Source organism: Streptomyces sp. NPDC033165 (genome assembly GCF_055577965.1).
On the sequence record NZ_JBVIPK010000020.1, the window covers coordinates 56,982 to 113,986 of the forward strand.

At 72.8% G+C, this 57,005-nt stretch carries 49 protein-coding genes (1 of these 49 only partly in view); 24 read left to right on the forward strand and 25 right to left on the reverse strand.

The window, feature by feature from the left end; all coding sequences use genetic code 11:
- Positions 1-387 precede the first annotated feature (387 nt).
- Complete coding sequence (locus tag ACZ5WC_RS31125) at positions 388-1,362, reverse strand: ArsR/SmtB family transcription factor (protein ID WP_468543950.1); 975 nt, start codon at positions 1,360-1,362, stop codon at positions 388-390.
- Positions 1,363-1,731: 369 nt separating this feature from the next.
- Here ACZ5WC_RS31125 and ACZ5WC_RS31130 point away from each other — a divergent pair, with 369 nt between their 5' ends.
- Positions 1,732-2,322 (forward strand): peptidase inhibitor family I36 protein, encoded by a 591-nt coding sequence (locus ACZ5WC_RS31130; RefSeq protein ID WP_468543951.1) that lies wholly within the window; start codon positions 1,732-1,734, stop codon positions 2,320-2,322.
- Between the two features lie 41 nt (positions 2,323-2,363).
- Here the strand turns inward: ACZ5WC_RS31130 and ACZ5WC_RS31135 are convergent, their stop codons facing one another.
- The gene (locus tag ACZ5WC_RS31135; RefSeq protein WP_468543952.1) at positions 2,364-4,541 is read right to left on the reverse strand and encodes a phage holin family protein; all 2,178 of its coding nucleotides are present in this window, start codon (positions 4,539-4,541) and stop codon (positions 2,364-2,366) included.
- Positions 4,542-4,750: 209 nt separating this feature from the next.
- Between ACZ5WC_RS31135 and ACZ5WC_RS31140 the strand changes: the two genes are divergently transcribed.
- Together ACZ5WC_RS31140 and ACZ5WC_RS31145 are read left to right on the forward strand one after the other, a co-directional pair.
- On the forward strand, positions 4,751-5,533 hold the full coding sequence (locus tag ACZ5WC_RS31140) for an MBL fold metallo-hydrolase (protein ID WP_468543953.1): 783 nt from the start codon (positions 4,751-4,753) through the stop codon (positions 5,531-5,533).
- Entirely contained in the window at positions 5,530-6,180 is a 651-nt protein-coding gene (locus ACZ5WC_RS31145) for a DedA family protein (RefSeq protein WP_468543954.1), read from the forward strand. The genes ACZ5WC_RS31140 and ACZ5WC_RS31145 overlap by 4 nt, the downstream gene beginning before the upstream one ends.
- Positions 6,181-6,197: 17 nt before the next feature.
- Here ACZ5WC_RS31145 and ACZ5WC_RS31150 read toward each other — a convergent pair whose 3' ends face one another.
- Positions 6,198-7,508, reverse strand: coding sequence for an aminotransferase class I/II-fold pyridoxal phosphate-dependent enzyme (locus tag ACZ5WC_RS31150; protein WP_468543955.1), 1,311 nt, complete (start codon positions 7,506-7,508; stop codon positions 6,198-6,200).
- A gap of 329 nt (positions 7,509-7,837) precedes the next feature.
- Between ACZ5WC_RS31150 and ACZ5WC_RS31155 the strand changes: the two genes are divergently transcribed.
- From ACZ5WC_RS31155 to ACZ5WC_RS31165, 3 genes are all read left to right on the forward strand, one after another.
- Positions 7,838-9,346 carry a phosphatase PAP2 family protein gene (locus tag ACZ5WC_RS31155; RefSeq protein ID WP_468543956.1) on the forward strand — a complete coding sequence of 503 codons (1,509 nt, stop codon included), beginning with the start codon at positions 7,838-7,840 and terminating at the stop codon, positions 9,344-9,346.
- Positions 9,347-9,466: 120 nt separating this feature from the next.
- On the forward strand, positions 9,467-10,276 hold the full coding sequence (locus ACZ5WC_RS31160) for a methyltransferase domain-containing protein (RefSeq protein ID WP_468543957.1): 810 nt from the start codon (positions 9,467-9,469) through the stop codon (positions 10,274-10,276).
- A 172-nt stretch (positions 10,277-10,448) separates the two neighbouring features.
- Positions 10,449-10,802 carry a VOC family protein gene (locus ACZ5WC_RS31165; RefSeq protein WP_468543958.1) on the forward strand — a complete coding sequence of 118 codons (354 nt, stop codon included), beginning with the start codon at positions 10,449-10,451 and terminating at the stop codon, positions 10,800-10,802.
- Positions 10,803-10,830: 28 nt separating this feature from the next.
- Here the strand turns inward: ACZ5WC_RS31165 and ACZ5WC_RS31170 are convergent, their stop codons facing one another.
- The 8 genes from ACZ5WC_RS31170 to ACZ5WC_RS31205 form a co-directional block, all read right to left on the reverse strand.
- Positions 10,831-11,070 carry a LapA family protein gene (locus ACZ5WC_RS31170; protein WP_468543959.1) on the reverse strand — a complete coding sequence of 80 codons (240 nt, stop codon included), beginning with the start codon at positions 11,068-11,070 and terminating at the stop codon, positions 10,831-10,833.
- A 143-nt stretch (positions 11,071-11,213) separates the two neighbouring features.
- The gene (locus ACZ5WC_RS31175; protein ID WP_468543992.1) at positions 11,214-12,974 is read right to left on the reverse strand and encodes a CocE/NonD family hydrolase; all 1,761 of its coding nucleotides are present in this window, start codon (positions 12,972-12,974) and stop codon (positions 11,214-11,216) included.
- Positions 12,975-13,193: 219 nt separating this feature from the next.
- Positions 13,194-14,156, reverse strand: coding sequence for a S66 peptidase family protein (locus tag ACZ5WC_RS31180; protein WP_468543960.1), 963 nt, complete (start codon positions 14,154-14,156; stop codon positions 13,194-13,196).
- A complete protein-coding gene (locus ACZ5WC_RS31185; RefSeq protein ID WP_468543961.1) occupies positions 14,153-16,174 on the reverse strand; it encodes a S9 family peptidase in 2,022 nt (673 codons plus the stop codon). Before ACZ5WC_RS31185 ends, ACZ5WC_RS31180 begins: the two co-directional genes overlap by 4 nt.
- A 25-nt stretch (positions 16,175-16,199) precedes the next feature.
- Positions 16,200-17,543, reverse strand: a complete 1,344-nt coding sequence (locus ACZ5WC_RS31190; RefSeq protein WP_468543962.1) for a M20/M25/M40 family metallo-hydrolase — start codon at positions 17,541-17,543, stop codon at positions 16,200-16,202.
- Positions 17,536-18,369, reverse strand: a complete 834-nt coding sequence (locus ACZ5WC_RS31195) for a M55 family metallopeptidase (protein ID WP_468543963.1) — start codon at positions 18,367-18,369, stop codon at positions 17,536-17,538. The genes ACZ5WC_RS31190 and ACZ5WC_RS31195 overlap by 8 nt, the downstream gene beginning before the upstream one ends.
- Positions 18,370-18,645: 276 nt before the next feature.
- Positions 18,646-21,105 carry an MFS transporter gene (locus ACZ5WC_RS31200; RefSeq protein WP_468543993.1) on the reverse strand — a complete coding sequence of 820 codons (2,460 nt, stop codon included), beginning with the start codon at positions 21,103-21,105 and terminating at the stop codon, positions 18,646-18,648.
- A gap of 215 nt (positions 21,106-21,320) precedes the next feature.
- Positions 21,321-21,764: an SRPBCC family protein gene (locus ACZ5WC_RS31205; RefSeq protein WP_103507621.1), complete on the reverse strand. Its 444-nt coding sequence runs from the start codon at positions 21,762-21,764 to the stop codon at positions 21,321-21,323.
- Positions 21,765-21,913: 149 nt separating this feature from the next.
- Here ACZ5WC_RS31205 and ACZ5WC_RS31210 point away from each other — a divergent pair, with 149 nt between their 5' ends.
- The gene (locus tag ACZ5WC_RS31210; RefSeq protein WP_468543964.1) at positions 21,914-22,951 is read left to right on the forward strand and encodes an Rv2578c family radical SAM protein; all 1,038 of its coding nucleotides are present in this window, start codon (positions 21,914-21,916) and stop codon (positions 22,949-22,951) included.
- Positions 22,952-23,106: 155 nt separating this feature from the next.
- Positions 23,107-24,693: an alpha/beta hydrolase gene (locus tag ACZ5WC_RS31215; RefSeq protein WP_468543965.1), complete on the forward strand. Its 1,587-nt coding sequence runs from the start codon at positions 23,107-23,109 to the stop codon at positions 24,691-24,693.
- A gap of 201 nt (positions 24,694-24,894) precedes the next feature.
- Here the strand turns inward: ACZ5WC_RS31215 and ACZ5WC_RS31220 are convergent, their stop codons facing one another.
- On the reverse strand, positions 24,895-25,467 hold the full coding sequence (locus ACZ5WC_RS31220) for an adenylosuccinate lyase (protein WP_468543966.1): 573 nt from the start codon (positions 25,465-25,467) through the stop codon (positions 24,895-24,897).
- A gap of 362 nt (positions 25,468-25,829) precedes the next feature.
- Here ACZ5WC_RS31220 and ACZ5WC_RS31225 point away from each other — a divergent pair, with 362 nt between their 5' ends.
- The 12 genes from ACZ5WC_RS31225 to ACZ5WC_RS31280 all read left to right on the forward strand — a co-directional run bounded on the left by ACZ5WC_RS31225 (position 25,830) and on the right by ACZ5WC_RS31280 (position 40,843).
- Positions 25,830-27,611: a 3-hydroxyacyl-CoA dehydrogenase family protein gene (locus ACZ5WC_RS31225; RefSeq protein ID WP_468543994.1), complete on the forward strand. Its 1,782-nt coding sequence runs from the start codon at positions 25,830-25,832 to the stop codon at positions 27,609-27,611.
- 91 nt (positions 27,612-27,702) lie between these two features.
- The gene (locus tag ACZ5WC_RS31230) at positions 27,703-28,521 is read left to right on the forward strand and encodes a TetR family transcriptional regulator (protein ID WP_468543967.1); all 819 of its coding nucleotides are present in this window, start codon (positions 27,703-27,705) and stop codon (positions 28,519-28,521) included.
- 63 nt (positions 28,522-28,584) lie between these two features.
- Entirely contained in the window at positions 28,585-29,376 is a 792-nt protein-coding gene (locus tag ACZ5WC_RS31235; RefSeq protein WP_468543968.1) for a GNAT family N-acetyltransferase, read from the forward strand.
- A gap of 357 nt (positions 29,377-29,733) precedes the next feature.
- A complete protein-coding gene (gene ccrA / locus ACZ5WC_RS31240; protein WP_468543969.1) occupies positions 29,734-31,071 on the forward strand; it encodes a crotonyl-CoA carboxylase/reductase in 1,338 nt (445 codons plus the stop codon).
- A gap of 9 nt (positions 31,072-31,080) precedes the next feature.
- Positions 31,081-33,093, forward strand: coding sequence for a protein meaA (locus ACZ5WC_RS31245; RefSeq protein WP_096628320.1), 2,013 nt, complete (start codon positions 31,081-31,083; stop codon positions 33,091-33,093).
- Positions 33,090-34,064: an HpcH/HpaI aldolase/citrate lyase family protein gene (locus ACZ5WC_RS31250; protein WP_468543970.1), complete on the forward strand. Its 975-nt coding sequence runs from the start codon at positions 33,090-33,092 to the stop codon at positions 34,062-34,064. Before ACZ5WC_RS31245 ends, ACZ5WC_RS31250 begins: the two co-directional genes overlap by 4 nt.
- Before the next feature lie 2 nt (positions 34,065-34,066).
- Complete coding sequence (locus ACZ5WC_RS31255; RefSeq protein ID WP_468543971.1) at positions 34,067-34,570, forward strand: MaoC family dehydratase; 504 nt, start codon at positions 34,067-34,069, stop codon at positions 34,568-34,570.
- Positions 34,571-34,649: 79 nt separating this feature from the next.
- Positions 34,650-35,855 (forward strand): acyl-CoA dehydrogenase family protein, encoded by a 1,206-nt coding sequence (locus tag ACZ5WC_RS31260; RefSeq protein ID WP_318196608.1) that lies wholly within the window; start codon positions 34,650-34,652, stop codon positions 35,853-35,855.
- Positions 35,856-36,035: 180 nt separating this feature from the next.
- Positions 36,036-36,683: a phosphatidylserine decarboxylase gene (locus ACZ5WC_RS31265; protein ID WP_468543972.1), complete on the forward strand. Its 648-nt coding sequence runs from the start codon at positions 36,036-36,038 to the stop codon at positions 36,681-36,683.
- Positions 36,670-37,533, forward strand: coding sequence for a CDP-diacylglycerol--serine O-phosphatidyltransferase (gene pssA / locus ACZ5WC_RS31270; protein ID WP_468543973.1), 864 nt, complete (start codon positions 36,670-36,672; stop codon positions 37,531-37,533). Before ACZ5WC_RS31265 ends, pssA begins: the two co-directional genes overlap by 14 nt.
- Positions 37,534-37,777: 244 nt before the next feature.
- On the forward strand, positions 37,778-38,605 hold the full coding sequence (locus tag ACZ5WC_RS31275) for a hypothetical protein (protein WP_468543995.1): 828 nt from the start codon (positions 37,778-37,780) through the stop codon (positions 38,603-38,605).
- Between the two features lie 72 nt (positions 38,606-38,677).
- On the forward strand, positions 38,678-40,843 hold the full coding sequence (locus tag ACZ5WC_RS31280; RefSeq protein WP_468543974.1) for a bifunctional serine/threonine-protein kinase/ABC transporter substrate-binding protein: 2,166 nt from the start codon (positions 38,678-38,680) through the stop codon (positions 40,841-40,843).
- Between the two features lie 61 nt (positions 40,844-40,904).
- Here ACZ5WC_RS31280 and ACZ5WC_RS31285 read toward each other — a convergent pair whose 3' ends face one another.
- Genes ACZ5WC_RS31285 through ACZ5WC_RS31305 form a run of 5 tightly spaced genes read right to left on the reverse strand, consistent with a single transcriptional unit; the run spans position 40,905 to position 45,843 of the window.
- Positions 40,905-42,158, reverse strand: coding sequence for an ABC transporter substrate-binding protein (locus ACZ5WC_RS31285; protein WP_468543975.1), 1,254 nt, complete (start codon positions 42,156-42,158; stop codon positions 40,905-40,907).
- Entirely contained in the window at positions 42,155-43,369 is a 1,215-nt protein-coding gene (locus ACZ5WC_RS31290; protein WP_468543976.1) for a branched-chain amino acid ABC transporter permease, read from the reverse strand. The genes ACZ5WC_RS31285 and ACZ5WC_RS31290 overlap by 4 nt, the downstream gene beginning before the upstream one ends.
- Positions 43,362-44,252, reverse strand: coding sequence for a branched-chain amino acid ABC transporter permease (locus ACZ5WC_RS31295; protein WP_468543977.1), 891 nt, complete (start codon positions 44,250-44,252; stop codon positions 43,362-43,364). The genes ACZ5WC_RS31290 and ACZ5WC_RS31295 overlap by 8 nt, the downstream gene beginning before the upstream one ends.
- Positions 44,249-45,058 carry an ABC transporter ATP-binding protein gene (locus tag ACZ5WC_RS31300; RefSeq protein ID WP_373558770.1) on the reverse strand — a complete coding sequence of 270 codons (810 nt, stop codon included), beginning with the start codon at positions 45,056-45,058 and terminating at the stop codon, positions 44,249-44,251. Before ACZ5WC_RS31300 ends, ACZ5WC_RS31295 begins: the two co-directional genes overlap by 4 nt.
- Positions 45,046-45,843, reverse strand: a complete 798-nt coding sequence (locus ACZ5WC_RS31305) for an ABC transporter ATP-binding protein (protein ID WP_468543978.1) — start codon at positions 45,841-45,843, stop codon at positions 45,046-45,048. Before ACZ5WC_RS31305 ends, ACZ5WC_RS31300 begins: the two co-directional genes overlap by 13 nt.
- Before the next feature lie 253 nt (positions 45,844-46,096).
- On the opposite strand from ACZ5WC_RS31305, the gene ACZ5WC_RS31310 reads away from it, so the two are divergent.
- Positions 46,097-46,828 (forward strand): PucR family transcriptional regulator, encoded by a 732-nt coding sequence (locus ACZ5WC_RS31310; RefSeq protein WP_468543979.1) that lies wholly within the window; start codon positions 46,097-46,099, stop codon positions 46,826-46,828.
- 135 nt (positions 46,829-46,963) lie between these two features.
- Here the strand turns inward: ACZ5WC_RS31310 and ACZ5WC_RS31315 are convergent, their stop codons facing one another.
- Positions 46,964-48,082 carry a glycerate kinase gene (locus tag ACZ5WC_RS31315; protein WP_468543996.1) on the reverse strand — a complete coding sequence of 373 codons (1,119 nt, stop codon included), beginning with the start codon at positions 48,080-48,082 and terminating at the stop codon, positions 46,964-46,966.
- Between the two features lie 150 nt (positions 48,083-48,232).
- Here ACZ5WC_RS31315 and ACZ5WC_RS31320 point away from each other — a divergent pair, with 150 nt between their 5' ends.
- Positions 48,233-48,730 (forward strand): NUDIX domain-containing protein, encoded by a 498-nt coding sequence (locus tag ACZ5WC_RS31320; RefSeq protein ID WP_468543980.1) that lies wholly within the window; start codon positions 48,233-48,235, stop codon positions 48,728-48,730.
- A gap of 140 nt (positions 48,731-48,870) precedes the next feature.
- Complete coding sequence (locus tag ACZ5WC_RS31325; RefSeq protein WP_468543981.1) at positions 48,871-49,602, forward strand: Sir2 family NAD-dependent protein deacetylase; 732 nt, start codon at positions 48,871-48,873, stop codon at positions 49,600-49,602.
- Positions 49,603-49,614: 12 nt separating this feature from the next.
- Here the strand turns inward: ACZ5WC_RS31325 and ACZ5WC_RS31330 are convergent, their stop codons facing one another.
- The gene (locus tag ACZ5WC_RS31330) at positions 49,615-50,031 is read right to left on the reverse strand and encodes a (2Fe-2S) ferredoxin domain-containing protein (RefSeq protein ID WP_468543982.1); all 417 of its coding nucleotides are present in this window, start codon (positions 50,029-50,031) and stop codon (positions 49,615-49,617) included.
- A 391-nt stretch (positions 50,032-50,422) separates the two neighbouring features.
- On the opposite strand from ACZ5WC_RS31330, the gene ACZ5WC_RS31335 reads away from it, so the two are divergent.
- Positions 50,423-51,007 carry a TMEM165/GDT1 family protein gene (locus ACZ5WC_RS31335; protein WP_468543983.1) on the forward strand — a complete coding sequence of 195 codons (585 nt, stop codon included), beginning with the start codon at positions 50,423-50,425 and terminating at the stop codon, positions 51,005-51,007.
- 161 nt (positions 51,008-51,168) lie between these two features.
- Here the strand turns inward: ACZ5WC_RS31335 and ACZ5WC_RS31340 are convergent, their stop codons facing one another.
- The 6 genes from ACZ5WC_RS31340 to ACZ5WC_RS31365 form a co-directional block, all read right to left on the reverse strand.
- Positions 51,169-51,702: a methylated-DNA--[protein]-cysteine S-methyltransferase gene (locus ACZ5WC_RS31340; RefSeq protein ID WP_468543984.1), complete on the reverse strand. Its 534-nt coding sequence runs from the start codon at positions 51,700-51,702 to the stop codon at positions 51,169-51,171.
- 12 nt (positions 51,703-51,714) lie between these two features.
- Entirely contained in the window at positions 51,715-53,187 is a 1,473-nt protein-coding gene (locus ACZ5WC_RS31345) for an AlkA N-terminal domain-containing protein (RefSeq protein ID WP_468543985.1), read from the reverse strand.
- A gap of 98 nt (positions 53,188-53,285) precedes the next feature.
- Positions 53,286-53,822: an O-acetyl-ADP-ribose deacetylase gene (locus ACZ5WC_RS31350; protein ID WP_468543986.1), complete on the reverse strand. Its 537-nt coding sequence runs from the start codon at positions 53,820-53,822 to the stop codon at positions 53,286-53,288.
- 45 nt (positions 53,823-53,867) lie between these two features.
- On the reverse strand, positions 53,868-55,286 hold the full coding sequence (locus ACZ5WC_RS31355) for a phytoene desaturase family protein (protein ID WP_468543987.1): 1,419 nt from the start codon (positions 55,284-55,286) through the stop codon (positions 53,868-53,870).
- Between the two features lie 148 nt (positions 55,287-55,434).
- On the reverse strand, positions 55,435-56,280 hold the full coding sequence (locus ACZ5WC_RS31360; RefSeq protein ID WP_468543988.1) for an inositol monophosphatase family protein: 846 nt from the start codon (positions 56,278-56,280) through the stop codon (positions 55,435-55,437).
- A 58-nt stretch (positions 56,281-56,338) separates the two neighbouring features.
- Positions 56,339-57,005, reverse strand: partial view of a gamma-glutamyltransferase family protein gene (locus ACZ5WC_RS31365; RefSeq protein ID WP_468543989.1) — the end only. The gene runs 1,199 nt beyond the window's last position; 667 of the gene's 1,866 nt are visible here — the last part of the coding sequence; its start codon lies off the right edge, out of view; the stop codon is at positions 56,339-56,341.

Genomic DNA, 57,005 nt, shown 5'->3' on the forward strand with positions numbered 1-57,005 from the left:
CCCGTCACAGAGCGGCCCGGGACCCTCTCCCCGTGCGCCGGCGCCCGGACGGTACGACGACCCGTGCCCCTCGCGCGGGGACTCGGATGCGGTCGCGGCCGGTCCGGCTCCGCGGACGGCGCGAGGCCCGCGGCCCTCGCCGCCGCCCCCTGCCGACGGGGGGACGGAGCGACCCGGTCGCTGCCCGTCGTACACCGAACGCATCGTCCCTCACCCCTGGTCGGCCACCTCAGCCTCCCACGCCTCCATCGGCCCGCTGACAGCGAGGCACGACCGAGCCCTCACTATGCAATACCGGGTACTGGAACGCCACTTCCTCACCGTTTCGCCGGCACGCCTGAGCAGGCATCCTCAGTCGGCGACCAGCTCCGGGGGGGAGGGCCGACGTCAGGCGCCCTCCCGGACCAGGGCGTGGCCGCCGCCGTCCACCAGCTCGGCTCCCAAGGTCGTACGGCTGTGCCGTACGGAGGCCCCTCGTCGTTCCGTGGCGACGAGACCCGCCGCGCGCAGGGCGGCGGCGTGGCGGCTGGCGGCCGTAGTGGAGATACGCAGGCGCTCCGCGAGGGTGGTGGTGCTGTGTCCGGTGGCGAGGGAGCGCAGCACCGCGGCTCGCGTGGCGCCGAGCAGTTCGTCGAGGGCGGGTCCCCCCGGGATGCGGGTGGGTGACTCCGGGATCCACAGCGGCCCGCGCGCCACGGGGTAGACCAGCACCGGCGGCAGCTCGTGGAGGGCGAGAGTGATGGGGTGGTCGTGGCAGAAGAAACTGGGAATGATCGTCAAGCCGCGTCCCTCCAGATGGAGTTCACGCTCGATGGAGTAGTCGACTTCGAGGACGGGCGGTCTCCAGCGGGACGTGGGGCCGAGATTGGCCAGAAGTCTCTCGCTGCCGTGATCGAGTACGTCGCGTGCCCGGTGCCGGCGGTCTCGGCCGACACAGGCCGCTGAGGCGGCTGTGTGCGGAGCCACCGCGAGGTCGTAGTAGCGGTGCAGCCCCGTGCCGAGGCGGCGCAGGGCATGCGTTCTGCCCGCGGCGATCTCGTCGAGCCAGGTGGACGGCCGGGACCGGCCGGCGGCGAGTCGGGCGATGTCGGCGCGCAGCCGGTCACGGCCGGTGGAGAGCACCCGGTCGATGCCCGCTCCCGCCCCGGTTTCGGCTTCCGGTCCGGCCGTGGGTGTGAGGAAGTCCGGGAAGTAGGAGGTGCGCGGTGCCAGGGCGGTGAGCATCCGGGCCTCGGACACCAGGCCCGCGGCGGTCAGCGCGCTGCGGGTGCGTCGGCACCATGGGGCGAAGAAGGGTTTCGGGCGGCTCAGTTGGTGCAGGCTCAGAACGGTTTCCCACAGGGCGTCCGGCTGGTGCGCCAAGCGGATCCGTCCGAGGTCCTGGGCAGTGAAGTGGATGCGAAGCACATCTCCCCCGATGCGATGCCGCTGCTGTTGGCACGGTGTTCGGCGGCCGATCGGCACTCAACGCGGCTCGCCGGGTCCAGATGCTAGGTGTCGGAGTTCGCCCCGAGTAGCACAGGAATCAGCCTGCTGCCCGGGGATTGCGGCATTCCGGGACAGCTTCCGCTCGCCGCCGCGCGGCGGGCAACGTAATCCACGCCCATCGCCCGGCGCTGCGCCCGGGGCGCACGACCAGAACTTCCGAGTTCCACGACAGCAGTACGACAGCAGCGCGGCAGCGAAGACAGTTCCCCGACACGTTCCATGTCCAGAAGGGACACGATTCCTGTGCGTACGAGAACCAAGCTGGCGGTCGCTCTTTCCGCGAGCGCCCTGGCCGTCTTCGGACTGGCCGGTCCGACCTCCGCCTCGACCGCGCTCGACAGCACGATCGCCACCCAGGCGGAACAGGCCGGTCTCAGCCGGGGCGAGGTCGCCGATCTGCAGAAGCAGATCGACAAACAGATGGCCATCACCCCGGGCGGCGAGCAGATCGGCGTCAACCAGGTGTCCTGGCGTGACGGCAAGGCGATCATGACGTTCCCGCTGCCGGGCGAGAAGCAGGCCCGGGCCGTAGGCGAGTCCGTGGGGACGCTCGGTACGGCGAACTGCAGCTACCTCTGGACGTGTCTCTACGAACACGGCAACTTCGACGGCCGTCGGCTGACCTGGTCGGACTGCGCGTTCCACGACCTCTCCACCTGGGGTTTCAACGACAAGACGTCTTCCTGGCACAACAACCAGTCCGGGGGCGCCGTGACCAGGGTGTACAACTGGACCGGCTCGTGGACCCAGCTCTGGGCCTCCTCCGCCCCGTCGCAGAGCTCCTACGTCGGTAGCTACAACAACGACAAGGCCGACGGCATCCAGGTCTGCTGACTTCCACCCCGGGCCTCCTGCGAGACCGGCCCGGTCGCCCCCTACACCGTGCCCGGCGCGTCCGGCACCGCGGCCTCCCCAGGGAACAGCGCGTCCGCCCGGTCGGCCCCCGCGAGACCCTCGGCGTGGACCGGCACCTGGGGGCCCGAGACCTCGTGCAGCCAGCGCGCCAGCACCCGGTGCACCGCTTCCGCTCCCACCAGCCCGCCGCCCGGCGGGGCGGGGTGCCCCTCGGCGGTCTCGGCGGCGACGATGTCGAGGGGGTCGGTCATGCCGCGCGGCCAGAGCAGGAACGGCCGGGACTGCTCGCCGCCGAGGCCGCCGTGCGAACCGATCTGTTCCTCGAAGGCGTGCACGGTGCCCGTGGCGGGGTCGTACATGGAGTTGACCATGACGTCCGCGACATGCGGGAAGGTGTCCGTGCGGCGTACGGCGGCGGCCGCGCCGGTTTCGAAGTCCGCCAACGGTCCCTCACCGTCCCGCAGTTCGGCGACCGGGACCTCGGCACAGCCCGGTCCGAGCACCACGGAGCCGTGCTCCTCGCTGCGGACGAGGAGGAAGCCGATCCCCGGGTGGTTGGCGAGCGTGGAGAGCAGCGCCGGGTGGCGGCGGTCGATCTGTTCGCGGGAGGCGCGGCCCTCGATGTCGGGGAAGGAGAGCAGACCGAGGTTGCCGGAGGCCAGCACGATCGGGTCGGAGTGTCTGGCCGGGTGCTCCGCCTCCGGTTCCAGCTCCTCGGGCGGGCGGTGCAGGGCGATCCGTACCGCGTCGCGCGCCTCGGAGGCGCTGTGCGTACCGCGGGCGCGGCGCGGCACGGGCAGTCCGCAGCCCGCCCGGACGAGGTCCTTGAGCGTGAGTCCGTACTTCCCGGCGAAGGTCTCGCCGGGGCTCTGGCCGTGGTCGGAGAGGAGCACGATCCGGTAGGTGCGCGGGGTGTGGTCGGCGATCTTGGCGATCAGCGCGAGGGACCGGTCGAGGCGTTCGAGGACCTTCTCCGCGTCGCGGCTGTGCGGTCCGGAGTGGTGGGCGACCTCGTCGTACGCGACGAGGTCGGCGTAGACGGCCGTGCGTCCGGCGAACATGTCGCCGACCACGGCGGCGACGACCACATCGCGCTCCACGACGGTGGCGAAGGCGCGGATGAAGGGATAGAGGCCGCCGCGCTTGACCCGTGGGGTGACCTTCCGGGCGCGGGCCCGGGTCGACTGGCCGATCTCACGGACGACCTCGGCGACGAAGGAGAGGGCGGTACGGGTGGCGTTGGCCGGGTCGGAGAAGTAGGCAAAGTATCCGGCGCGGGAGCGGCGGCCCTTGCCGCGGCGGGCGGCCATCGAGAGCACCAGGGCGAGCTGTCCGGCGCCGCCGCTGAAGAGGTTGCCCCGGCTCGCGCCGTCGACGGTCAGCAGGCCGCCGTCGCGGGTGTGCACGATGGCGCGGCGCTGCATTTCGAGGGCGCTCGCGGGGCGGCTGGAGACCATGACCGTTCGGGTCTCCTTCTCGTACCAGCGGAAGGCGGGCACGTCGTGGTTGCTGCCGTGCAGGATGGCGAGCTGGCTGGCGCCGGTCTGGCTGGACCAGTCGGTGCGCCAGGGGGTGAGTCGGTGTCCGGCGGAGTCGGCGAGCCAGTGGGCGACCGTCGGCATGAGCCCGTCGGCGGCGGCCTTGACCAGGACGTCGTGGCCGACGCCGTCGAGCTGGAGGAAGACGGTGCCGGGCGGGCCGTCGCGGCCGGGGCCGGCCGGGGAGGGGCGGCCGCGTCGGCGGCGGCGGTCGGCGAGGCGGGAGAGCCGGCGGCGGTAGGCCTCGTCGTCGCGGACGGCGAGGGCGGTGGAGGTGGCGGAGGCGACGGCGGACATGACGGCGGCGACGACGACCGCGGTCTCCGGGGCGGCGTCCCCGCGCCCGTCCGGGATCAGGCGCAGCGCGACCAGCAGCAGCGAACCGTTGAGGAAGAAGACCAGCGCGCCGAGGACGAGCGCGGGCACGATGAGCAGGGACCGTACGAGAACGGGCCAGACCAGGGCGGAGAGCAGGCCGAACGCGCCCGCGCCCCAGGCGGCGGTGAACGCGGTCCTGGTGATGGTGTCGCCGTCGTCGGACTGGAGCCGGAAGTCGGGCAGGATTCCGGCGAGCGCGAGCATGGTGAGGGTGGACACCGCCCAGACCACGGTGACCCGCATCAGGGCTCTGCCCGCCGTACGCCACTTCCCGTCACCCACGCCGGTCCACCTCGTGCCCTCTCAGCCGCGGGCCCGGCCGTCAAGGGCCCGTTCTCCAGCTTTTCACAGCGCCGCCCCCGGTCGGCGGCTTCCGGTCGGCGGCGCAACCGCACGGGGGGCGCATAGGCTCGTACGGGCAGCGCCCCCCGCACGGGCGGCGCGGGCCGGACCGGGACACGGGGTCACGGGGATCGAGCAAGGAGGCGGACGTGCCGGTGGAGGTCACCTGGTGGGGTCATGCCACCTGCACGATCGAGGACTCGGGGGTGCGGGTGCTGACCGACCCCCTGTTCGTACGGCGCTTCGCGCATCTGCGCCGCCGCCGGGGCGAGGTGCCGCCGCCGCAGGCCGCGGTCGCCGAGGTGGTGCTGGTCTCGCATCTGCACTCCGACCACCTCCATCTGCCCTCGCTGGCCCGGGTGGCTCCCGGCACCCGGCTGATCGTGCCGGGCGGCGCGGTGGCGGCCGTGCCGGGTCTGCGGGTGCTGCGGCGGGCGCGGCGGCTCCATGTGACCGAAGTGCGGGCCGGCGAGGAGGTGCGGGTCGGCGAGGTGCGGGTGCGGGCGGTTCCGGCGGCGCACGACGGGCGGCGGCTGCCGGTCGGCCCGCGCCGGGTGCCCGCGCTGGGCTACGTCGTCGAGGGCGAGGCGCGGACGTACTTCGCGGGGGACACCGGGCTGTTCGACGGGATGGCGGAGGCGGTGGGCGCGGTGGACGTGGCGCTGCTGCCGGTGGGCGGCTGGGGCCCCTACCTCGGGCAGGGCCATCTCGACCCGGCCAAGGCCGCCGAGGCGCTGACCCGGCTGGGGCCGCGGTCGGCGGTGCCGGTGCACTACGGCACGTACTGGCCGATCGGCCTGGACGGGGTGCGGCCGCACGAGTTCCACGCCCCGGGCGAGGAGTTCGTCCGGCACGCGGCGAAGCGGGCGCCGGAGGTGACGGTGCACCTGCTGGGGCACGGTGAACGGGTGCGGCCGGAGGCCGGCCGGTGATCGACGAGATCCAGACAGTGGCGCGGGAGCTGCCGCCGGAGTCGACACAGCAGGCGGTCGGCTACCCGACGCTGTTCCTCCTGGTGGCACTGGGGTCCTTGGTGCCGGTGGTGCCGACGGGGGCGCTGGTGAGTTCGGCGGCTGTGGTGGCGCTCCACCAGACGTCCCCGTTCGCGCTGCTCTTCGTGTTCGTGGTGGCCTCGGCGGCGGCGTTCCTGGGGGACATCTGCCTGTACTGGCTGGGGCAGCGCGGGGTGCGGTCGAAGAACGGTTCGCGGTGGCTGGAGGCGATCACGCGGCGGGCCGCGCCGGAGCGGCTGGCCCAGGCCCAGGCGAAGCTGGACGAGCGGGGCGGGACGGTGCTGGTCCTGTCCCGGCTGATGCCGGCCGGCCGGATTCCGGTGATGCTGGCGTGCCTGCTGGGCCGGATGCCGCTGCGGCGGTTCGCCCGGGGCGATGTTCCGGCGTGTCTGGCCTGGGCGGCGACGTACCAGCTGATCGGCATCCTGGGCGGTTCGCTGTTTCCCGAGCCGTGGCAGGGGGTGGTGGCGGCGGTGGCCCTGACGCTGCTGATCAGCGGTGCTCCGGCGGTATGGCGCAGGCTGCGGGCGCGGCGCGGCGACGGGGCGGGGGGCGCGGCGGCCTGAGCGGGGAGGGTGCTCGGTCAGCGCAGTGCGCCGAGGGCCGTCGCGAAGGCGCTCAGTGCCCGCGCCACATGCGGAAGTTCCAGGGGCGCCGCTGAGGTGAGGGACTCCACCTGCTGCCGGGGGGTGGCTCCCAGCAGGGGGCCGGTGCCCAGCCGTACGCGCAGGGCGCCCAGTTCGTCGCCGAAGCGGTGGCCGCCCGGGGTCGGCGCGCCGAGGCGTTCGGTCAGGTACTCCTCCAGCTCCATGGAGTCGGTGACGCCGAGGTCGGCCAGCCGGGAGCGCAGGGGGCCCAGGTCGGCGTAGAGGTGGCGGCCCGCCTGCGGGGGGCGGGCGAGCGCGCCGGAGGCGAGGACCGCGCGGTGGGCGGCTGCGGCGACCTCGGCCTGGAGGGCGGCGGCCCGCGCGATCCGTTCCCGTACGCACTCCGGCTCGCCGAGGGCGTGGGCGGCCGCGTGTGCGAGCGGTCCGGCGACGAGGGCGCCGACCGCGGTGAGGATGTCGAGGGTACGGGCGTGGCGCACGGCGGCCTTCGCGGTGTCCGGGAAACGGGCGACGGCGACCGGCCAGGCGGCGGGCGTGAGGGCCCCGGACAGGTCGGTGAGCACGGTGACGTCGTCGGGGCACATCTCGGCGGGGCTGAGCAGGACGGTGTCGCGGGGCCGGTGCACGGTGTCGCGCCAGGTCTCGTCGCTGATGATGTGCAGCCCCTCACCGACGGCGGCCTCGCAGGCCTCGCGGACCAGCTCGGGCGGGGCGACGGTGGCAGTGGGGTCGTCGACGACGGACAGGAGCAGCAGCTTGGGCCTGCCGCCCTCGGCGCGTACCCGGCGGACGGTCTCCAGCAGGGCGTACGGATCAGGGACGCCGCCGCACTCGGCGGGGGTCGGCACGTGGTAGGCGGGCTGCCCGAGCAGCCGGGCCTGGGGCGTCCAGGTGGCCGGGCAGGGGCGGGGCATGAGGACGTCACCGCCGTGTGCGCCGATCAGGGCCAGGAGCAGCGGCTGGGCTCCGGGGGCGGCGGCGATGCCGCCGACCGTCCCGTGCAGCCCTCGCCGGTCCCAGTAGCCCCGGGCCGCCTCCCGCAGCGCCGTCCCGCCGCCGGGAGGCTCGGCGCGGGTCCACGTGGAGGCGGCGGCGAGGTGGGCGGCCAGTTCGGGAAGCACGGGCAGCCCGGGCTCGGGCGCGGGCGGCCCGTACCGGACGGGGCCGTGGTCCTCGTGCGGGGGCCGGGACCGCCCCCGGGCATCGCCGGGCGCGCCGGGCGTGCGTTCCCCGTGCGGGGGGCGGGGGGTGTCCCCGGGGCCGCCGGTGTCCTCGGTGCCGTTCATCCGTATCCGCCCCTCCTCCGCCGCTCGCCCGTCACTCGCCGCTCGCCCGTCACCCGCCTGCCACTCGCCGCGCGCGTCCGCTGCCCGTCGCGCGTCCCGCCGCCCGTCTCTGCCGCGCGCGCGGCAGACAGCGGGACCCGTGGCCTCTGTGCCCTTTGTGCCTCTGGGCCCTTTATACGGAGGTTCCGGGCCGGCCGCCCGCTCAAATCGGGCAGCCGTACGAGGGGGCGGCCGGTCCGTGGGCCGTTGCGCCGGTCGGCGGGGGCGCGCGCCGCGGGTCTCAGCGCGCCTGCTGGTTCAGGGCAGCCGGGCCGGGTATTCGCTGAGCCATGCCGACACCGAGAACCTCACCCACCGCCGCCCCTGCCACCGCCCGGTTGCGGCACTGGCTCCAGGGGCAGGACCTGGCCGTGTTCCGGAGCGTCGCGGACCGGCACTGGCCGGGCGCCGATCCGCTGCTGCCCCGGCTGAGCCGGAGCGCCAACCACGGGCTGCTGTGGTTCGGGGCGGCGGCCGGGATCGCCGCTCTCGGCAGCAGCGCACGGTCCCGGCGGGCCGCGCTGCGCGGGGTCGCGTCCCTCGCCGTGGCCTCGGCGGCGATCAACACCGTCGCCAAGGGCGCGGTGCGCCGCGAGCGGCCGACAGTCGATCTGGTGCCGCTCGTGCGGCAGCTCAAGCGGCAGCCTGCCACCACGTCCTTCCCCTCCGGCCATGCCGCGTCGGCCGCCGCGTTCGCCACCGGTGTGGCCCTGGAGTCCCGGGGCTGGGGTGCGGTCGTGGCCCCGGTCGCGGTGGCTGTGGCGGCCTCCCGCGTCTACACGGGGGTCCACTACCCGAGCGATGTCCTGGCGGGGGCGGCACTCGGCATAGGAGCCGCGTTCGCCCTGCGCGGGGTGGTCCCCACGCGGGGCCAGCTGCCCGCCCCCGGCCGCCCGCCCGGCGAGGCCCCGGCACTGCCCGGCGGGAAGGGCCTCGTGGTCGTCGTGAACCGGGAGTCGGGCACCGCCACCGCGACCGCGTCGCTCGTCCGCGAGGCGCTGCCCGCCGCGGAGGTCGTGGAGGTCGCTCCCGACGAGCTGTCGACGGCCCTGGACGAGGCGGCGGGCCGGGGCCGGGCGCTCGGGATCTGCGGGGGCGACGGCACGGTGAACCTGGCGGCCTCCGTAGCGGCGACGCACGGCATGCCGCTCGCCGTCTTCCCCGGCGGGACGCTCAACCACTTCGCCTACGACCTCGGCATCGAGACCGTGCAGGAGACTGCGGCCGCCCTCACGGCGGGCGATGCGATCCGGGTGGACCTGGGCCGCTTCCGGCCGGGGCCGAAGGGGGAGGACGGCGCGGACGGCTACTTCCTCAACGCCTTCTCCCTGGGCGTCTATCCGGACCTGGTGCGCACCAGGGAACGCTGGTCGCCCCGGATCGGCGGCTGGCCGGCGGGCGTGCTCGCGGCGCTGCACGTACTGCGCGGGCAGCGGCCACTGGAGGCAGAACTCCAGGGCCGCCGGAGGCCGTTGTGGCTGCTGTTCGTCGGCAACGGGCTGTTCCAGCGGGTGGGCCCCGCTCCGGGCCGCCGCCACAACCTGGCGGACGGGCTGCTGGACGTACGGGTGGTGCACGGCGGCCGGGGCCCCGCGCTGCGGCTGCTCTCCGCGGCGGTGGCGGGGCCACTGACCCGCTCCCCCGCCCATGCGGCGGTACGCCGGCGGCGGGTGCGGATCGCCGGCCTGGCGCCGGGTACGCCGTATGCGTACGACGGTGAAGTAGCCCACTCAGGAACAGAGTTGCTGGTCGACAAGCTACCGGAGGCGCTGACGGTCTACTGCCCGATGCCGGTCTGAACTCCCGGACGACCAAGTCCACATGGCAAGACGCGTATCTCACCATTCGGCATCACCGCGTACGGTGGTGGCTGTCGCCGCACCCGTCGGCGCAAGGTTTTCGGGAGAGGACTCACCGTCATGCCGAAGGAGACCGCCGTGTACACGCACGGCCACCACGAGTCGGTCCTGCGCTCGCACCGCTGGCGGACCGCCGCCAACTCGGCGGCGTATCTGCTCGGTGAACTCCGCCCGGGCCAGGCCGTGCTGGACGTCGGCTGCGGCCCCGGGACCATCACCGCCGATCTGGCCGCCCTGGTCGCGCCGGGCCGCGTGACGGCGGTCGACACCGGTACGGCCATCCTCGACCAGGCCGCCGGAGTCGCGGCCGAACAGGGCCTGGACAACGTCGAGTTCGCGGTGGCCGACATCCACGCCCTGGACTTCCCCGACGACTCCTTCGACGTGGTCCACGCCCATCAGGTGCTCCAGCATGTGGGCGACCCGGTACAGGCGCTGCGCGAGATGCGGCGCGTCTGCCGGCCCGGCGGCGTGGTCGCGGCACGCGACAGCGACTACGCGGCGATGACCTGGTTCCCGGAGATGCCCGGCCTGACCGAATGGCTGGACGTATACGGACGGGTGGCCCGCGCCAACGGCGGCGAGCCCGACGCCGGGCGCCGGCTGCTCTCCTGGGCGCGGCAGGCCGGGTTCACCGACATCACCCCGACCGCGGCCGCCTGGTGCTTCGCCACCCCTGAGAGCCGCGCCTGGTGGAGCAGGCTGTGGGCGGACCGTACGACGGACTCGGTCTACGCCGAACTGGCGGTGCGGGGCGGCCATGCGAGCGCCGAGCAGCTCACGGCCGTCGCGGCGGCGTGGCGCGCCTGGGGCGAGGAGGGCGACGGCTGGTTCATGGTCCCGCACGGCGAGGTGCTGTGCCGGGTGTGACGGTCCGGCGCGGAGCCGGGTGACGGCCCGGCGCTGTGCCGGGTACGACGGCCCGGGGCGGCCTGGAGCCCGCGCTCCGCGAGAGCGCGGGCCTGGCCGTTCCCCCGGCAGCCGGAGTCCGGAGGGGCAGAATCGATCACGCTCCCACCGGCCGCCAACTACCCTCGTGGTCATGGAGATCCTCGGAACCACGCTGCGTATCTGCGTCGACGACCTGGAGGCCGCGGTGGCCTTCTACGAGGGGCTGACGGGCACCCCGGCCCTGCGCTTCGAGCGCGGCGGGGTGTCGGTCGCCGCGATCGGCTGCTTCCTCCTGATGAGCGGGCCCGAACCGGAGCTGGAGGTACTGCGCAAGGTGAGCGCGACCATCGCCGTGAAGGACGTCGACGAGGCGAACGCGGCGCTGACCCGGGCGGGCGCGCGGATCGTCGCGGGCCCGGTGCCGACCCCGGCGGGCCGCAACCTCATCGCACTGCACCCGGACGGTTCGGTCTTCGAGTACGTGGACCGCAACGTCACGGCCTGACCCGGCCCTCACGGGAGCAGGCCTGCCGTCATCTGCCCCGGCGGCGGAAGAGGTAGCCGCCGCAGACCCCGCCGATCAGGAACATGGCCAGCAGGGCGAACCAGAGGGGCATGGTCACCTCGGGGATCAGCACGCGGATGGTGACCTTCTTCGTGTTCACGCAGATGAACACGATGACGAGCACGACCAGCACGGAGACCGCGATGCGTCCGGGGGTGAACCATCCCCCGACGCGCCCCCTGCCGTTCGATACGTCCTTGGGGCTCATGGTCCGGCCCTTCCGCTCGCCCTGCGCCGTTCGGCCCGCCGTCCATCGCGCACGCGGCCGCCCCCGGAGCCCCAGCATGTCTGCCCGCCGGGTCCGGGGGGCGGTCCTGTACCGCCGTTCGGGTGAACGGCGGTACAGCCGTGTCACCCCGCCGGGACCACGGGCAGCTCCAGGACACCCGTGTCCTCGGGAGCATGGACCACGGTGACGGGCTTGATGCCCCGGTTGCCGAAGTACGCGGTGTCACTGGCGGCGATCACGAACTCCAGGCGGTGCCCCGTCTCGTACCGGTGGACGATGCCGGGCAGCTCGACCGTGAAGGGCCGGGTGACATCGGGGACCCGCACCGGAGAGACGAGCCGGTTCACGAGCTTGCGGCTGCCGTCGGGCGCGACGTCGTAGACCTTGGCGAACAGGACGAGCTTGTCCGAGGCGTCGCCGCTGTCCTGGACCCGTTCCGCTCTCGGGGAGACGACCTTCAGGGTGGCCTTCGGCGCGCCGACGACGTCGAGCGGCTCGGCGAGCGGTTCGCTGCGCCAGCCGAGGTAGGTGCCCTTGGTGTCGTACGGCTTGGGGTCGGGAAGTCCGATCAGCGGGGCGATCGAGCTCTCCGAGTGGCTGGTCGGCAACAGCCAGTTGACGTACTTGCGACTGCCGCGCGCCACCTTGGAGCGGTTGTCGACGAGCTTGCCGTCGCCGGAGAGGTACATCGTCCGCGAGAGGTCCGGGACGTCGTCGGCGGTGCCGTAACCGCTCTGCCAGGAACGGTAGTAGGAGAACGCGGGTCCGGTGTCGGTGTCCGTCTTCCTGCGGAGGTGGCGGTCGAACCAGGCCAGAACCCGCCGCCCCACGTGGCTGGTCTCCAGGTTGCCCTGGCCCAGGTCGAGTTCACCGGGAACCTGACCGCCGCTGTGCCCCCAGGACTGCCAGATCATCTTGGTCTCGGTGCCCTGCGCCCTGAGCGTCCTGTACGTGGCGGTGGCCTCGTTGAGGTTGAACAGGCTGTCGGCCTGGCCCTGGACGATCAGGGTGGGGGCCTTGACCCGGTCCAGGTAGGAGACGGGTGAGACGCTGCGCGCGTAGGCGAGCATTTCCTCGGCCTTGTCGGCGGGGTAGCGGCCGGAGTTGAGGAGGCGGATCGTCTCGCAGGCGCGGGTGGCGAAGTGCAGGCAGTCCAGCCGGTTGATGCGGGACGGGTCCAGGCTCGGGTTCAGGAGCGGCTGGCCCTCGCCGATGAGGTAGAAGCCGTTGGCCCACTGCCACTTGAAGACACCGGGGACATCGGAGGTGACTCCGGTGTGCGCCCCGGTGCCGTTGGGCGCGAGTGCGTAGGCGAGGTCGTTCCAGGTGATCAGCGGGACGAGTGCGTCGAGACGGGGGTCGACGGCTGCGGTGGCGAGCTGGATCGCGCCGCCGTAGGAGCCGCCGATCATTCCGACGCGCGGGTCGCCGTCGGCGTCCTGGGTGACGAAGTCGGCCTTGGTGCCGTCGTCGGCCGCGCGGACGCCCCCGAGGAAGTCGAGGAGTTCGCTCGCCGCCCGCCCGTCGACGGCGGGGTCGTCCAGCGTGATCAGGCAGCCGGACTCGCCGAAGCCGAGGCCCGAGTAGACCAGGCCGACGTAGCCGCGCTCGGCGAAGGCCTTGCCGATGGCGTCGGTCGAGCCGTCGGACTTGCTGCCGCCGAAGCCGTTGGTGGCGAGGACGGCGGGAGCGGGCCGGTCCGCATCGACCCCGGCGGGACGGTAGAGATCGGCGTCCACCGCACAGGAGCGGTCGCCCGCTTCGACGGTGAACGTCAGGGGGGTGACGGTGTAGGCCGGGTCCGCCGCGGCGCGGGCCGGACCGACGAGGGCCAGGGGGGCGACGAGAGCCGCCCCGGCGACGGCGACGAGCGGGGAGCGCAATCGGGAAACAGCACCTGACACGAGAACCTCCACACCGAGGAACCTTACCGACCGGTAAGTATTGGGCCGCGCTCATGCTGTGACACACGTCATAGCGGTGTCAACGCTTCTGTCAGTGGTTCCTGACGGATGTTCACGTTCTGCGCGCGGAAACACACCAACTCCGCGCCCACGCGGACTGCGGCGCGGGCGCGGATGAGACGGGGCGGCCGAGGAGGCTCAGAGCAGGGCGGGGACCTCGACGGTCAGCGTGCAACGGCCGCCGTCCGACGGCGCGTTCAGCACCGCGGGCACGCCCAGGGGAATCGTCGGCGCGGCATCACCGTGCCCGAACCCCAGCTCCTCGGCCACGGGTATGCCGAGCGGCCCGAACCGGTCGGCGAGCACGGCGCGGACCTTCTCGTACGGTCCGCACTCCCGCCAGGACCCGCAGACGATCCCGGCGACTCCCTCCAGGGCGCCGGACCGCAGCAGCCGGGTGAGGATGCCGTCGAGCCGGTAGGGCTCCTCCCCGGTGTCCTCGACCACCAGCAGCCCGCCCCGGGCGTCGGTGCGCCCGCCCGGGGCGCCGGTACCGGCGGCGAGCAGGCTGACGCACCCGCCGAACGTGACGCCCCGCGCCCGCCCCGGGACCAGGGCGGCCGCCGTGTCCAGGCCGAGGACGCGCACGGTCTCGGGCTCGAAGAGGGTGGCGCGCAGATGCTCCCGGGCCGCCGGGTCCTTCAGGAACGCGTCGGTGGCGACCATGGGCCCGTGCAGCGTGGCGAACCCGGCCCGCAGAGCGAACGCCTCGTGCAGCACGGTGATGTCGCTGTAGCCGACGAAGGCCTTGGGCCCGGCGGCCCGGATCGCCGTCCAGTCGACCAGGTCGACCATGCGGTGCGCGCCGTACCCGCCGCGGGCGCACAGCACCGCGTCCACGGACGGGTCGCACCACGCGGCCTGAAGGTCCTTCGCCCGGTCCGCGTCCGCCCCGGCGAGGTAGTCCAACTCCGGGTGGACGGAAAGGACATGGGGGCCGACGACCAGATCGAGGCCCCAGTCCCGCAGGATCGCGAGCCCTTCCTCCAGCCGGTCGGCGGGGACGGGACCGCTGGGCGCCACGACGGCGACCCGGGAGCCGGGGCGCAGCCGGGGCGACCGAGCGAGGGCAGCCGCCGGGCCGTGCTCCTCGCGCGTCATGTCGTCAGCTCCAGCCGGGGAACGTCGGGGTGTTCGATGCCGAACGTCTGCGCGTAGAGGGAGAGTTCGGCCTCCAGCGCGCGGACCAGCGTCTCCGCGCGCCGGAAGCCGTGGCTCTCGCCCTCGAAGGCGAGGTAGGCGTGGGCGATGCCCCGGCCCGCGACGGCGGCGAGGAAACGCTCGCACTGGGCGGGCGGGCAGATCACGTCGTCGAGCCCCTGGAGCAGCAGGAAGGGGGCGGTCAGCCGGTCGGTGCGGTTGACCGGGGAGCGTTCGCGGTAGCGCTCGGGCACCTCGGCGTACGGGCCGACGAGGGACTCCAGATAGCGCGACTCGAAGTCGTGGGTCTCGTCGGTGGCCCACCCTTCGAGGTCCAGGATGGGGTAGCTGATCGTGCCGCAGGCGTACACGTCCGTGCCGGTCAGGGACGCGGCGGCGGTCCAGCCGCCCGCGCTGCCGCCCCGGATCGCGAGCCGGTCCGGATCGGCGGCCCCCTCCTCGACCAGGGCCGAGGCGACGGCCGCGCAGTCCGCCACGTCGACGACGCCCCACTCGCCGCGCAGCCGCTCCCGGTAGCGGCGGCCGTAGCCGGTGGAGCCGCCGTAGTTGACCTCGGCGACGCCGATGCCGCGCGAGGTGAAGTAGGCGATCTCCAGGTCGAGAACGAGCGGTGCGTGGCCGGTGGGGCCGCCGTGCGCCCACACGACGTACGGGGGTTTCCCGCCCTCGGGTCCGGTGCGGTCGGGGCTGTGCGGCGGGTAGAGGTGGGCGTGGATCTCGCGGCCGTCGGGGCCGGTGAAGGTGCGGTCCTGGGGCACGGGGTAGTAGGCCGGATCGACCGGGTCGCGGTGGGGTGCGCCGATGGTCCGGGTGTGCCCGGTGGCGGTGTCCAGCTCGATGACCTGGTAGCCGGTGCGGGGGCCGGCGGCGACGCCGACGACCCGGCTGCCGTGGACGGTGAGCGTGTCGGCCCAGGCTGTCCACGGGCCTGGCACGTCGGCGAGTTCGACGGTCTCCGGGTCGAGGATGCCCAGGCGGGTGGTGCCCTTGCCGTGCAGGACGGCGATCAGTCCGTTGTCCAGCGGGTGGAACCAGCGCAGCCCGATCTTCCACAGCGGCCCGCCGAACTCCTCGCCCCGGGGCGGCAGAAGGCGGCTGCTGGGCACGACGCCGCCCGCCACGGCGTCGGGGCGGATGCGCTGGAGCTCCCACCAGCCTGCGAGGTCGGAGACGAACAGGAGGCTGCCGTCGCGGTCCCACTCGATCTGGCAGACCGACTCCTCGATATCGCCCACCAGGGGCCGTACGCCGGTGAATCGACCGGTCTCCGTGATCTCCGCCAGCATCACCACCGTGCCGTCCCAGGGCATCCGCGGGTGGTCCCAGGCGATCCAGGCGGCCCGCCGCCCGTCGTGGGAGACCCGGGGGCCGGTGACGAACCGGTTCCGGTCGTCGGAGAGTTCGCGGACTGCCGAGCGGTCGTCGGCCGCCGAGCCGTCCAGCGGTACGGCGGCGAGGACCCGGCGCACATCGGTCGGGGCGGGTCCGGTGAACTCCTCCAGCACACACCACACCTCCCCCTCGGCCCCTTGCTCCAGGCGCAGTTGGGGGTCCACCCAGCGCCGCCCCCCGCCGAGCTCCGAGACCGGGGTGAGCGGCCACGGCTCGCCGGTCCCGTCGGGGGCGTAGGCGTACAGCCGCTGGTCGGTGAAGTGGACGAACACCACGAGGAGTTCGCCGTCCTCGCGCACCGCGCCCGCCCAGGGCTGACCGCCGTACTCGATGACCCGGCTGCGGGCGTTCCACGGGACGGGCAGCGCCGGGGCGGTGCTGCCGTCGGCGCGGCGGCGCATCAGGGCGCGGCGACCGCCCTCGGCAGGGCGCGGCTCGGTCCACCACACCTCGTCGCCGACGGTGCCGAGATGGTCGGGCCTGCCGTCGTGCGAGGCGGCGAGGGCCGCGTCGATCGGCGACGGCCAGGTTCCGTACGGGGCTGCGGGCGCGGGCACGGTGTTCACGTCGGTCGGTCCCCCCAGGTGCGGGTCAGGCGGTGCGCAGGTAGTGGTCGAGCACGCGGACGCCGAAGTGGAGGGCGTCGACGGGTACGCGTTCGTCGACGCCGTGGAAGAGGCGCTGGTAGTCGAAGCCGACGGGGAGCTTCAGCGGGGTGAAGCCGTAGCCGGTGATGCCCAGGCGGGCGAACTGCTTGGCGTCGGTGCCGCCGGACATGCAGTACGGCACGGTGTGCGCGCCCGGGTCGAACCGCTCGACGGCGGCGCGCAGCTTGGCGTACGTCGGCGAGTCGATCGGGGCCTGGAGGGCCCCCTCGCGGTGGTAGAACTCCCAGGAGACGCGGGGGCCGGTGAGCCGGTCCAGGGTCGCCCGGAACTCGTCGTCGCCGCCGGGGACCGTGCGCCCGTCGATGAAGGCGGTGGCGTGGCCGGGAATGACGTTGACCTTGTAACCGGCGTCCAGCATCGTCGGGTTGCTGCTGTTGCGGACGGTGTTCTCGACGAGGGACGCGGCGGGGCCCAGCTTGCCGAGGAGCTCGGCGACGTCGAAGCCGGGGTCGTCGAGGTCGGCGGTGATGCCGTGCAGGGCGGCGATCTCGGTGATCGCGGCGCGCACGGTCGGGGTGAGGCGGATGGGCCACTCGTGTTCGCCGATCCGGGCGACGGCGGCGGCGAGCGCGCTCACCGCGTTCTCCCCGTTGACCTTGGAGCCGTGCCCGGCCCGGCCCTCGGCGGTGAGCTTCAGCCAGCCGGTGCCGCGTTCGCCCGCGGCGATCGGGTACAGCGAGAGGCCGCCCCCGGCGTGGAAGGTGAACGCCCCGGACTCGCTGATGCCCTCCGTGCAGCCCTCGAAGAGCTGTGCGTGCCGGTCGGCGAGGAAGCCGGAGCCGTCGGCCGCGCTGTCCTCCTCGTCGGCGGTGTAGGCGATGACGATGTCGCGCCGGGGCCGGAAGCCCTCGCGGGCCCAGCCGCGTACGACGGCGAGGATCATCGCGTCCATGTTCTTCATGTCGACGGCACCCCGCCCCCACACGACTCCGTCGCTCACCTCGCCGGAGAAGGGGTGCTTCCTCCAGTCGGCGGGCTCGGCGGGCACCACGTCGAGGTGGCCGTGGACGAGCAGCGCGTCGGCCGTCGGGTCGGTGCCGGGAATCCGGGCGACGACGTTGGTCCGGCCGGGGGTCCGCTCCAGCAGGGCCGGCCGCAGTCCGGCGTCCGCGAGCCGCTCGGCGACGTACTCGGCGGCCGGACGCTCCCGGCAGTCGCCACCGCCCCGGTTGGTGGTGTCGATTCGGATGAGCTCGGAGGTGAACGTCACCACCTCGTCGAGCGCCTGCCGGTCCACGGGTCCGAGCCGGTCGGGGGCGTCAGCCATATTGTTCCTCCACAGCGGCCGACGCGATCGTCGTCACCGCCTTGAACGTGCGAATTCCTTCGTACATCGTCGCGACGGTGTACGCGACGCGCCTCTCGGCGGTCGCCGCCACACCGGGCACCACGGTCGCCGCGGCCGCCAGATGTTCGGCGTCGAACTCCAGCTCCACGGTGAACGTCCCCCCGGTGACGGGCTCCCGCCGCCCCGCGAGCACGGTGGCGTCCTTCGCCGCCGCCCGGATGTCGGCGGCGGTACGGGCCGGGGTGCGGCACACCGCCGCGTAGCGGGAGACGTAGTCCTTGACAGCGACCTTGCGGGCGTCGGGGGCGTATCCCTCGGCGTCCACGCAGGTCAGGTCGTCGCCGGTGACAAGGACGACGGGGACACCGTACTCGGCGGCGACATGCGCGTTGAGCAGGCCCTCGCTCGCGCGGACCCCGTTGAGCCAGACGCCGGTGATGGAGTTGGCGAGGTAGGTGTGGGCGAGGACGCCCTCCGTGCCGGCGCCTGTGTGATAGCCGACGAAGGCCACCGCGTCCACGTCGCCGTGTTGGATGCCCTCCACCATGGAGAGCGACTTGTGCTTGCCGGTGAGCATCTGGACCCGTTCGTCCATGCGCTCCAGCAGCAGGTTCCGCATCGACCAGTGGGCCTCGTTGACCAGGACCTGGTCGGCGCCGCCGTCGTAGAAGCCGAGGGCCGCCGCGTTCACGTCGGAGGTGAACATCGACCGGCAGCGCTCCCACTGAGGAGTCCCCGGCAGCACGTCGGCCGGCCAGGTCACTCCGGTGGCGCCCTCCATGTCTGCGCTGATGAGGATCTTCATGCCGCCACACCGTACGCGCCGCGAGCGGCATGGGCCAGGGAGATCCGGCACGCCAGAGGTCCAGTCCGGCGAAGGTCCCTCCGGCGGTCCCTTCCCTGTCCGAGGCGTCGAACGCCCTCACCGGGGACCGGGAGCACTGGGCCGCCATGCTGAAGGAGCGGTACGCCCGGGCGGGCTGCTCCTACCGGCGCGGCGGCGCGGGCGCTGTCGCGGCTGGTGCGGGAGGCGGCGGAGGCGCGCCGAGCCCGGGGCCCGCGCACGTCGTGCCGCCGGCCCTCAGTCCTCGTGCCCCAGTTGCAGGTCGCGTTCGGTGCGGCCGCCGCCCGCGACCTGGAGCACAGTGGCCACCGGCGGGTATCCGGCGGCGATCACGGTGTATTCGCCCGACGACAGGTCGACGAACCGGAACGAGCCGTCGGGCCCGGTCGTGAGGGTGTCCACCACATTGCCCGCCGCGTCGAGCAGGGTGACGCGGGCGTCCTCGACGGGGCGGCCGCCGGTGGCCCGGACGACGCCGCGCAGCACGGCCCCGCCCGCCAGCTCGACGTCCTGCCGGGTCTCGCGGGCGGCCTGCACGCTCACCGGGAGGGCGGCCGGGCGGAAGGCGGGGGCGCTGGCGGCGAGGGTGTACTCGCCCGCGACCAGCTCGCCGATGACGTAACCGCCCTCACGGCCGGTGCGGGTGGAGGCGACGACCTCGCCGCGTACGTCGGTGAGAGTGACGGCCGCGTCGCGGACCGGGGTGCCGTCGGCGGTGAGGACGGACCCGGCGAGGCGTCCCGCGCCACCGAGCACCACGTCCAGCTCGACGGGGCGCTCGCCCACGGTGACGCTGACGGCCTGCGGCTGGTGTCCGCCCGCGGCGGCGATCAGGACGTAGGACCCGCCGCCGGGGACGCTCAGCGCGTACCGCCCGTCCTCCCCGCTGGCGCCGCGCCCGACCTGCTGCCCCTGGACGTCGATGAGGGTGAGGGCGGCCCGGGGGACGGTGCTCCCGTCGGGGTGCTGGACGCTGCCGTGGACCGGGACCCCGGAGAGGTGGGCGAAGGACGGCCGGCCGGAGTCGGTGCGGGCGGCGGGGATCTGCGAGGTCTCGGCGGCTGCTTCGGGGCTGTGGTGGGACACCAGCGGTTTCTCCTTGAGGAAGAAGGCGAGGATCAGGCCGAGCACGAGCACCGGCACGAGGTAGAGGAAGATGCGCGGCATCGCGTCGACGTACGCCTGGATGTACGCGTCGCGCAGGGCCGGTTCCATCGCGTGGACGATCCGCGGGGTGATCGACTCGGGGTCGGGCAGCTCCGCGCCGGTGGGGAGGCGGACGCCGAGGGCGTCGGAGAGCCGCCCGGCGAACAGCGTGCCGAAGACGGCCGCGCCGACGCTGCCGCCGATCTGCCGGAAGTAGTTGTTGGCGCTGGTGGCGGTGCCGAGGTCGGCGGGGCGTACGGAGTTCTGCACGGCGAGCACGAGGACGGACATGACCAGTCCGATGCCGGTGCCCAGGACGGCCTGGTAGAAGCCGTACGCCAGCCGGGAGGTGTCCGCCTCCAGCAGGGAGAGCAGCCACATGCCGACCACGGACACGGCGCTGCCGACGATCGGGTAGATGCGGTAGCGGCCGGTACGGGTGATGAGCCGGCCGGAGACGATGGAGCCGCCGACGATGCCCGTCATCATCGGGAGCATCAGCAGCCCGGACTCGGTGGCGCTGACCCCGTCGACCATCTGGAGGTAGGTGGGGAGGTAGCTGGCGGCCCCGAAGAGCGCGATGCCGACAACCGCCCCGACCAGACCGGTGACGTTGAAGACGGAGTCGCGGAACAGCCGCAGCGGGATGATCGGTTCTGCGGCGCGGTGCTCGGCGACGACGAAGAGCACCGTCGCGACGACCGCGCCCGCCGCGAGCCCCAGGACGGTGCGCGAGCCCCAGGCGTACTCGGTGCCGCCCCAGCTGGTGACCAGCACCAGGCAGGTGGAGGCGACGGCCAGCAGCACCGCGCCGAGGATGTCGAGCCGGGGCCGGACGGCGGGCCTGGGCAGCTTGAGGACGAGAGCGATGACGGCGAGGGTGACCAGCCCGAAGGGGACGTTGATGTAGAAGCACCAGCGCCAGGAGGCGTGGTCGGTGAAGAACCCGCCGAGCAGGGGTCCGGCGACCGATGCGAGGCCGAAGACCGCGCCGATGAGGCCCATGTAGCGGCCGCGTTCCCGGGCCGGGACGATGTCCGCGATGATCGCCTGGACGCCGATCATGAGCCCGCCGCCGCCGATGCCCTGGAGGGCGCGGAAGGCGATCAGCTCGTCCATGGTCCGCGACCAGCCCGCCAGCGCGGAGCCGGTGACGAAGACGACGATGGCGAACTGGAAGACGCCCTTGCGGCCGAAGAGATCGCCGAGCTTGCCGTAGATCGGCAGGACGATGGTGGAGGCGAGGAGATACGCGGTGACCGCCCAGGACATCCTGTCCAGGCCGTGCAGCTCACCGACGATCTTCGGCAGGGCGGTGGCGACGATCATCTGGTCGAGAGCCGCGAGCAGCAGGGTGAGCATCAGCCCGAGGAAGACCATGCGGACCTTGCGGGGGCTGATCCCGGCAGCGGCACCGGCCCCGGGTCCGTCCGGTGGTGGCGGGGGCGGTGCGGCGGGCGTTCCGGCCGCCGCCGCTGTGCGGTTCACTGCCCTGCCGTGCGCCCCCGTGCCGTCCGGCTCGTCCTTCACCAGGGTGATTCCGCCGCCCACCACGTAACGCTCCCCTCGTCGCATCTGCGACGCCCAGTTCTCGCATCGTGCGGCGAGGCGGGGCAAACGCGACGAGGGGCGTACAGGGCGCGTACGGAGGGCTTATGCGCCGGTGGGAGCCGCTACGGCGCACAACCGGCCGCCCCGGAAAACCACCCGTTCCGGTGAGGCCGGACTGTTCGAGCCCTGGTGCGGGGAGGGCAGCCGCCCGGGAACTACTTCTCGACCTCGGTGGCGAGGTTCTGGAGCAGCTCGTCGTAGATCCTGCCGAGGCCCTTGGGGGCGAAGGTCCGCTCGAAGAAGCCGCCGATGCCGCCCGCGCCGTCCCAGACGGTGGTGACCACGGCCTTGGACCTGCCCTCACCGGCCGGGGTGACGGTCCAGGTGGTGACCATGGAGGAGTTGCGGTCCTTCTCGACGAGCTGCCCGTCGGTCGGCTCGCTGACCTCCAGCAGGCAGTCCCGGACGCGCTTGCTGGTGGCCTGGAGCTTCCAGTGGACCAGGGTGCCCTCGCCGTCGCCGCCCTCGCGGACCTCGTACTCGCTGAAGTGCCCGGTCAGCACCTTGCCGCGGACGTCCTTGTAGTCGGCCAGCGCGTCGAACACCGCCTCCGCGTCCGCCGCGATGATCCGCTCCGTCGTGGCCTCGACCTGCGCCATGGCTGTTCCTCCAGCAGTCGGTTGTTCGGTGGGTGAGCTGAGCCAACCACCTCGGGCACAGCCGCTCAAAATCGGGGCCGACGGGCCGGTCCGCACGATCAAGGGAACAAGTGTTCTATTCTGTGGCCAGTGCTACCGAGGAGGCGTCCATGCGCTGGGACAATCTGGCCGAAAACCGCTCGACGGTCGGGAACAGCGCGCTCTTCGCCGCGGACGCGGTGACCACGCGCACGTTCGACACCCCGGAGTTCCGGGGCATCACCTTCCACGAGATCCGGGCCCGTTCGATCCTGAACCGGGTGCCCGGGGCTTCGCGGATGCCGTTCGAATGGACGGTCAACCCCTACCGGGGCTGCACTCACGCCTGCGTGTACTGCTTCGCCCGCAAGACCCACAGCTACCTGGACCTGGACACGGGCACCGGCTTCGACTCCCAGATCGTCGTCAAGGTCAACGCGGCCGAGCTGCTCCAGCGGGAGCTGGCCTCCCGGCACTGGCGGGGCGAGCACATCGCGATGGGCACCAATGTGGACTGCTACCAGCGGGCCGAGGGCCGGTACCGGTTGATGCCCGGCATCATCGCCGCCCTGCGCGACCGGGCGAACCCCTTCTCGATCCTGACGAAGGGCACGCTGATCCTGCGGGACCTGGAGCTGCTGCGGCAGGCGGCCGAGGCCGCCGAGATCGGCGTCTCGGTCTCCGTTGGCTTCACCGACCGGGAACTGTGGCGGACGGTCGAGCCGGGCACCCCCTCCCCCGAACGCCGCCTGGACGTGGTGCGGGCCCTCACCGACGAGGGGATCGCCTGCTCGGTCCTGATGGCCCCCGTCATCCCCTTCCTCGGCGACCACCCGGAGCAGCTGCGCACCACCGTCGCCGCCATCGCCGCCGCCGGGGCGACCTCGGTGACCCCGCTCGTCCTGCATCTGCGCCCCGGCGCGCGCGAGTGGTACCTGGGCTGGCTCGGCCGGCACCATCCGCAGCTGGTGCCGCGTTACGAGCGGATGTACGCGGACGGCTCCTACGCTCCCACGTGGTACCAGCGCCGGATCACCCGTCAGGTGCACGAGCTGGCGGACGAGTTCGGTATCGGCCCGGCGCACCGCGGCGAGGCCCGCCGCATCGCTCCCGACCCGGCCCCGGCCACCACGCCTGAGCCCGGGCCCACCCAGCTGACCCTGCTGTAGCCCGGGGCCTGCCGAGAAGGGCTTCCGCAGGGCCGATGGCGTGACCGTACGGGTCGACTCTGCCCGGAACGGCCCCTTCCGGCGGCCGATTCGGGGACCATGCGGCGGGGACCCGGTGATCCGGCGCCGCGTTCCCGTCACTCCCGGGAGGCCCCATGACGAAACGTGCAGGAATTCTTGTCGCCGTCGGCGCGACCGTCGCCGGTCTGCTGACCGCGGCGTCGGCCCCGGCCGCCGCCACCGGGGCGAGCACCCCGCCCGCCCCGCCGCTCAAGTGGACCGACTGCCCCACCGAGAACTACCCGAAGCTCCAGTGCGCGGAGGTCCGCACCCCGCTGGACCACACCCGCCCGTCGGGCCGTCAGATCACGCTCGCGCTGTCCCGCGTCCGGCACACCGGGACGGCCTACCAGGGCCCCCTGCTGGTCAACCCGGGCGGTCCGGGCGGCAGCGGTCTGTCGATGGCCGGGTTCGTGGCGTCCTCGCTGCCGAAGAAGGTCGCCGCCCAGTACGACGTGATCGGGTTCGATCCGCGCGGGGTCGGGAAGAGCACTCCGGCCCTGAACTGCCTGCCCGGGCACTTCGATCCGGTGCGCCCGGACTCGGTGCCGGACTCCTACCGCTCGGAGCGGATCAACCGCGACCGGGCCGAGGCCTTCGCCCGCGCCTGCGGCGAGAAGCACGGCGACGTGCTGCCGTACATGGACACGGTCAGCGCGGCCAAGGACCTCGAAGTGATCCGGCGGGCGCTGGGCACCCCGCAGATCAACTACTTCGGCTACTCCTACGGCACCTACCTCGGCGCGGTCTACGCCAAGCTGCACCCGGAGCGCGTGCGCCGCCTGGTCCTGGACTCCGTCGTCGACCCCGACGCGGTCTGGTACGGGGGCAACCTCGGCCAGAACTACGCGTTCGACGACCGCCACAAGGCCTTCGCCGCGTGGGTGGCGAAGCACCACGCCGCGTACCGCCTGGGCACCGACCCGGCCCGGGTCGAGGCCGCCTGGTACCGGATGCGGGCGGACCTGGCGCGCAAGCCCGCGGGCGGCAAGGTCGGCGCGAGCGAGCTGGAGGACACCTTCCTGCCGGGCGGGTACTACAACGGCTACTGGCCCTATCTCGCCGAGGCGTTCGCCGCGTACGTGAAGAAGCGGGACACCGAGGCACTGGTCCAGGTGTACGAGAACTTCGGCGCGGTCGACGCGAGCGGCGACAACGGCTACTCGGTCTACACGGCCGTCCAGTGCCGCGACGCGGCCTGGCCCCGGCACTGGAGCACCTGGCGCAACGACAGCCGCCGCATCCACGACAAGGCACCGTTCATGACGTGGAACAACACCTGGTACAACGCGCCGTGCGCCGGCTGGCCGGTGGCGCCGCTGCATCCGCGCCCGGTGAACAACCGCGAGCTGCGCCCGGCGCTCATCCTCCAGGCCACCGACGACGCGGCGACCCCGTACGGCGGCGCGGTCAGCATGCACCGCAAACTCAAGGGCTCCAGCCTCGTCGTGGAGGAGGGCGGCGGCAACCACGGCATCACGCTGAGCGGCAACGACTGCCTGGACCGGCACCTGACGGCCTATCTGACCGACGGGACCGTTCCGCGCGGCCGGGGCGAGGCGGACGCGGTCTGCCCCGCGCTGCCGGACCCGAAGCCGCTGCCCGCCGAGAAGGCGACGGCCCAGTCGGTGGACAACAGCAAGGGCAGCCGGCTGCACGGCCTGCTCGGCTTCCGCCGCTGAGTACCGACCGCTGACCCGGCGGCCGGCGGAAAGCGGTGGGCCGCGTGCGAGGGGGCGGGGTGCGAGGGGGCGGGCGAGGACGCCCGGCACGAGGCACTCCGCCACTCCCCCGCACCCGCCCGGCGGCTCGCCCGCTGCGAGCCGTGGAGGGCTTCGAGGCCGACGGGGTCACGGTGCCCGACGCGCACCGCCTCCGCCCGCTCACTCCCCCGGCAGCCGGCTGAGCGCCTCCGCCGCGGCCCGGCCCAGCCGGGGGTGCGGGAGCGCAGCCGTGAGGACCGGGCGGGCCCGGTCGTCGCCGAGGTGGCCGAGGCCCTCGACGCAGGCCAGGGCGACGCGCCAGTGGGGCTCGCCGGGGGCCAGCAGCCCCTGGAGGGTGAGCACCAGGGCGGGGACCGACTCGGGGGCGCGCAGGGCGGTGAGCAGGCGGACCGGGTGCAGGGCGTAGGCGGTGCGCAGGGTGTTCGTGGCGAGGGCGGCGGCCGCTCTCGGGGTGCGGGGGTCCGCCAGGCGGGCCAGGGCGTGGGCGGCGGAGACACAGCGCTCGGGGTCGCGGTGGTTGAGCAGCAGCACCAGCGCCTCGAAGGCCCGCCGGTCGCCCGCGCAGCCGAGCCGGAACGCGGCCATCTCCCTGGCCCACAGGGGGCGGTGCGGTTCGACGAGGACGCGGGCGAGCTCCTCGGCGTCCTCGGTGGCGGCGAGCCGCCCGTACAGCGGCGACCCGTCGGCCTCGGGTTCCAGCCGGTCCATGAGCGAACGGAACTCCTCATCCATGACGCTCAGCGTATCGGCGGACACGCTGCGTGCGAGACGGCATCGACGGACCGGTGTGAGCCGGCGCACAAGTATCCAGGGGTGGCGCGCTCGTTACTCGCCGGTTAATCTCATCTGAGCGGGACACACTCCCCGCCGGCTCCGGTGGCCTGGTGACGCAGCCACCCGGAGTGCTTGTCGGTTCGGCAGTTTCTGTATGACGTGGCTCCGGGACAGAGTCCGTCACCCCTCACGGCCTGGCGCGCGCTCGCAGCGCACCGGCCTCGTGCTCCACGACACGCAGCTTCCGTACGCCTCGCGCCGCTCCCTCATCGCCGCGCGCGCCGTGCTCCCACAGTCGTCACTCACCCTGGAGTCCCGTGATGGACACCCCTCTCTCCACCATCGCCGTCGTCGGCCTCGGCACCATGGGCACCGGCATCGCCGAGGTCCTGGCCCTGGCGGGCCGCGAGGTCATCGGCATCGACATCAGCGAGGCGGCCGCCCGGCAGGCCCTCGCCTCCCTCGAAGCGTCCACCGCACGGGCCGTGGGGCGCGGGCGGATCACCGAGCAGGAGCGGGCCGCCGCGCTCGCCCGGTTCCGTACGTCCGACGACCTGCGGGCCGCCGCCGATGCCGAGCTGGTCATCGAGGTGACGCCGGAGACGTACGAGATCAAGCAGCAGGTGTTCCGGGAGCTGGACGCGATCGTCTCGCCCACCGCGATCCTGGCCACCGGCACCAACGCGCTGTCGGTGACCCGGCTCGCCGCCGAGTCCCGGCATCCCGAGCGCGTCCTCGGGCTGCACTTCTTCAACCCGGCGCCCGCGATGAAGCTGGTCGAGGTGGTCTCCTCGGTGCTGACCGCGCCGCCCGCCGTCGAGGCCGTCACCAGGCTGGCCCGGGAGCTGGGCAAGGAGCCCGTCGCGGTCGGCGACCGGCCCGGGTTCGTCGCGGACGGGCTGCTGTTCGGCTACCTCAACCAGGCCGCCGCGATGTACGAGGCGAACTACGCCTCCCGTGAGGACATCGACGCGGCGATGAAGCTGGGCTGCGGGCTGCCGATGGGCCCGCTCGCCCTGCTGGACCTGATCGGCATCGACACCGCCCGCACCGTCCTGGAGGCCATGTACGCCGCCTCCCACGACCGGCTGCACGCCCCGGCCCCCGTCCTCGGCCAGCTCAGCGAGGCGGGCCTGACCGGGCGCAAGGCGGGGCGCGGCTTCTACACGTACGACGCCCCGGGCGGGCAGACCGCGGTGCCCGACGCCCTGACCCCCTCGGCGGAGTCGGCCGCCGGAGCCGGGCGCGCGGTGGCCTCCGTCGGCGTCGCAGGCTCCGGAACGATGGCCTCCGGGATCGCGGAGGTGTTCGCCAAGGCCGGGTACACCGTGGTCCTGGCGGCCCGCGGCCAGGAGAAGGCGGACCTCGCCAAGGGCCGGATCGCCAAGTCGCTGGAGCGATCGGTGTCCAAGGGGCGGCTGACCGCCGAGGCCCGGGACGAGACGCTGGGCCGGATCACGGCGGCCGGTTCGCTGGACGCGTTCGCCGAGGTCGACCTCGCGGTGGAGGCGGTCGCGGAGGACCTGGAGATCAAGCAGCAGCTGTTCGCCACGCTGGACAAGGTCTGCCGGCCCGGCGCGGTGCTCGCCACCACCACCTCCTCGCTGCCGGTCATCGCCATCGCCCGGGCGACCGCGCGGCCCGCGGACGTCGTCGGGATGCACTTCTTCAACCCGGCGCCCGCGATGAAGCTGGTCGAGGTGGTCCGCACGGTCCTGACCGCCGACGATGTGCACGCCACGGTCCGTGCGGTGTGCACGAAGATCCGCAAGCACCCGGTGGACTGCGGGGACCGGGCCGGGTTCATCGTGAACGCGCTGCTGTTCCCGTACCTCAACAACGCGATCAAGATGGTCGAGGAGCACTACGCCTCGCTGGACGACATCGACGCCGCGATGAAGCTGGGCGGCGGGTACCCGATGGGCCCGTTCGAACTGCTCGACGTGGTCGGCCTGGATGTCTCGCTGGCCATCGAGAAGGTGCTGCACAAGGAGTTCCGCGACCCGGGCCTGGCCCCGGCGCCGCTGCTGGAGCACCTGGTCGCCGCGGGCTGCCTCGGCCGCAAGACGGGGCGCGGCTTCCGCGAATATGCCCGTCGCTGACCCGGGAGCCGGGTGGGGCGGGCTGCTGGGACCCTCCGGCGGCCCGCCCCCGAAGGCGCGCTCTCCTGCACCGATGCGTTACGTTCATGCCATGTCCCAGCCCGCCAGGCCACCCCGTGCCACCGCAGCGTCCGACGCCCCGGAGACCACCACCGCGGGAACCCGCGCCGCCGCCCAACGGCTGAAGATGCGCCGCGAGCTGGCCGCCGCCGCGATGGAGCTCTTCGCCACGAAGGGCTACGAGGCGACCACCGTCGACGAGATCGCGGGCGCCGCGGGCGTCGCCCGGCGGACCTTCTTCCGGCACTTCCGCTCCAAGGAAGAGGCGATCTTCCCGGACCACGACGACACCCTCGTCAGGGCCGAGGCCGTCCTCCATGCCGCCCCCGCGCACGAGCATCCGCTCGACACCGTCTGCCGCGGCATCAAGGAAGTCATGAAGATGTACGCGGCCAAGCCCGCCGTCTCCGTGGCCCGTTACAAACTGACCCGCGAGGTGCCGACCCTCCGGGAGGCCGAGATCGCTTCGGTGGCCCGCTACGAACGGCTGTTCACCCGCTATCTCCTGGGCCACTTCGACGAGCGCGACCACCATGTGGGCAACGACGACCCGTTGCTGGCGGAGGTCGCCGCGTCCGCCGTGGTCACCGCGCACAACCACGTGCTGCGCCGCTGGCTGCGGGCGGGCGGCCAGGGCGATGTGGAGGCCCAGCTCGACCGGGCCTTCGCCATCGTGCGCGACACCTTCGGCACGGGCATCGGCGCGGGCCGGACGGCACAGGCCGATCCCGAGCGCGCCCCGGCCGCGACGGTCGCCGAGCAGGGCGAGGTGCTGGTCGCGGTGGCCCGCACCGACGCCCCGCTGGACGAGGTCATGCGCACGATCCAGCAGGCGCTCCAGGACCGCTGAGGGCGCGCGGGCGGAGCCGTAAACCGTTCGCGAGGGCCACGGCCCCGTGATGGGGTTCCGGCCATGCGAACCGACGCAGTACGCGCCCTGTACGACCGCACGATGCGCGAGCACGCGCGACCCGACGGCCCCGGCGTCCGGGTTGAGCGCGATGGGCCCCTGGTGCGCCAGGTGGGCGGCCGGAGCGACTGGAACGGGGTCGTCTGGTCGTCCCCGGACCTGGACGGCGAAGGGGCCGACGCGGCGATCGCGGCCCAGATCCGGCACTGCGCGGCGCTCGGCCTCCCGGAGTTCGAGTGGAAGCTGTACGCGCACGACCGGCCGGCCGATCTGGGTGACCGGCTGCGGGCGGCCGGGTTCGTGCCGGAGCCGCCGGAGACCCTGCTGGTGGCCCCGGCCGGGCCGCTCACCGGGGCGGTCGCCCTGCCCGAGGGCGTCACGCTGCGCCGTGTGAGCGACGCGGCGGGGGCGGAGCTGATGGCACGGGCCCATGAGCGGGCGTTCGGCACGGACGGCACCCGCCTCCTGCACCAGGTCGTGAAGCGGCTGGAATCGGCCCCCGACGACTTCGTGGCGCTCGTCGTCACGGCCGGCGGGGAGCCGGTCAGCTCGGCCCGTATGGAGCTGTATCCGGGGACGGGCTTCGCGGGGCTCTGGGGCGGCGGGACGGTCGCCGCCTGGCGGGGCAGGGGCGTCTACCGGGCGCTGGTCGCCCACCGGGCGCGGATCGCCGCCGAGCGCGGCTACCGCTACCTCCAGGTCGACGCGAGCGACATGTCGGCCCCGATCCTGGTCCGGCTCGGCTTCAGGGAGCTGGGGGCGACGACGCCGTATGTGTACCGACCCGGCCGGTAACCGCCCGCCAGCAGGACAGAACGTCTCATAGCGCCCATCGTGTTGCTCATGCGTGCCTACGAGATGACAAGTGAGAGAAATTGTTGGCACTGGGTGCCTTGTCAGGTGTCACGGAGTGCCATACGTTGAAGGTGTCCGGGCGGCCGGCGTGCTGAGAACTCACACGTACGCCGGCTGTCCCCGCAACCACCGTGCTGCGCGCCCGGACGCCTGCGTCACAGGCACCCTTCTGCTCCACCGAGCAAAGCCGAGCTCCACCCCGCCGAACCGACGGCAAACACCTCCACACCACACCGCACCCCTGCCAGCAGGGCCCCTCAAGCGTTCCCTCGACGCCGCATCACCGGAGGCAACACCGTGAAGGAAATCCTGGACGCGATCCAATCCCAGGACAGCAGCGCCGCGGACTTCGCGGCCCTGTCCCTCCCCGAGTCCTACCGCGCGATCACCGTGCACAAGGACGAGGCGGAGATGTTCGCGGGGCTCGAATCCCGTGACAAGGACCCCCGCAAGTCGCTCCACCTCGACGAGGTCCCGGTCCCCGAACTCGGCCCCGGCGAGGCCCTCGTCGCCGTGATGGCCAGTTCGGTGAACTACAACTCCGTCTGGACCTCGATCTTCGAGCCGGTGTCGACGTTCAGCTTCCTGGAGCGGTACGGAAGGCTCAGCGAGCTCACCAAGCGCCACGACCTGCCGTACCACGTCATCGGCTCCGACCTGGCGGGCGTCGTCCTGCGCACCGGCCCCGGCGTGAACGCCTGGAACCCGGGCGACGAGGTCGTCGCGCACTGCCTCTCCGTCGAACTGGAGTCCTCCGACGGGCACAACGACACGATGCTCGACCCCGAGCAGCGCATCTGGGGCTTCGAGACGAACTTCGGCGGGCTGGCGGAGATCGCGCTCGTCAAGTCCAACCAGCTGATGCCCAAGCCCCAGCACCTCAGCTGGGAGGAGGCCGCGGCCCCGGGCCTGGTCAACTCCACCGCCTACCGCCAGCTCGTCTCGCGCAACGGCGCGGGGATGAAGCAGGGCGACAACGTGCTGATCTGGGGCGCGAGCGGCGGACTCGGCTCCTACGCCACCCAGTTCGCGCTGGCCGGCGGCGCCAACCCGATCTGTGTCGTCTCCAGCCCGGAGAAGGCCGACATCTGCCGGGCGATGGGCGCCGAGGCGGTCATCGACCGCAACGCCGAGGGCTACAGGTTCTGGAAGGACGAGCGCACCCAGGACCCGAAGGAGTGGAAGCGCTTCGGCAAGCGCATCCGCGAGTTCACCGGCGGTGAGGACATCGACATCGTCTTCGAGCACCCGGGCCGCGAGACCTTCGGCGCCTCGGTCTACGTCACCCGCAAGGGCGGCACGATCACGACCTGCGCCTCCACCTCGGGCTACATGCACGAGTACGACAACCGCTACCTGTGGATGTCCCTCAAGCGGATCATCGGCTCCCACTTCGCCAACTACCGCGAGGCCTGGGAGGCCAACCGCCTCATCGCCAAGGGCAAGATCCACCCGACGCTCTCCAAGGTCTACTCCCTGGCGGACACCGGCCAGGCCGCCCACGACGTCCACCGCAACGTCCACCAGGGCAAGGTCGGCGTCCTGGCACTGGCCCCGCGCGAGGGCCTGGGCGTGCGCAACCAGGAAATGCGCGAGCAGCACATCGACGCCATCAACCGCTTCCGCAACGTCTGAGGTTCTCCGATGAACGAACGTCAGAAGGACCGGCCCTGGCTCATGCGGACGTACGCCGGTCACTCGACCGCCGAGGCGTCCAACGAGCTGTACCGCCGCAACCTCGCCAAGGGGCAGACGGGTCTCTCGGTCGCCTTCGATCTGCCCACGCAGACCGGATACGACCCGGACCACATTCTCGCCCGCGGCGAGGTGGGCCGTGTCGGTGTGCCCGTCTCACACCTCGGTGACATGCGCCGGCTGTTCCAGGACATCCCCCTGGAGCAGATGAACACCTCGATGACGATCAACGCGACCGCCATGTGGCTGCTGGCGCTCTACCAGGTGGTCGCGGAGGAGCAGGGGGCCGACCCCGCCAAGCTCCAGGGGACCACGCAGAACGACATCGTGAAGGAGTACCTCTCGCGCGGGACGCACGTCTTCCCGCCGGTGCCCTCACTGCGGCTGACCACCGACATGATCACGTACACGGTCAACCGCATCCCCAAGTGGAACCCGATCAACATCTGCAGCTACCACCTCCAGGAGGCGGGGGCGACCCCGGTCCAGGAGATCGCGTACGCCATGTCGACCGCCATCGCGGTGCTCGACGCGGTCCGCGACTCGGGCCAGGTCCCGGAGGAGAAGTTCGGTGATGTGGTCGCCCGGATCTCGTTCTTCGTGAACGCGGGCGTCCGCTTCATCGAGGAGATGTGCAAGATGCGCGCCTTCGGCCGCATCTGGGACCGCGTCACGCGCGAGCGGTACGGCATCACCAACGCCAAGCAGCGCCGTTTCCGCTACGGCGTCCAGGTCAACTCCCTCGGCCTGACCGAGGCGCAGCCGGAGAACAACGTCCAGCGCATCGTCCTGGAGATGCTGGCCGTCACCCTCTCCAAGGACGCCCGCGCCCGTGCGGTGCAGCTCCCCGCCTGGAACGAGGCGCTGGGGCTGCCGCGCCCCTGGGACCAGCAGTGGTCGCTCCGTATCCAGCAGGTGCTGGCCCACGAGAGCGATCTGCTGGAGTACGAGGACATCTTCGCCGGATCGCACGTCATCGAGGCCAAGGTGGACGCCCTGGTCGAGGAGTCGATGGCGGAGATCGACCGCATCCAGCAGATGGGCGGCGCGATGGCGGCCGTCGAGTCCGGCTACCTCAAGTCCGAGCTGGTCTCCTCGCACGCGGCGCGGCGGGCCCGGATCGAGGGCGGCGAGGAGAAGATCGTCGGCGTCAACATCTACGAGACGACCGAGCCCAACCCGCTCACCTCCGACCTCGACGGCGCGATCATGACGGTCGACCCCGAGAACGAGGCCCGGGTCGTCGCCGCCCTGCACGAGTGGCGGGACAACCGCGACGAGGCCCGGGCGACGGAGGCGCTGGCCGCGCTGAAGAAGGCCGCCGCGGGCACCCGGAACATGATGGAGGCCACCGTCGAATGCGCTCGCGCGGGCGTCACCACCGGCGAGTGGTCCTGGGCGCTGCGTGACGTCTTCGGCGAGTTCCGCGCGCCGACCGGGGTCTCCTCGGCCCCGGTGGCGATCGCCGCCGAGCCGGGCAGCACGCTCGCCCTGGTCCGCGAGAAGGTCACTCGTACCGCCGCCGACCTGGGCGTGGGGCGGCTGCGCCTGCTGGTCGGCAAGCCGGGTCTGGACGGGCACTCCAACGGCGCGGAGCAGATCGCCGTACGGGCCAGGGACGCCGGGTTCGAGGTGGTTTACCAGGGCATCCGGCTCACCCCCGAGCAGATCACCGACGCGGCGCTCGCCGAGGACGTGCACTGCGTGGGGCTCTCCATCCTGTCCGGCTCGCACGCGGAGCTGGTGCCCGACGTGCTGAACCGGCTGCGCGAGGCCGGGGCCCCGGACATTCCGGTGATCGCGGGCGGCATCATCCCGCCGGCGGACGCCGCCGCACTCATCGAAGCCGGTGTGGCCGCCGTCTTCACCCCGAAGGACTTCGGCATCACGGAGATCATCGGCCGTATCGTCGACGAGATCCGGAAAGCGAACAAGCTCGACCCTCTGGAGGTCCCCGCATGACCACGCCCACCACCCCCGTGAACCGGCTGCGCCCCCGGCGCTCGTGTCTGGCCGTGCCGGGCTCGAACCCGCGCTTCCTGGAGAAGGCCCAGGGCCTCCCGGCCGACCAGGTCTTCCTGGACCTGGAGGACGCCTGCGCGCCGCTCGCCAAGGAGGGCGCCCGCCACACGATCGTGGACGCGCTGAACAACGGTGACTGGAGCGGCAAGACCCGGGTCGTGCGGGTCAACGACTGGACGACGCACTGGACCTACCGGGACGTCATCACGGTCGTCGAGGGCGCGGGTCCCAACCTCGACTGCATCATGCTGCCGAAGGTCCAGGACGCGCAGCAGGTCGTGGCGCTGGACCTGCTGCTGACCCAGATCGAGAAGACGATGGGCTTCGAGGTCGGGAGGATCGGCATCGAGGCGCAGATCGAGAACGCCAAGGGCCTGGTGAACATCGACGACATCGCCGCCGCCTCGCCCCGCTTGGAGACCCTGATCTTCGGCCCGGCGGACTTCATGGCGTCGATCAACATGAAGACCCTGGTCGTCGGCCAGCAGCCGCCCGGCTACCCGGCGGACGCCTACCACTACATCCTGATGCGCATCCTGATGGCGGCCCGTACGCACGATCTCCAGGCGATCGACGGCCCGTTCCTCCAGATCCGTGACGTGGACGCCTACCGCGAGGTCGCGGGCCGCGCGGCCGCTCTCGGCTTCGACGGCAAGTGGGTGCTGCACCCGGGCCAGGTCGACGCGGCCAACGAGGTGTTCTCGCCCTCGCAGGAGGACTACGACCACGCCGAGCTGATTCTCGACGCGTATGACTGGTGCACCTCCGAGGCGGGCGGAAAGAAGGGTTCGGCGATGCTCGGCGACGAGATGATCGACGAGGCCAGCCGCAAGATGGCCCTGGTCATCGCGGGCAAGGGCCGGGCCGCCGGAATGCAGCGCACCTCCAAGTTCGAAGCCCCGGAGGCCTGATCATGCAGTTCGGACGCACTTACGAGGAGTTCGAGGTCGGCGCGGTCTACAAGCACTGGCCCGGAAAGACGGTCACGGAGTACGACGACCACCTCTTCTGCCTGCTGACCATGAACCACCACCCGCTGCACATGGACAGCAACTACGCGGAGAAGACGACCGACTTCGGGAAGAACGTCGTCGTCGGCAACTACATCTACTCGCTGCTGCTCGGCATGTCGGTGCCGGACGTCTCCGGGAAGGCCATCGCCAATCTGGAGGTCGAATCGCTGAAGCACATCGCGCCGACCTTCCACGGCGACACGATCTACGGCGAGACGACCGTGCTGGACAAGACGCCGTCGAAGTCCAAGAGCGATCGCGGGATCGTGTACGTCGAGACCAGGGGCTACAAGCAGGACGGCACCGTGGTCTGCGTGTTCCGCCGCAAGGTGATGGTCCCCACCGAGACGTACATCAAGGAGCGCGGCGGCGAGCAGCCGGGCCGCCCGACGCCCGCCAAGTAACCGGCCACGGACAAGCAGTCGGCCAACCAACCGCGTGAAGCCTTGAAGCCATCCGCGTGAAGCCACAGGAGAAGCAGCCATGACGCGACTCGCCCAGACCGCCGGTCTGAACGACATCCAGCGGGAAATCCTCGCCACGGTCCGGGATTTCGTCGACAAGGAGATCATTCCGGTCGCGACCCAGCTGGAGCACCGCGACGAGTACCCCACGGAGATCGTGGAGGGTCTCAAGGAACTCGGCCTGTTCGGGCTGATGATCCCCGAGGAGTACGGGGGTCTGGGTGAGTCGCTGCTCACCTACGCGCTGTGCGTGGAGGAGATCGCGCGCGGCTGGATGAGCGTGTCGGGCATCATCAACACGCATTTCATCGTGGCCTACATGCTCAAGCAGCACGGCACCCAGGAACAGAAGGACACGTTCCTGCCGCGGATGGCGCTCGGCGAGGTGCGGGGCGCGTTCTCGATGTCCGAGCCGGCGCTCGGCTCGGACGTCTCGGCGATCTCGTCGAAGGGCGTGAAGGACGGCGAGGAGTACGTTCTCAACGGCCAGAAGATGTGGCTGACGAACGGCGGAACGTCGACTCTGGTGGCTGTTCTCTGCCGAAGTGACGAAGGCCACCCCGAGGGCACCGCGCCGCACAAGTCGATGACGACCTTCCTGGTGGAGAAGGAGCCCGGGTTCGGAGAGGTCCGGCCCGGCCTGACCATCCCCGGGAAGATCGACAAGATGGGTTACAAGGGCGTCGACACGACCGAGCTCATCATGGACGACCTGCGCATTCCGGCCAATCGTGTGCTCGGAGGCACGACCGGCCGAGGGTTTTACCAAATGATGGACGGCGTCGAGGTCGGCCGGGTGAATGTCGCAGCCCGTGGTTGCGGTGTCGCTCAACGTGCGTTCGAACTGGGCGTTTCGTACGCCCAGCAGCGCCACACCTTCGGCAAACCGATCGCCCAGCACCAGGCGATCCAGTTCAAACTGGCCGAAATGGCCACCAAGGTCGAAGCCGCCCATGCGATGATGGTGAACGCGGCACGCAAAAAGGACTCCGGGGAACGAAACGACCTGGAGGCAGGGATGGCGAAGTACCTCGCCTCCGAGTACTGCAAGGAAGTCGTCGAGGACGCCTTCCGTATCCACGGCGGTTACGGCTTCTCCAAGGAGTACGAGATCGAGCGCCTCTACCGCGAGGCGCCGATGCTGCTGATCGGTGAAGGTACCGCCGAGATCCAGAAAATGATCATTGGCCGGCGCCTCCTGGAGGAGTACCGATTCCAGGGCTGATTGTCCCTTTCGAGGTGATTTGGTGGCGAAGAACATCACACCGAGTCATCCTCGGCGGGTGCTTTTCAGCAGTCCGACTCGGCTGCTGGCTTGCCCAGTTGCGCCCGGCAACCGATAGCATCGCCGGAAAGCCGCCGTCCCCCGTTGCCAGCGCGGCATCATCCGCTACGAAGGTCATCCATGCCCGACAGCCCTACCTCTGCACCCCGCGGCGGGGTCCGCATCGCCCGCGGAGCATCGCCCTGGCTCCTGCCGACCGTCGCCACCGCAGCCCTCAGCCTGGCCCGCGCCCGCAAGTCGGGTCGCTGGGCGGCCGTGGCCGTGCCCACCACCGCGCTCGCGGCGGGCATGCTGTGGTTCTTCCGTGACCCCGAGCGCGAGATCACTGACGGCCGGGTCATCTCCCCGGCCGACGGTGTGGTGCAGAGCATCATGCCGTGGAAGGACGGGCGCACCCGCGTCGCGATCTTCATGAGCCCCCTCAACGTCCACGTCAACCGCGCGCCGCTGGCGGGCACCGTGACGTCGGTCGAGCACATCCCGGGCGGGTTCGTTCCGGCGTTCAACAAGGAGAGCGAGAACAACGAGCGCGTTGTCTGGCACTTCGACACCGAGCTCGGCGACATCGAGATGGTGCAGATCGCGGGAGCGGTCGCCCGTCGGATCGTGCCGTACCTCCCCGAGGGCACGAAGGTCGAGCAGGGCGAGCGCATCGGCCTGATCCGCTTCGGCTCGCGCGTGGACATCTACCTCCCGGAGGGTGTCGATGTCGCGGTCGAGGTCGGCCAGGCCACCACCGCGGGGGTGACTCGAATTGACCGTGATTGATCCGGATACCAAGGCCGGCTGGGTTCCTGAGGCCGACGAGGCGAGAGACGCCGACAGCGCGGAGGACATGCCGCTGTCGATGCGGCTGTCGATAGCGGACACGCTCACGCTCGGTAATGCGACGTGCGGGTTCATGGCGGTGTACTTCACCACCACGGGCATTCTGATCCCCCACCTCACGGGCAGCGACGAGACGGGCATGGCCAGGCACTCCGCCGCCACGGCGGTGATCCTCATGCTGATGGCCGCGATCTTCGACCTGTTCGACGGACTCGTGGCGCGCAAGCTGCGCTCCTCGCCGATGGGCGCCGAGCTGGACAACCTCTCGGACCTCATCAGCTTCGGACTCGCGCCGGCCTACTTCGTGCTCGTGTACGGGATGGTCGCGGACGACGCCCACCAGCGGGTGTCGGCGCTGGCGGCGATCGTGGTGCTCCTGGCGGTGGTGCTCAGGCTGGCCAGATTCTCCTGCGTGACCTTGAAGGACGGCATGTTCCAGGGCATGCCGAGCCCCTTCGGAGCGCTCACGGTCATCTCGATCGTGCTCCTGGAGCTGCCCTTCGTACCGACGCTGCTGGCGATCATCGGTGTGGCATGGCTGATGGTGAGCCGGGTGGAGTACCCCAAGCCGCGGGGCGTCCTCGCGGTGGCGATGCTCAGCTGGATCGTGGCCGCGATGGGCCTGCTCGCCGCCTGGGCGTTCGACGCGCCCGGCGGTCAGCTGCTGCTCCAGACGGGCTGCGCGCTCCAGGTGGTGCTCGGCGCGGTGATCCCGCTGTTCGCCACGGCGCGACGGGTGAACACGTTCCGTGACAACCGGCGCGAGGCGCGGGCGGCACAACTGCCGTAGCGGCGGATACGTACGACAGGCCCTCGGGGCCCGGATGCTCCCCGGCATCCGGGCCCTTCGTGCGTATACCACCGCGGGCCGGGGCTCCGCCAGAGGCGAAGCCCTCGCCATGGCTGGGATGTTCCGGCAGGGGACTGAGTACGAGGTTCCCGCCACCTCGGCCCACCGGGCTTCTAGAATCGCCTCGCAGCCGACGCCCGGCCCCTTCCGGCCAGGCGCGGACCGGGGACCGGGGGGTCCGATGATGAAGCCGGCACTATGCGGGACGCGGGTGGTCGCGGTCGCGGCGGCGGGGGTGCTGCTGGCCGGATGCGGCGGTTCCGCGAAGGACGGCGGGGACGGGCCGAAGCCGAGCCGGTCGGCCGGGCAGCAGACGGGGGCGTCCGGAAAGCCGGACCCGAAGGACCCCGAGGAGTCGAAGCAGCCGGGGGCACTGCCCAGTGCGTACGACTTCACCCCGAACCCCGCGCGCGTACCGAAGAACGCGGCGCGGGCCCGCGAGCTGACGCGCAACGCCGCGCTCGGCGAGATGGACTGGGCGGCCGGGATGGTGCGGCACTCCCCGTACGAGAGCGGCGGCACCTGGCCGGTGCTGGCGGACTCCTGTGTCTGGAGCCGCACCCCGCTGCCCTCCGGTGTGCTGGACAGCTTCACCCGGCGGCTCGACGTCCCGGCCCGGGGCGGCAAGGGACGGGTCCAGGGGGCGGTGACCGTGACCGTGCACCGGACGGTGGCGGGTGCCGACCAGGAGATCAAGGACACCGTCCAGGAGAGCTTCCGCTGCCCGCAGCAGGAGCTGGGCGGCGGACAGCGCCTGAGCGGTCTGATGTCCCTCCAGTTCGACCAGAAGGACGTCCGCAACGCGGACGCCTCGCTGTTCGAGGCGGGCAAGTACACCGGGCCGGACTCGGGCGGGACGCAGGACTACGTATGGACCAAGTCCCGGATCGGCCCGGTCACGACGGCCGTCTCGGTCAAGGGCGCGAAGGGCTACACCAGCACCGAACTGCTGCGGATCGCCGCCGAGGGCGGTGCCAAGGTCCTCTACCGCGTCGAGCTGGAACTGAAGTGACCGCACCGCACGTCGCCCACCGGACCCCGCTTCCCGGTCCGGCCTGATCCCCACGAAAGGCCCTGACCGCTGATGGAACCGCTCCGTTCCACCGACCCGGCGCGGATCGCCGGCTACCGCATCCTCGGCCGGCTCGGCGCCGGGGGCATGGGCGTGGTGCTGCTGGGCCGGTCGCCCGGTGGCGCGCTGGTGGCGATCAAGCTGATCCGGGCGGAGTACGCCGACGACGCCGGGTTCCGCACCCGCTTCCGGCGCGAGGTGGCGATCGCCAGGCAGGTCCGCAACCGGTGGGCGGTGCCGGTGGTCGACGCCGACACCGAGGCGACCGCGCCCTGGCTGGCCACCGAGTTCGTGCCGGGGCCCGCCCTGAGCGAGGCGGTCGGGAGCGGCGGGCCGTTGCCGGAGCGCAGTACGCGGGCGCTCGGCTCTATGCTGGCGGAGGCGCTGGAGGCCGTCCACGGGGCGGGGCTCGTGCACCGGGACGTGAAGCCCGGGAACGTGCTGCTGGGTCTGGACGGCCCCCGGCTGATCGACTTCGGGATCGCGCGGGCCCTGGACGACACGGTCCTCACGGCGACGGACGCGATCGTCGGCTCCCCGGGCTTCCTCTCGCCCGAGCAGGCGCAGGGACGGCGGATCGGCCCGGCGAGCGACGTCTTCTCACTGGGCTGTGTCCTGGTGTACGCGGCCACCGGCGGCCGGCCGTTCGGCAGCGGCCCGGTGGAGGCGATGCTCTTCCGTACCGTGCACGACACCGCGGAGCTGGGCGCGCTGCCGCCGGGGCTGCTCCCGGTCGTCGAGGCGTGCCTGGCCAAGGGGCCCGAGGGACGCCCGACGGCCGGTGACGTCCGGCGGGCCTTCGCCGAGGACGTATCGGTCGGCGGCTGGCTGCCCGGACCGGTGACGCATCTGATCGCCGAGCGGTCCGCCCGGATGCTGGCGCTGCCCGACATCGAGGCGACCAGCCTGGACGCGGGATCTTCCGGCGGCCCCGGCACCGCCCCGGGCACCGGCTCCGGCGACACGTCCGCCGTACCGGCCTCCCCCGGCCGGCGGCGCTTCCTCGCCTACGTCACCGGCGGCGCGGCCCTCGCGGCGGCGGGCGGCACCACCGCGTGGCTGGTCTCCTCCCGTGACGACAAGGCCCCCGGCGGCGAGGACGAGGGGCGCGGGACCACCCCCCGCCCGGAACTGCGCATCGGGCTCCAGGCCGACCTCAGCGGCCCGTCGGCGGCCGTCGGCAAGGGCCAGGAACGGGCGGCGCGGCTCGCCGTGGAGGAGCACAACGCGCGGAAGGACGCGCCGTTCACGCTGCGGCTGACCACGGTCGACGACCGGGGCGACGAGGAGCGGGCGACGGCGGCGGTGCGCAGGTTCGCCGAGGACCCGCTGCTGGTGGCGGCCCTCGGAGCGACCGGCACGGACGCGGCCCGGGAGGCGCTGGTCGCGTACGACGAGGCGGCGCTGCCGCTGCTCAGCGTGGTCGACGGGGACATCCGGCATCTGAACCGGACCTTCCTGTGCGCCCGTCCGCGCAACGACATGCAGATGCTGCCGGTGGCCCAGTTCCTGGGGGCGTACGAGATCGACAAGGTCGCGCTGGTGGACGACGGGACCGAGTACGGCCGGCAGACCACCCGTTACCTCGACGCCGGGCTGCGCGGCAACGGCCGCACGGTGCTCGCGGAGACCGTACGGGAGGGCACCCGCGATCTGGACGCCGAGGCGGAGCGGATCGCCGCGAAGCGGCCGGGGGCGGTGGTGTACGGCGGCGGGTGGCGGGACGCGGCCCGGTTCGCGAAGGCTCTGGTCAGGGCCGGGTTCCTGGGGCCGAGGATCGGCACCCAGGCCGTGCACGACGCCCGCTTCCTGGCGGAGGCGGGCGAGGCCGCGTCGAGCTGGCTGGTGGTCTCGACGGCCGCCGACCCCGCCTCCGTGCCCTCGGTGCACGCGTTCGCCGCCGCCTACCGCGAGCGCTTCGGCGCGGCGCCGCCGCTGCTGGCCGCGGAGGCGTACGACGCGGTGGGGCTGATCGCCGCCTGTGCGGAGGGGCTGGGCCGGGAGAAGCTGAGCCGCCAGGACCTGCTGCCCGCGCTGCGGGTGACCTCGTACAAGGGCGTCTCCAAGAGCTACGCCTTCGAGTCCGCCAACGGGATGTACACCGGGACCGGGGTCTTCATCTACCGCGTGGAGCGGGGGCGTTTCCGGTACATCGGGATGGACGGCACCGAGGTCTGAGCGCGGCAGCGACGGGCCGGCCCGGTGAGGGCCGGGCCCGCCGCCGAGTCCTGCCGCGGGGTCAGGGCTTCGTCGTGAAGGACTCGGCCGCCGGGGCCGCCGCCGCGGGCCGGACCACCTTCAGCCCGCCGGGCACCGAGGCGTCCGGCTTCATGATGACGCTCTGCCGGGTGGACGGCGCCTTCGGGTCCGAGAAGTCGTGCGAGACGCCGAACTCGCTCCCGTACCCCTTGATCGTGAGGAGTGCCCTGCCGATGCCCTCCCGGGTGAGGTCCTTGTCCTCGCACGCCTTCATCAGGGCCTCGCCGTAGATGGAGGCCGCTGTGTAGCCCGCGACGACGCCGTTGTCGAGCACGTCCTTCGGGTACTGGGCCGCGTACTCCTTCGCGAGCTTGGCCGGGCCGTCGCCCGGGTCGCCGATGGGCAGCGTGGAGGCGGCGACGTAGTAGTCCTTGAGCAGGGCGGGGCCCGCCTGGGTCTTCAACAGCTGGGGCGCGAAAGCGGAGTTGTTGCCCACGACGGGGACGTTGAAGCCGGTGGCCGCCGCGACGCCGACGAGCGAGGCCGCCTGGCGCGGGCCCGCGCTGACGATCACGGCCTTGACCCCGGCCTGCTTGAGGGCGGCGACCTGGGCCGTCATGTCGTTGTCGGTCGGCTTGATCTTCTGCTCGACGACGGTGAGACCGGCCTCCTTCGCCGCGTGCTCCGAGCCGACGAGGGCGTTCTCGCCGTAGTCGCCCTCGAAGTACACATGACCGATCCTGTCGCCCTTGGCTATGCGCTTCTCGGCGAGCAGATGGTCGATCAGGTTGATCGTCTCGATGTCGTAGGTGGCGCCGATGACCCGGATGTACGGGGAGCCCAGCAGGTTCGCCGACCAGGCCTGGGGCAGGACCAGGCCCTTGTCCTGGCCGTCGATGCGCTGCTCGACGGCGGCGACGAACGGGGAGCCGATGAACTGGGCGAAGCCCACCACCTTCGGCTCCAGCTCGGTGTACGCGGCGATCGCCTTCTGCGGGTCGTAGCCGTGGTCGCGGACCGTCAGCTCGACCTTGCGGTCGCAGATGCCGCCCTTGGCGTTCGTCTGCTTCACCCACAGCTGCTGCGCCTGGGTGACGCTCTTGCCGAGCGAGGCGTACACGCCCGTCATGTCGGTGAGCACACCGAGGGATATCGCCGAGGAGGAGACACCGGGGCCGGTCTTGACCCCGGCCTTGTCCTGCTCGTCGCCCTTTCCTTCGGTCGCCTTGCCGCTGCACCCGACGAGGGTGACGGTGAGAGCCGCGACGACGGCTGTGAGCACTCTGCGCTTCATTTCTTCTCCCCTGGATTCTTCGGAGCCGCCGAATTCTTCGGATCCGCTGGTTTCTTCGGAGCCGCTGGTTTCCTCGCGCGTGCGAGGCCGAGGCGGGCGAGGCCGCCGGGCAGGAACAGGACCACCGCGACCACCGCGGCGCCGTACAGATAGCGGGATGCCTCACCGGGTGCCAGCCCGCCCGTGCCGGGGGCGGAGACCAGCGGGAGGGAGTCGCTGTAGTGCGTGAGGACCTGCGGGAGCAGGGTGACGAAGGCGGCGCCGATCACCGCTCCCCCGACACTGCCGAGCCCTCCGATGACGATCATGGCGAGGTATTCGAGGGACAGGATCATGCCGAAGTACTCGGGAACGGTCCGCTGGAAGACCAGGGCGAGCAGGACGCCCGCGAGGCCCGCGTACATCGAGGACAGGACGAAAACCCCGGCCCGGTAGCGCGCCACGGGCACGCCCATCACCCCGGCCGCGATCCGGTGGTCGCGGATGGCGTTCATCGCCCGGCCCGGCCGGCCGCGCAGCACGCCGCGGGCGAACAGAGCACTGAGCAGCAGCGCGACCAGGCCCACGTACCAGAGCTTCTCGGAAGCCCCGAACGGTACGGCGGCGACGACGAGTTCGCTGTCGTCGAAGGTGAGCCCGAAGAGGGAGAGCGGCGGTACGGCCCGCCCGTTGTAACCACCGGTCAGGGAGCCCGCGTTGAACAGGACGTGCTGGCCGATGAAGATCAGCGCGAGGGTCGCGATACCGAGGTACGCGCCGCGCAGCCGGCCCGCGATCGGGCTGAACAGCCCGCCGACGGCGCCCGCGAGCAGTACGGCGAGGATCGCGGCCAGCCAGGTGGGCAGTCCGAGGCCGGTCAGGGTGTGCCCGTTCTCGGTGCTGCTCTCCCCCGCCAGGACGCAGTAGCCGTACGCGCCGACCGCGAGGAAGAACGCGTGGCCCATGGAGAGCTGTCCGGTGGCCCCGGTGAGCATGTTGAGCCCGATGGCGCCGATCGCCGCCGCCATCGCGAACAGTCCGGCCTGGAGCCAGAAGCGGTCCAGGTAGAACGGGAGGACGAGGAGCAGGACGGAGCCGATGAGGACGGCGTACGTACGGGGTCGGCGCAGCCGGTCGGCGAGGGTCTGCGCGGGACCGGGTGCGGGGGCGGGTGCGGTGGTCGCCTCGGGGGCGGCTTCGGCGGTGGTGCCGGAGGCAGCGGTGTCAGACACGGGCGAGCTCCTTCGTGCCGAGGAGTCCCGCGGGCCGGATGAGCAGGACGGCGACCATCACCAGGTAGGGGGCGAGATCTCCGATGCCCCGGCCGAGGAAGGAGAGGTCGCTCTGGTAGCCGGTGGCGAGCGACTCGGTGACGCCGACGATGAGTCCGCCGGCGAGCGCCCCGGTCGTGGAGTCGAGTCCGCCGAGGATCGCGGCGGGGAACGCCTTGAGCGCGGCGAGCGAGGTGGAGCGTTCGAGGCCGGGGGTCGGGAACACGGTGAGGAAGAGGGCGGCGACGGCCGCGAGGGCTCCGGCGACCGCCCAGGCGGCGAGCGAGACCCGGCCGAGCCTGATGCCCATGAGCGCCGCGGTCTGCGGGTTCTCGGCGGCGGCGCGCATCGACACGCCCCACGAGGTGTAGCGGAAGGCGAGCAGGAACACCGTGATCAGCAGCCCGGCGGCGAGGAACGCGGCGATCCGGGTCTGGGCGAGGGTGATGCCGCCGACGGTGACGACCTCGTTGCCCCAGGGGTCGCCGAGGGCGAGGACGTCCGTGCCCATGCGGCGGGTGAGTTCGGTGATGAGGAGGATGTCGACACCGATGGTGACGATGGCCAGGACGCTGTGGTCGCTGCCCCGGTAGCGGCGCATCACGAAGAACTCGATGGCCGCCCCGACGGTCGCGGCCCCGGCGATCCCGACGAACAGAGCGGGCCAGAAACCGATGTCGTCGTGGAGCACGGCGGTGACGTACCCGCCCGCCAACAGGAGTGACGCGTGGGCGAAGTTGACGACCTCGGTGGCCTTGAAGATGACGACGAAACCGAGCGCGATCAGGGCGTAGACCGAGCCGATCGACAGGCCGCCGAGGAGGAGTTCGACGAACGTGGTCATTGAGGTGCTCCCAAGTAGGCCTGGACGACAGCCGGATCGTTCTGGACCTCGGCGGGGGTGCCGCCCGCGATCCTGCGTCCGAAGTCGAGTACGGTCACCGCGTCCGCGAGCCGCATCACCACCCCCATGTCGTGCTCGACCAGCACGATGGAGATGCCGAGGCTGTCGCGTACGTTCGCCACGACGGCGGCGGTTCGGTGGCGCTCGGCGGCGGTCATCCCGGCGATCGGCTCGTCCAGCAGCAGGACCCGCGGCTCCATGCACAGCGCGCGGCCGAGCTCGACGAGCTTCTGCTGCCCGTACGGCAGCGAGCCCGCGGGCCGCTCCAACGCCCCTTCCAGGCCGATGAATTCGGCGATCTCACGGACCCGCTCGCGGTGGCGCCGCTCCTCGCGGGCGGCGGAGGGCAGCCGCAGTCCGGTGGCGATGAAGCCGGAGCGGGTCAGCCGGTGGCGGCCGAGCAGCAGGCTGTCGGCGACGGTCGCGTGCGGCGGCAGCGCCAGGTTCTGGAAGGTGCGGGCGACACCGAGGCCCGCGATGGCGTGCGGCGCGAGTCCGGTGAGCTCCGTCTCCCCGAGGCGGACGTGTCCGGAGGTGGCGCGGTAGACGCCGGAGAGCACGTTGAAGCAGGTGGACTTGCCCGCGCCGTTGGGTCCGATGACGGCGTGCACACTGCCGGGTTCGACGGTGAAGGAGACGCTGTCCAGGGCGGTCAGTCCGGCGAAGCGCACGGTGACGTCCTGCACGGCGAGGGCGGCCGTGGTGCTGTCCGTGGGAGCCGTCGCGGTGGTGGTCACGCGGACCACCTGCTCAGGGTGCGGCGGGTCCGGGCGGCCGGGTCGGTGTCCGCCGCCGCGTCCTCGTCGACGACGCCGAGGTAGCGGCGGCGCACCTCGTCGGACGCGGCGAGTTCGCCGGCGGGCCCCGACAGGGCGACCTCGCCGACATCGAGGACGTACGCCGTGGAGGCGAGCCGCAACGCGATGGCCGCGTTCTGCTCGACGAGCATGACGGAGGTGCCGCTCGCGTTGATCTCCTGCACGGTCTCCGCGATCCTGGCCGCCATCAGCGGGGCGAGGCCGAGCGAGGGCTCGTCCAGCAGGAGCAGCCGGGGTCCGGCCATCAGGGCGCGGCCCATTGCCAGCATCTGCTGCTCGCCGCCGGACAGCAGCCCGGCCCGCTGGTGCGCGCGGTCGGCCAGTACCGGGAACAGCTCGTGCACCCGGGCCAGTGCGGCGTTCGTCCGCTTGCGCCCGCCGCGGGCCCCGAGGGCGCCCGCCCGCAGGTTGTCGGCCACCGTCATCCGGGCGAAGACCTGTCGGCCCTCCGGTACCTGGACCACTCCGGCGGCCACCACCTGGGCGGGCCGCAGCCCCTCCAGGGGGCGGCCGTCGAACCGGATCGTGCCGGTGCCCGTCCCGCGGTGGAAGCCGAGGGTCCGCGACACGGCCCGCAGCAGCGTGGTCTTGCCCGCGCCGTTGCCGCCGAGTACGGCGGTGATCGCGCCGTCCGGCACATCGACGGAGATGTCGCGCAGCGCCCGGACCGGGCCGTAGCCGACGGACAGCGCGCGGATCTCTAGCGTTGCCATGCGTCCTCCTCCTTCCGCCTTGTCGTGTCGTGCTCTTCTGTGGTGCTCGTGCGTGGGGGGGGGTGGTGCCACAGACCAGCACCGGGCCGGACGCGCGTCCACGGCGCGGGGTGGAGTCGATGCGGGTGACCAGCGAAGGCGGGGCCGCGTTGTGCACGCGCACAGGGCCCGTGACGCGCGGGCGCCCCGCCGTGCGGCCGCTGGCATCCTCGTCGGTCGTCAGGAGCGCCCGGACCCGGGGACGGAGCAGCGGATGCGGCGTGAAACGCGGTACGAGGTGCTGCTCGGCCCGCTGCTGGCCGGCCGGAACCCCCCGGACCTGGTGGAGCGCGCGGCGCGGACGCTCGGGCTGCCCGAACAGGGGCGGTACGCGGTGGTGGTCCTGGACTCGCCCGAGCCGGGGCCCTCGGGGGCGGCCCCGGACCCTGATCCGGACGGGACGCGGTGGTGCTGGTGCGGTGGGGGTGACGCGCCGGGCCGGGAGGTCGCCGTGGTGCTGCTGGGACCGGCGGGCCCTGCCCGGGCCGCGGCGCGGCTCAGGGAGCGGGGCGCGGGGCCGGGGGGCGTGAGCCCGGTGGTGGGTTCGCTGGCGGAGTTGGGCGCGGCGCACCGGCTGGCGGGCACGGCCCTGCTGACGTGCGAGCCGGGGAGCCGGGAGATCGTACGGCTGGACGAGCGGCTGCCGGCGGCCCTGCTGGTGAGCCGCCCGGAGCTGTCCACCCGGCTCCTGGCGGAGGTGTTCGGCCCGTTGCTGACCCTCGCGCCGGCGGAGCGGTCGCTGCTGGTGGGGACGCTGGAGGCGTGGCTGGAGTGCGGGGGCTCGGCGGGGCGGGCGGCGGCCCGGCTGCGGTGTCACCGCAACACGGTGTGCAACCGGCTGCGGCGGCTGGAGGGCCTGACGGGCCGGTCGCTGTCACGGCCGCGCGAACTGGTCGACCTGGTGCTGGCGCTGGACGCGCTGCGGCTGACGTCGGCGCCGTCGTGAGGCCGGTGGGGGTGCCGGCGCTGGACGCGCTGCTGGCGTCGGCGCCGTCGTGAGGCCGGTGGGGGGCCCGGTCGCTGCCGGGCCCCCTCCCTGTACCCCTTGTACCCCTTGGTCCCCCGTGTGTACGTGCGTGGGTCAGCTCAGCAGGAAGTCCCTGGCGATCGACTCCGCCGCCCGTTCCAGCAGCGGTCCGGCCTGGACCATCGACACCGCCGGGTCCGGTTCCAGGTCGGCCAGGGCGTAGGCGCGCGCGATGCCCGCCCCGGTCAGGGCCGCCGGGGACAGGACGAGGCGGCCGCAGACCGCGACGACCTCGACGCCGGCCGCGCGGGCGGCTGCGGCGACCCCGGCGGGGGCCTTGCCGTGCAGGGTCTGCTCGTCGAGCGAACCCTCGCCGGTGACGACGAGCGTGGCCCGCGCGAGTGCGGGGGCGAAGCCGAGGACGTCGAGCATCACCTCGATGCCGGGGCGGAAGCGGGCGCCGAGGGCGACGAGCGCCCCGTAGCCGATGCCTCCGGCCGCGCCCGCGCCGGGCAGGGCCGCCGTGTCGGGGCCCAGGACCGAGGCGTAGTGGGCCAGGGCCGCGTCGAGGACCAGGATGTCCTCCTCGCTCGCGCCCTTCTGCCGCCCGTACACCTCGGGTGCGCCCTTGGGCCCGGTCAGCGGGTTGTCCACGTCGCTGGCCAGGACCAGGTCGACGTCCTTCAGGCGCGGGTCGAGCCCGGACAGGTCGGCCTCGGCCAGTTCGGCCAGTCCCCCGCCGCCGGGGCCGACCGGCTTGCCGTCCACGTCCAGGAAGCGGGCCCCCAGGGCGGCGAGCATGCCCGCGCCGCCGTCCGTGGTGGCGCTGCCGCCGACCCCGAACACGATCGTCGTCGCCCCCGCGTCGAGGGCGGCCGCCAGCAGTTCGCCGGAGCCGTACGTGGTGGCCGTGAGCGGGGCGAACACCCCGTCGGGCAGATGCTGGAGGCCCGAGGCCTCGGCCATCTCCACCACGGCGGTGGACCCGCGCAGCGCGTACGCCGCCGTCACCGGGTCCCCGAGGGGCCCGGTCACCCGCGCCTCCCGGCGCTCGAATCCGGCGGCCACCGCCGCCGCGACCGTGCCGTCGCCGCCGTCCGCGACCGGCAGGGTCTCCACCCGCACATCGGGGACGACGCGCCGCAGCCCGGCCGTCACCCGCTCCGCGACCTGTACGGCCGTGAGCGAGCCCTTGAACTTGTCCGCCGCGACGAGCACGCGGGCGGTCTCCACATCTGCTCCGTCCGTCACCTTGCATCCCTTGCTTTCGAACAGGCAGTCGCGCCGCCCCGACCCTATCCGCACGGCCCCTGATCTGCCATGGGCGTCCACAACCGCCCCGTTCCGCCCCGGCGCCCCCACGTGCCCACTACGCTGGCGGCCGTGACCACCGCCGATGCCGACTACGCCGCGTACATCGCGGGACTCCCCCGGGTCCTCGCCGGTGCCGCATGCCTCTTCCGCGACGAGGAGGGCCGGGTCCTGCTCGTCGAGCCGAACTACCGCAAGGGCTGGGCGCTGCCCGGCGGAACGGTCGAGTCGGAGACGGGCGAGAGCCCGCGGCAGGGTGCCCGGCGCGAGACGTCGGAGGAGATCGGGCTCGACCTGGCACCGGGCCGGCTGCTCGCCGTCGACTGGGTGCGCGGCGCCGGCCGCCCGCCGATCGTGGCGTACGTGTACGACGGCGGGGTGCTCGCCCCCGAGCGGTTCGCGGCGATCCGGCTCCAGGAGGAGGAGCTGCTCTCCTGGAAGCTCGTCGCCCGGGGAGAGCTCGGCGGATATCTGCTGGGTCCGCTGGAGCGGCGGGTGCGGGCGGCGCTGGACGTGGTGGTGTCCGGCGGCGGCACGGTGGAGCTGGAGGACGGAAAGCCGGTCGCGTAGGCGGCGTCGGCCCCGCTGGGGGCCGAGGCTCGGGCGGGAGAGGCTCGGGCGGGAGAGGCGTCGGCCCAGCGGGGCGGTGGCCGGACCTGCACCGGCGAAATCCGTTCGTGGGACGCGTTCGCGCTCCGTACCCTCGCCGCATGACCCTTGTCGCGATCCTCAGCGGTGCCGGTATCTCCACGGACTCCGGCATCCCCGACTACCGGGGGCCCAGCGGGGTGTGGCGGAAGGATCCGGAGGCGGAGAAGCTCGTCCGTTACGACTTCTACATGGCCGATCCGGAGATCCGCCGCCGCTCCTGGCAGATGCGCCGCACCAGCTCCGCCTGGAACGCCGAGCCGAACACCGCCCATCGGGCGGTGGTGGAACTGGAACGGTCCGGCACCCCGGTCCGGGTGATCACGCAGAACGTCGACGGGCTGCACCAGCGGGCCGGACTGCCCGACCGCAAGGTGCTCGAACTCCACGGCACGGCACGCGAGGTCGTCTGTACGCGCTGCCACGCCCGGTCCTCGATGGCCGAGGCCCTGGAGCGGGTCGAGGCGGGCGAACCGGACCCGGCGTGCACGGTCTGCGGCGGGATCCTGAAGTCGGCGACGGTGATGTTCGGCGAGCGGCTGGACCCGAAGGTGCTGGCCGACGCCATGACGATCGCCAAGGCGTGCGAGGTGTTCGTGGCGGTCGGTACGACGCTCCAGGTGCAGCCCGCGGCCTCGCTCGCCGGGATCGCGGCGGAGTACGGGGCCCGGCTGATCGTGGTGAACGCGGAGCCCACCCCGTACGACGAACTCGCCGTCGACGTCGTCCGGGAGCCGATCGGTACGGCGCTGCCGAGGCTGCTGGCGGGGCTGGCCGGGCCGGCCGGCGGCTGACCTGCCCCGGCTTCAGCCGTCCAGGCCCTCCCGGACCCGCCGCGACGGCTGGAAGACGTACAGGTCGAGGATGTCCGGGGCGTCCGCGAGCCCCGGGCCGCCCGCCGCCGCCCAGGTCACGATGTCCTGCTCGGCGTGTTCGTCGTTGACCAGGCCCAGCCAGACCGGGCGGCCCCCGGCGCGGCGGCCCTCGGCGGAGGGCTGGACGACGATCACGTTGCCCTGCTCGCAGGCGTCCAGGCACTCGACCGCCCGGACGGTGGCGGCGCCCTCAAGACCGGAGCGCAGCCGGGCCAGCTGGGCCGCGTGATCGACGCCGGGGATCTTCTCGGTGCCGCAGCAGCAGCCCCGGCAGACACTGACGGTGGGCCGGGGCACGCCCTGCGCGGGCACGTCCTTGCGGGGGCGGGGGCGGGGGCGGCGGCTCATGAGGGGGCACTTCCCGTCGCGGTGGGGTGGGACAGAGCGGGATGGGGCGGGTCGGGCGACCACCGCGAGTCGCGGATGATCACCGCGACTCTACCGAGACCGCCCGGACTCGAACACCTGCGCCCCGTTCCGCGCGCGTGGGGTAGCATTGACGGCTGCGAAGGGGAGTAGCCCCGCAAACCGGTCGTCGACACACTGGAACTTTCGGGTTCCCGGTGGCCGGGCTCGTGGATCCGCAGGGATTCCCACGGGCGGGCGAGACCTTCGGTCCTGTATGACACGTCCACGCTCCGTGGGCGCTGCCGTCATGCCGGGCCGAGTGGTCCTCCGAAAAGCCCGAGCGGCGCTTCGCGAAGATCCGGGGCCCGGCTCGCACAGAAAGCCACCCGGAATGCACCTCGACCCTCTGGCGGTCATCACCGCCTTCGGGCTGATCTTCCTCGCGGAGCTCCCCGACAAGACGATGTTCGCGTCGCTGGCCATGGGCACGCGGATGCGCCCGCTCTACGTCTGGTTCGGCACCTCGTCCGCGTTCGTCGTGCATGTCGCCATCGCCGTCGGGGCGGGCAGTCTGATCGGACTGCTGCCCGACTGGGTCGTCAAGCTCGTCTCGGCCTCGCTCTTCGCGTTCGGCGCGTTCATGCTGCTGCGCGGCAGCGGCGGGGACGACGAGGACGGGACGGACGTGAGGACGGTGACCGGGTTCTGGCCGGTCTGCTCGACGGCGTTCATGGCGGTCTTCATCAGCGAGTGGGGCGACCTGACGCAGATCACCACCGCCAACCTCGCCGCGAGCAACGGCACCTGGTCCACGGCGATCGGTTCGGCCGCCGCCCTGATGTCCGTCTCGGCCCTCGCCCTGCTCGCGGGCAAGTTCATCGCCGGCCGCGTACCGCTGAAGACCGTGCAGCGCATCGGCGGGTTCTGCATGCTGGGCCTCGCGGTCTGGTCGGCCGTGGAGATCTTCACCGGCTGAGGGCGGTGCGGTCTCAGGGCCGTACCCGCCGCCTGCCCGGTACGCCCCTCTTTTTCCCCTTACGCCCCTCTCCTTCCCTTTACGCTCCACTCTTCCCGCTCACGTGCCTCGCTTCCCGTTAACGCCCCCCCTCTTCCCGCTCACGCCCTCGCTCCCCCCCTTCAGAACAGCGCCTGCACCCCGTCCTGTCCGCCGCCGCTCTCGAACGCGAGCAGCCGCTGCTTGCGGTCCAGACCGCCCCCGTATCCGGTGAGGCTTCCGGAGGCGCCGATCACCCGGTGGCAGGGCACGATGATCCCGACCGGGTTCTTGCCGTTGGCCAGGCCGACTGCCCGCGAGGCGCCGGGCTTGCCGAGGTTCTCGGCCAGTTCGCCGTACGTACGGGTCTCGCCGTACGGGATCTTCAGCAGCTCCGCCCACACGCTCCGCTGGAACGGCGTGCCGTCCAGGCGCAACGGGAGCTCGAACGCGGTGAGTTCACCGGCGAAGTACGCCGCGAGCTGGCGGACCGCCTCGCCGAAGGGCTCCGGGTCCGGCACTCCGAAGGCCTCCTGGGGCGGGCGGTGGCGCTGATCGGTCATGTAGAGGGCGGACAGGACACCGTCGGTGGCGACGAGCGTCAGGGGGCCGTAGGGGCTGTCGACGACGGTGTGCCGCTTGGTCGCCGGGGGTGCGGTGGTCGCGGTCGTGGCCATGGGGCGTCTCCTTCAGGCGGGCAGGTGGTTGATGGCGTGGTCGTCCACCGTCCACAGGTACTGCACGGCGTACGCCCGCCAGGGGCGCCAGTCGGCGGCCCGTGCGGTGAGGGCGGCGGGGGTGGCCGGGAGGCCCAGCCGCTCGGCCGCCCGGCGGATGCCGAGGTCGGTGGGGAGGAAGGCGTCGGGGTCGCCGAGGGCCCGCATGGCGATGGACTCGACCGTCCAGGGGCCGAAGCCGGGCAGCGCGGTGAGTTCGGCGCGGGCCTGTTCCCAGTCGGTGTCGGTGTCCAGCCGCAGCCGGTCCTCCGCGAGGGCCTCCACGAGCGTGGTGAGGGTGGTGCGGCGGGTGCGCGGCAGGGCCAGGGCCTCCGGGTCGAGGCCCGCCAGCGCCTCTGGGGTGGGGAAGAGGTGTGTCAGGCCGCCCTCGGGGTCGTCCACCGGGATGCCGTGCGCGGTCACCAGCCGGGCCGCGTGGGTGCGGGCGGCGGCGGTGGAGACCTGCTGGCCGAGCACCGCGCGTACGGCGAACTCCGCCCCGTCCACCGTCCGGGGCACCCGGCGCCCCGGACCCGCCTCGACCAGCGGGGCGAGCAGCGGGTCGGTGCGCAGTTGCGCGTCGACGGCGACCGGGTCCGCGTCCAGGTCGAGCAGCCAGCGGCAGCGGCTGATGGCCCGGGTGAGATCGCGGGGGTCGGTGAGGGAGAGCCGGCAGGCGATGTGGTCGGGCTGCGGGGCGAGGGCGACGACGCCGTGCCCGTACGGAAGGGTGAGGGTGCGGCGGTACGCGCCGTCCAGCCACTCCTCGACGCCGGGGACGGCGGTGGCGGCGAGGTGGCCGAAGAGGTTGCTGGGGTTGAGCGGAGTCCGGTAGGGGAGGCGGAGGGAGATCACGCCCGGGACTGCGGTGGCCTGCGGGACCCGGACGGCGCGGGTGCGCAGTTCGCCGGGGGCCAGGGCGAAGACCTCGCGGACCGTCTCATTGAAGGTGCGGATCGAGGAGAATCCGGCGGCGAACGCCACCTGGGCCATCGGCAGCGCGGTCGTCTCGATGAGCAGGCGGGCGGTCTGGGCGCGCTGGGCCCGGGCCAGGGCCAGCGGGCCCGCGCCCAGCTCGGCCAGCAGCTGGCGCTCGATCTGGCGGGCGGAGTAGCCGAGCCGGGAGGCCAGGCCCGGTACGCCCTCGCGGTCGACGACCCCGTCCCGGATCAGCCGCATGGCCCGGGCCACCGAGTCGGCGCGGGCGTTCCACTCGGGGGACCCGGGGCTGGTGTCGGGGCGGCACCGCTTGCAGGCCCGGAACCCGGCCTGCTGGCAGGCGGCGGCGCTGGGGTAGAAGGTCATGTTGCGGACCTTGGGCGGCACGACGGGGCAGCTGGGACGGCAGTAGATCCGGGTGGTCAGGACCGCGGTGAAGAACCAGCCGTCAAAACGGGCGTCCTTGGACTGGACGGCCCGTACGCAGCGCTCGGTGTCGGTGTGCATGACTCCAGGATGGTCCACCGGTCAGGGGCCTGGCTGGCGGAAATCCGACATGGGCCTCGCGCGGGTCCTACGGCCCCCGTCTCAGCCGCGCAGCCGTCTCAGCCGCGCATCGCGAGGACTTCCTCGAACTCGGCGTACGCGTGCGCGCCGAAGAGGACGAAGCGCACCTCCTCGACCGGGTCCACCGTCTCCGCCAGGACCGTGCGTACGGCGATGCGGGCCCCGTCGTCCATCGGCCAGCCGTAGATACCGGTGGAGATCGCCGGGAACGCGATGCTCTTGGCCCCCAACTCGGCTGCGAGGCGCAGGGATTCGCGGTAGCAGGAGGCGAGAAGCGCGGAGCGGTCCTGGGCGCTGGAGAAGACCGGGCCGACGGTGTGCACGACCCATCGGGCGTCGAGGCGTCCGGCGGAGGTGGCGACGGCCTGGCCGGTGGGAAGCCCCTTGCCGTAGTGCGAGGCGCGCAGTTCCCGGCAGGCGGCGAGGATCTCGGGGCCGCCGCGCCGGTGGATCGCGCCGTCGACCCCGCCGCCGCCGAGCAGCGAGGAGTTCGCCGCGTTGACGATGACGTCGACGGACTGATCGGTGATGTCGCCGCGGACCAGACGTACGGCGGGGGAAGCGGAGGTGCTCATGCGCACATCATGCCGCGCGCCGGGGGCCTTCGCCGCCCGGTCGGGTCAGGAAGCGGCCCGCAGCCGTCGCCATACGGCCTTGGCGGCGTGGTGGCCGGACATGCCGTGCACCCCGGGTCCGGGCGGGGTGGCCGAGGAGCAGAGGAACACCGCGGGGTGCGCGGTGGCGTAGGGGACGCGGGCGAGCTTGGGGCGGATCAAGGTCTGGAGGCCGGAGAAGGCCCCGCAGGCGATGTCACCGCCGATGTAATTGGCGTTGCGCGCGGCGAGTTGGGGCGGTCCGGCGACCGCACGGGCGAGCACCAGATCGCGGAACCCGGGGGCAAAGCGCTCCAGTTGGCGTTCGATGACCTCGGTGGCGTCGCCCTCCCAGCCCGCCGGGACATGTCCGTACACCCAGAAGACATGGCGTCCCTCGGGGGCGCGGGAGGGGTCGGTCAGGGTGGGCTGGGCGGTGATGAGGAAAGGGGTGCTCGGGTCGCGGCCCTCGACGGCCGCCGTCAGCGCCGCGTCGATGGCGGTGGCGGTGGGGCCGATGTGGACGGTGCCCGCGCGGCGGGCCTCGGGCGCGGTCCAGGGGACGGGGCCCGACAGCGCGTAGTCGATCTTGAAGGCGGAGGCGCCGTAGCGGTAGCCGTGGTAGGCGCTGCCGAGGCCCGCGATGCGGGCGAGCGCGGAGGGCGAGGTGTCGAAGATGTACGCGCGGGCGGGCGGCAGCTCGTCCAGGCGCTTGACCTCGCTGCCGGTGCGGATCGTGCCGCCCTGTTCGCGGAGGTAGGAGGCGAGGGCGTCGGAGATGGCCTGCGAGCCGCCGCGCGGCACCGGCCAGCCGTTCTCGTGGGCGGCGAGCGCGAAGACGAGCGCGATGGCCGAGGTGGCGAGTCCGCTGGTGGGAGCGATGGCGTGGGCGGCGAGACCGGCGAAGAGGCCGCGCGCCTTCTCGCCCCGGAAGCGCCGGGATACCCAGGTGGCGGGCTGGAGGCCGAGCAGACCGAAGCGAGCCAGTCGGTACGGGTCGCGGGGCAGACCGTCCCAGGGGGTGCGCAGGAAGTCGGCGGCGAGGGTGTCCCAACGGCCGAGGAAGGGAGCGACGAGGCGGCGGTAGGTCCCGGCGTCGGCGGGGCCCAGCGTCATCGCGCTCTCGCCGACGGAGCGGGTGAGGGCTGCGGCGGTACCGTCCGGGAAGGGGTGGGCGAGGTCGATCTCGGGGTTCAGCCACTCCAGGCCGTGCCGGTCCAGCGGCATCGCGCGGAACGCGGGTGAGCCGATGCCGAGCGGGTGGACCGCGGAGCACGGGTCGTGCCGGAACCCCGGCAGCGTCAGCTCCTCCGTGCGGGCTCCCCCGCCGATGGTGCCGTGCGCCTCGTGGACCTCTACCGAGAAGCCCCGGCGGGCCAATTCGGCTGCGGCGGTCAGCCCGTTGGGCCCTGCGCCCACCACGACCGCATCGAGCATCGACGGCACCTTGGGACTCCTTCGTCGGCCGGCAGGCGGATCACCAGGATATTCCGCCCCGCTGACGACCCGGACCCGGGCCCCTTCGCCCGGGCCCGGCGGCACGGCCCGCCCACGCCCGCTCGGACCGGCCCCCGTCGGCCCCGGTCCGCTCCCGTCAGCCGCCCGCCCGCAACGCTGTCAGAATCCGCAGGGCGCTGGCCTCGTCGCGGGCCGCGGTGAACGGCAGGTCGTTGCCGCCCGCGATCCGGAACGGGACGCCCGACAGCGTCGCGTGCGCGCCGCCCGCCTCGGCGACCAGGAGCAGGCCCGCCGCGTGGTCCCAGGCGTACTCCCAGCTGAACGCGACGGCGTCGAGGGCGCCCCGCGCCACCGCGAGGTACTCCAGGCCCGCCGAACCGCAGGGGCGGGGCGCGATGCCGTCGGCGTTCAGACCGAGCAGGGCCCGCTTCTGGGCGTCGGTGGTGTAGTCGGGGTGGGAGGTCGCCACCGTCAGCGCGGCGCCCGGGGCCGGGGAGCCGCAACGTATCGGCGCGCCGTTGAGCGTCGCGCCCCGGCCGCGTACGGCGACGGCCATCTCGCCGAGGACCGGTGCGTACGTCCAGGAGGCGTGGACCTCGCCGTGCTGGGCGAGGGCGACAAGGGTGCAGAACCCGGCCTCACCGCGCACGAACTGGCGGGTGCCGTCGACCGGGTCGACGATCCAGACGGGGGCGTCGCCGCCGAGTGCGTCGTAGACGGACGGGTCGGCGTGCACGGACTCCTCGCCGACGACGACCGACCCCGGGAGCAGCTTGGTGAGGGAGGCCGTCAGGTGTTCCTCGGCCAGTCGGTCGGCCGTGGTGACGAGGTCGTGCGGACCGTTCTTCTCGATGATGTCGTGGGTGGCGAGCTGCCGGTGCCGGGGCATGATCTCGGCGGCGGCCGCGGCGCGCACGGCCGCCTCGACGTCGGTGAGCGGCCCGGTGTCCCCGGCGGTTCCGTACAGGAAGTCATCGATCATGGCTCCACCCAATCACGGGCGGCCGGCACCCCGGCCGCCGGGCGCTCGGAGGGACCGGTCAGCGCCCGACCGCGTACCCCTGCATTCCGCGCGGATTGGCCGCGGCGGACAGGACACCGGTCTCCGGGTCCCGGGCGACCGCGCACAGGCGCCCCTCGGACCAGGGTTCCCCGACCGTGACGTCATGGCCCCGGCGGCGCAGTTCCGCGACCACCCCGGGGTCCGTGCGGCCCTCGACGGTGACGCTGCCGGGGCGCATGGGGCGCGGGTGGAAGGAGCCGGGGAAGGAGTCGTTGTGCCAGTTCGGTTCGTCGATCGCGCCCTGGAGATCGAGCCCGCCGCGCACCCGGGCCCGCCGGGCGACGGAGAGGAAGAAGTGGACCTGCCACTGGTCCTGCTGGTCGCCGCCGGGGGTGCCGAACGCCATGACCGGGACGCCGTCGCGCAGGGCGAGGGAGGGCGTGAGGGTGGTACGGGGACGGCGGCCGGGCGTCAGGGAGTTGGGCAGGCCCTCCTCCAGCCAGGCCATCTGGAGCCGGGTGCCCAGCGGGAAGCCCAGCTCGGGCACGACGGGGTTCGACTGGAGCCAGCCGCCGCTGGGCGTGGCGGAGACCATGTTGCCCCAGCGGTCGACGATGTCGAGGTGGCAGGTGTCGCCCCGGGTGGACCCGTCGGGCGCGACGAGCTGATCGCCGTCGCGGGGACGGGCGCGCCGGGCCCCGGTG

Coding starts and splice junctions, on each gene's coding strand:
- ACZ5WC_RS31165 (WP_468543958.1), top strand. CDS start 10,449: ATGGAGATCCTCGGAACCACGCTGCGTATCTGCGTCGACGACCTGGAG.
- ACZ5WC_RS31205 (WP_103507621.1), bottom strand. CDS start 21,764: ATGGCGCAGGTCGAGGCCACGACGGAGCGGATCATCGCGGCGGACGCG.
- ACZ5WC_RS31345 (WP_468543985.1), bottom strand. CDS start 53,187: ATGCACACCGACACCGAGCGCTGCGTACGGGCCGTCCAGTCCAAGGAC.
- ACZ5WC_RS31225 (WP_468543994.1), top strand. CDS start 25,830: ATGGACACCCCTCTCTCCACCATCGCCGTCGTCGGCCTCGGCACCATG.
- ACZ5WC_RS31340 (WP_468543984.1), bottom strand. CDS start 51,702: ATGGCCACGACCGCGACCACCGCACCCCCGGCGACCAAGCGGCACACC.
- ACZ5WC_RS31195 (WP_468543963.1), bottom strand. CDS start 18,369: ATGAAGATCCTCATCAGCGCAGACATGGAGGGCGCCACCGGAGTGACC.
- ACZ5WC_RS31155 (WP_468543956.1), top strand. CDS start 7,838: ATGCCGACACCGAGAACCTCACCCACCGCCGCCCCTGCCACCGCCCGG.
- ACZ5WC_RS31310 (WP_468543979.1), top strand. CDS start 46,097: ATGCGGCGTGAAACGCGGTACGAGGTGCTGCTCGGCCCGCTGCTGGCC.
- ACZ5WC_RS31160 (WP_468543957.1), top strand. CDS start 9,467: ATGCCGAAGGAGACCGCCGTGTACACGCACGGCCACCACGAGTCGGTC.
- ACZ5WC_RS31360 (WP_468543988.1), bottom strand. CDS start 56,280: ATGATCGATGACTTCCTGTACGGAACCGCCGGGGACACCGGGCCGCTC.
- ACZ5WC_RS31330 (WP_468543982.1), bottom strand. CDS start 50,031: ATGAGCCGCCGCCCCCGCCCCCGCCCCCGCAAGGACGTGCCCGCGCAG.
- ACZ5WC_RS31280 (WP_468543974.1), top strand. CDS start 38,678: ATGGAACCGCTCCGTTCCACCGACCCGGCGCGGATCGCCGGCTACCGC.
- ACZ5WC_RS31295 (WP_468543977.1), bottom strand. CDS start 44,252: ATGACCACGTTCGTCGAACTCCTCCTCGGCGGCCTGTCGATCGGCTCG.
- ACZ5WC_RS31350 (WP_468543986.1), bottom strand. CDS start 53,822: ATGAGCACCTCCGCTTCCCCCGCCGTACGTCTGGTCCGCGGCGACATC.
- ACZ5WC_RS31150 (WP_468543955.1), bottom strand. CDS start 7,508: ATGAACGGCACCGAGGACACCGGCGGCCCCGGGGACACCCCCCGCCCC.
- ACZ5WC_RS31230 (WP_468543967.1), top strand. CDS start 27,703: ATGTCCCAGCCCGCCAGGCCACCCCGTGCCACCGCAGCGTCCGACGCC.
- ACZ5WC_RS31190 (WP_468543962.1), bottom strand. CDS start 17,543: ATGGCTGACGCCCCCGACCGGCTCGGACCCGTGGACCGGCAGGCGCTC.
- ACZ5WC_RS31325 (WP_468543981.1), top strand. CDS start 48,871: ATGACCCTTGTCGCGATCCTCAGCGGTGCCGGTATCTCCACGGACTCC.
- ACZ5WC_RS31255 (WP_468543971.1), top strand. CDS start 34,067: ATGCAGTTCGGACGCACTTACGAGGAGTTCGAGGTCGGCGCGGTCTAC.
- ACZ5WC_RS31335 (WP_468543983.1), top strand. CDS start 50,423: ATGCACCTCGACCCTCTGGCGGTCATCACCGCCTTCGGGCTGATCTTC.
- ACZ5WC_RS31275 (WP_468543995.1), top strand. CDS start 37,778: ATGAAGCCGGCACTATGCGGGACGCGGGTGGTCGCGGTCGCGGCGGCG.
- ACZ5WC_RS31305 (WP_468543978.1), bottom strand. CDS start 45,843: ATGGCAACGCTAGAGATCCGCGCGCTGTCCGTCGGCTACGGCCCGGTC.
- ACZ5WC_RS31285 (WP_468543975.1), bottom strand. CDS start 42,158: ATGAAGCGCAGAGTGCTCACAGCCGTCGTCGCGGCTCTCACCGTCACC.
- ACZ5WC_RS31245 (WP_096628320.1), top strand. CDS start 31,081: ATGAACGAACGTCAGAAGGACCGGCCCTGGCTCATGCGGACGTACGCC.
- ACZ5WC_RS31170 (WP_468543959.1), bottom strand. CDS start 11,070: ATGAGCCCCAAGGACGTATCGAACGGCAGGGGGCGCGTCGGGGGATGG.
- ACZ5WC_RS31220 (WP_468543966.1), bottom strand. CDS start 25,467: ATGGATGAGGAGTTCCGTTCGCTCATGGACCGGCTGGAACCCGAGGCC.
- ACZ5WC_RS31235 (WP_468543968.1), top strand. CDS start 28,585: ATGCGAACCGACGCAGTACGCGCCCTGTACGACCGCACGATGCGCGAG.
- ACZ5WC_RS31265 (WP_468543972.1), top strand. CDS start 36,036: ATGCCCGACAGCCCTACCTCTGCACCCCGCGGCGGGGTCCGCATCGCC.
- ACZ5WC_RS31215 (WP_468543965.1), top strand. CDS start 23,107: ATGACGAAACGTGCAGGAATTCTTGTCGCCGTCGGCGCGACCGTCGCC.
- ACZ5WC_RS31260 (WP_318196608.1), top strand. CDS start 34,650: ATGACGCGACTCGCCCAGACCGCCGGTCTGAACGACATCCAGCGGGAA.
- ACZ5WC_RS31180 (WP_468543960.1), bottom strand. CDS start 14,156: ATGACGCGCGAGGAGCACGGCCCGGCGGCTGCCCTCGCTCGGTCGCCC.
- ACZ5WC_RS31250 (WP_468543970.1), top strand. CDS start 33,090: ATGACCACGCCCACCACCCCCGTGAACCGGCTGCGCCCCCGGCGCTCG.
- ACZ5WC_RS31210 (WP_468543964.1), top strand. CDS start 21,914: ATGCGCTGGGACAATCTGGCCGAAAACCGCTCGACGGTCGGGAACAGC.